This window comes from Streptomyces sp. NBC_00859, from assembly GCF_045161865.1.
Lineage (GTDB): Bacteria > Actinomycetota > Actinomycetes > Streptomycetales > Streptomycetaceae > Streptomyces.
Genome location: NZ_CP108826.1, coordinates 4,325,712 through 4,380,121 on the forward strand (window position 1 = coordinate 4,325,712; position 54,410 = coordinate 4,380,121).

General features: G+C 70.7%; 60 protein-coding genes (1 of these 60 only partly in view). 35 read left to right on the top strand and 25 right to left on the bottom strand.

Annotated features, from left to right (window positions below):
• A protein-coding gene (locus OG584_RS18625; protein ID WP_405779245.1) for a PP2C family protein-serine/threonine phosphatase crosses the window boundary here: on the top strand, nucleotides 1-553 show its final stretch. The gene continues 800 nt to the left of window position 1, outside the view; 553 of the gene's 1,353 nt are visible here — the last part of the coding sequence; its start codon lies beyond the left edge, outside the window; it ends in the stop codon at nucleotides 551-553.
• Nucleotides 554-601: 48 nt separating this feature from the next.
• Nucleotides 602-961: an anti-sigma factor antagonist gene (locus tag OG584_RS18630; protein ID WP_405779247.1), complete on the top strand. Its 360-nt coding sequence runs from the start codon at nucleotides 602-604 to the stop codon at nucleotides 959-961.
• A gap of 65 nt (nucleotides 962-1,026) precedes the next feature.
• Here the strand turns inward: OG584_RS18630 and OG584_RS18635 are convergent, their stop codons facing one another.
• The 3 genes from OG584_RS18635 to OG584_RS18645 form a co-directional block, all read right to left on the bottom strand.
• Entirely contained in the window at nucleotides 1,027-1,284 is a 258-nt protein-coding gene (locus OG584_RS18635) for a DUF5133 domain-containing protein (RefSeq protein ID WP_405779249.1), read from the bottom strand.
• Nucleotides 1,285-1,498: 214 nt separating this feature from the next.
• The gene (locus tag OG584_RS18640; protein ID WP_405779250.1) at nucleotides 1,499-1,675 is read right to left on the bottom strand and encodes a CsbD family protein; all 177 of its coding nucleotides are present in this window, start codon (nucleotides 1,673-1,675) and stop codon (nucleotides 1,499-1,501) included.
• A gap of 118 nt (nucleotides 1,676-1,793) precedes the next feature.
• Nucleotides 1,794-2,339, bottom strand: coding sequence for a hypothetical protein (locus OG584_RS18645; protein WP_405779252.1), 546 nt, complete (start codon nucleotides 2,337-2,339; stop codon nucleotides 1,794-1,796).
• 104 nt (nucleotides 2,340-2,443) lie between these two features.
• Here OG584_RS18645 and OG584_RS18650 point away from each other — a divergent pair, with 104 nt between their 5' ends.
• Entirely contained in the window at nucleotides 2,444-2,962 is a 519-nt protein-coding gene (locus tag OG584_RS18650; protein WP_405779253.1) for a MarR family winged helix-turn-helix transcriptional regulator, read from the top strand.
• 225 nt (nucleotides 2,963-3,187) lie between these two features.
• The gene (locus OG584_RS18655; protein ID WP_405779255.1) at nucleotides 3,188-4,039 is read left to right on the top strand and encodes an SAM-dependent methyltransferase; all 852 of its coding nucleotides are present in this window, start codon (nucleotides 3,188-3,190) and stop codon (nucleotides 4,037-4,039) included.
• A gap of 35 nt (nucleotides 4,040-4,074) precedes the next feature.
• Here OG584_RS18655 and OG584_RS18660 read toward each other — a convergent pair whose 3' ends face one another.
• On the bottom strand, nucleotides 4,075-5,289 hold the full coding sequence (locus tag OG584_RS18660; protein WP_405779257.1) for an FAD-dependent oxidoreductase: 1,215 nt from the start codon (nucleotides 5,287-5,289) through the stop codon (nucleotides 4,075-4,077).
• A 27-nt stretch (nucleotides 5,290-5,316) separates the two neighbouring features.
• Complete coding sequence (locus OG584_RS18665; RefSeq protein WP_405779259.1) at nucleotides 5,317-5,793, bottom strand: MarR family winged helix-turn-helix transcriptional regulator; 477 nt, start codon at nucleotides 5,791-5,793, stop codon at nucleotides 5,317-5,319.
• 63 nt (nucleotides 5,794-5,856) lie between these two features.
• Between OG584_RS18665 and OG584_RS18670 the strand changes: the two genes are divergently transcribed.
• Nucleotides 5,857-6,501, top strand: coding sequence for a DUF3159 domain-containing protein (locus OG584_RS18670; RefSeq protein WP_405779261.1), 645 nt, complete (start codon nucleotides 5,857-5,859; stop codon nucleotides 6,499-6,501).
• Between the two features lie 257 nt (nucleotides 6,502-6,758).
• On the top strand, nucleotides 6,759-7,112 hold the full coding sequence (locus OG584_RS18675) for a PRC-barrel domain-containing protein (protein WP_405779263.1): 354 nt from the start codon (nucleotides 6,759-6,761) through the stop codon (nucleotides 7,110-7,112).
• A gap of 97 nt (nucleotides 7,113-7,209) precedes the next feature.
• Here the strand turns inward: OG584_RS18675 and OG584_RS18680 are convergent, their stop codons facing one another.
• A complete protein-coding gene (locus tag OG584_RS18680) occupies nucleotides 7,210-7,950 on the bottom strand; it encodes a hypothetical protein (protein WP_405779265.1) in 741 nt (246 codons plus the stop codon).
• A gap of 325 nt (nucleotides 7,951-8,275) precedes the next feature.
• On the opposite strand from OG584_RS18680, the gene OG584_RS18685 reads away from it, so the two are divergent.
• Nucleotides 8,276-9,595: a DUF2993 domain-containing protein gene (locus tag OG584_RS18685; protein WP_405779267.1), complete on the top strand. Its 1,320-nt coding sequence runs from the start codon at nucleotides 8,276-8,278 to the stop codon at nucleotides 9,593-9,595.
• Nucleotides 9,596-9,635: 40 nt separating this feature from the next.
• Here the strand turns inward: OG584_RS18685 and OG584_RS18690 are convergent, their stop codons facing one another.
• The 6 genes from OG584_RS18690 to OG584_RS18715 form a co-directional block, all read right to left on the bottom strand.
• Nucleotides 9,636-11,039: a sensor histidine kinase gene (locus OG584_RS18690; RefSeq protein WP_405784137.1), complete on the bottom strand. Its 1,404-nt coding sequence runs from the start codon at nucleotides 11,037-11,039 to the stop codon at nucleotides 9,636-9,638.
• A gap of 56 nt (nucleotides 11,040-11,095) precedes the next feature.
• A complete protein-coding gene (locus OG584_RS18695) occupies nucleotides 11,096-11,827 on the bottom strand; it encodes a response regulator transcription factor (protein ID WP_405779269.1) in 732 nt (243 codons plus the stop codon).
• Between the two features lie 52 nt (nucleotides 11,828-11,879).
• A complete protein-coding gene (locus tag OG584_RS18700; protein WP_405779270.1) occupies nucleotides 11,880-12,191 on the bottom strand; it encodes a hypothetical protein in 312 nt (103 codons plus the stop codon).
• A gap of 133 nt (nucleotides 12,192-12,324) precedes the next feature.
• Nucleotides 12,325-13,419, bottom strand: coding sequence for a S1C family serine protease (locus OG584_RS18705; RefSeq protein ID WP_405779272.1), 1,095 nt, complete (start codon nucleotides 13,417-13,419; stop codon nucleotides 12,325-12,327).
• Nucleotides 13,420-13,586: 167 nt separating this feature from the next.
• Nucleotides 13,587-14,609 carry a LacI family DNA-binding transcriptional regulator gene (locus OG584_RS18710; RefSeq protein ID WP_405779274.1) on the bottom strand — a complete coding sequence of 341 codons (1,023 nt, stop codon included), beginning with the start codon at nucleotides 14,607-14,609 and terminating at the stop codon, nucleotides 13,587-13,589.
• Between the two features lie 36 nt (nucleotides 14,610-14,645).
• Entirely contained in the window at nucleotides 14,646-15,437 is a 792-nt protein-coding gene (locus tag OG584_RS18715; protein WP_405779276.1) for a winged-helix domain-containing protein, read from the bottom strand.
• 271 nt (nucleotides 15,438-15,708) lie between these two features.
• Here OG584_RS18715 and OG584_RS18720 point away from each other — a divergent pair, with 271 nt between their 5' ends.
• The 8 genes from OG584_RS18720 to OG584_RS18755 all read left to right on the top strand — a co-directional run bounded on the left by OG584_RS18720 (nucleotide 15,709) and on the right by OG584_RS18755 (nucleotide 21,588).
• Nucleotides 15,709-16,566, top strand: a complete 858-nt coding sequence (locus OG584_RS18720) for an alpha/beta hydrolase (protein ID WP_405779277.1) — start codon at nucleotides 15,709-15,711, stop codon at nucleotides 16,564-16,566.
• Nucleotides 16,567-16,745: 179 nt separating this feature from the next.
• A complete protein-coding gene (locus tag OG584_RS18725) occupies nucleotides 16,746-17,000 on the top strand; it encodes a MoaD/ThiS family protein (RefSeq protein WP_405779279.1) in 255 nt (84 codons plus the stop codon).
• 8 nt (nucleotides 17,001-17,008) lie between these two features.
• Nucleotides 17,009-18,658, top strand: coding sequence for a hypothetical protein (locus OG584_RS18730; protein ID WP_405779280.1), 1,650 nt, complete (start codon nucleotides 17,009-17,011; stop codon nucleotides 18,656-18,658).
• Nucleotides 18,659-18,730: 72 nt separating this feature from the next.
• Nucleotides 18,731-19,420, top strand: coding sequence for a DUF2993 domain-containing protein (locus OG584_RS18735; protein ID WP_405779282.1), 690 nt, complete (start codon nucleotides 18,731-18,733; stop codon nucleotides 19,418-19,420).
• 163 nt (nucleotides 19,421-19,583) lie between these two features.
• Nucleotides 19,584-19,664, top strand: a complete 81-nt coding sequence (locus OG584_RS18740) for an Ms5788A family Cys-rich leader peptide (RefSeq protein ID WP_356828304.1) — start codon at nucleotides 19,584-19,586, stop codon at nucleotides 19,662-19,664.
• A gap of 186 nt (nucleotides 19,665-19,850) precedes the next feature.
• Nucleotides 19,851-20,690 (top strand): sulfurtransferase, encoded by an 840-nt coding sequence (locus OG584_RS18745; protein ID WP_405779283.1) that lies wholly within the window; start codon nucleotides 19,851-19,853, stop codon nucleotides 20,688-20,690.
• A 42-nt stretch (nucleotides 20,691-20,732) separates the two neighbouring features.
• On the top strand, nucleotides 20,733-21,020 hold the full coding sequence (locus OG584_RS18750) for a DUF1416 domain-containing protein (RefSeq protein WP_164259678.1): 288 nt from the start codon (nucleotides 20,733-20,735) through the stop codon (nucleotides 21,018-21,020).
• A 214-nt stretch (nucleotides 21,021-21,234) separates the two neighbouring features.
• A complete protein-coding gene (locus OG584_RS18755; RefSeq protein ID WP_405779285.1) occupies nucleotides 21,235-21,588 on the top strand; it encodes a DUF3099 domain-containing protein in 354 nt (117 codons plus the stop codon).
• A gap of 19 nt (nucleotides 21,589-21,607) precedes the next feature.
• On the opposite strand, the gene OG584_RS18760 is transcribed toward OG584_RS18755, so the two are convergent.
• The gene (locus OG584_RS18760) at nucleotides 21,608-21,973 is read right to left on the bottom strand and encodes a DsrE family protein (protein ID WP_405779286.1); all 366 of its coding nucleotides are present in this window, start codon (nucleotides 21,971-21,973) and stop codon (nucleotides 21,608-21,610) included.
• 266 nt (nucleotides 21,974-22,239) lie between these two features.
• Between OG584_RS18760 and OG584_RS18765 the strand changes: the two genes are divergently transcribed.
• The 8 genes from OG584_RS18765 to OG584_RS18800 all read left to right on the top strand — a co-directional run bounded on the left by OG584_RS18765 (nucleotide 22,240) and on the right by OG584_RS18800 (nucleotide 28,450).
• On the top strand, nucleotides 22,240-22,929 hold the full coding sequence (locus tag OG584_RS18765; RefSeq protein ID WP_405779287.1) for a hypothetical protein: 690 nt from the start codon (nucleotides 22,240-22,242) through the stop codon (nucleotides 22,927-22,929).
• Entirely contained in the window at nucleotides 22,926-23,873 is a 948-nt protein-coding gene (locus OG584_RS18770; RefSeq protein WP_405779289.1) for a hypothetical protein, read from the top strand. The genes OG584_RS18765 and OG584_RS18770 overlap by 4 nt, the downstream gene beginning before the upstream one ends.
• The gene (locus OG584_RS18775; RefSeq protein ID WP_405779291.1) at nucleotides 23,870-24,730 is read left to right on the top strand and encodes a hypothetical protein; all 861 of its coding nucleotides are present in this window, start codon (nucleotides 23,870-23,872) and stop codon (nucleotides 24,728-24,730) included. Before OG584_RS18770 ends, OG584_RS18775 begins: the two co-directional genes overlap by 4 nt.
• Nucleotides 24,731-25,115: 385 nt before the next feature.
• A complete protein-coding gene (locus OG584_RS18780) occupies nucleotides 25,116-25,679 on the top strand; it encodes an FABP family protein (protein WP_405779293.1) in 564 nt (187 codons plus the stop codon).
• A 20-nt stretch (nucleotides 25,680-25,699) separates the two neighbouring features.
• Nucleotides 25,700-26,152 carry a Fur family transcriptional regulator gene (locus OG584_RS18785; protein WP_405779295.1) on the top strand — a complete coding sequence of 151 codons (453 nt, stop codon included), beginning with the start codon at nucleotides 25,700-25,702 and terminating at the stop codon, nucleotides 26,150-26,152.
• Between the two features lie 10 nt (nucleotides 26,153-26,162).
• Nucleotides 26,163-27,128, top strand: coding sequence for a YgfZ/GcvT domain-containing protein (locus tag OG584_RS18790; RefSeq protein ID WP_405779297.1), 966 nt, complete (start codon nucleotides 26,163-26,165; stop codon nucleotides 27,126-27,128).
• 154 nt (nucleotides 27,129-27,282) lie between these two features.
• Entirely contained in the window at nucleotides 27,283-28,029 is a 747-nt protein-coding gene (locus OG584_RS18795) for a S1 family peptidase (RefSeq protein ID WP_405779299.1), read from the top strand.
• 94 nt (nucleotides 28,030-28,123) lie between these two features.
• Nucleotides 28,124-28,450 carry an SCO0607 family lipoprotein gene (locus tag OG584_RS18800; protein WP_405779300.1) on the top strand — a complete coding sequence of 109 codons (327 nt, stop codon included), beginning with the start codon at nucleotides 28,124-28,126 and terminating at the stop codon, nucleotides 28,448-28,450.
• A gap of 65 nt (nucleotides 28,451-28,515) precedes the next feature.
• Here the strand turns inward: OG584_RS18800 and OG584_RS18805 are convergent, their stop codons facing one another.
• The 6 genes from OG584_RS18805 to OG584_RS18830 are packed head-to-tail and all read right to left on the bottom strand — an operon-like array spanning nucleotide 28,516 to nucleotide 36,672.
• A complete protein-coding gene (locus OG584_RS18805; RefSeq protein ID WP_405779302.1) occupies nucleotides 28,516-29,460 on the bottom strand; it encodes a formylglycine-generating enzyme family protein in 945 nt (314 codons plus the stop codon).
• A 53-nt stretch (nucleotides 29,461-29,513) separates the two neighbouring features.
• Entirely contained in the window at nucleotides 29,514-31,850 is a 2,337-nt protein-coding gene (locus OG584_RS18810) for an arylsulfatase (protein WP_405779304.1), read from the bottom strand.
• A 29-nt stretch (nucleotides 31,851-31,879) separates the two neighbouring features.
• Complete coding sequence (locus tag OG584_RS18815; protein ID WP_405779306.1) at nucleotides 31,880-33,406, bottom strand: amidase; 1,527 nt, start codon at nucleotides 33,404-33,406, stop codon at nucleotides 31,880-31,882.
• Between the two features lie 32 nt (nucleotides 33,407-33,438).
• Entirely contained in the window at nucleotides 33,439-34,797 is a 1,359-nt protein-coding gene (locus tag OG584_RS18820) for an MFS transporter (protein ID WP_405779308.1), read from the bottom strand.
• 12 nt (nucleotides 34,798-34,809) lie between these two features.
• Complete coding sequence (locus OG584_RS18825) at nucleotides 34,810-35,346, bottom strand: 2,4'-dihydroxyacetophenone dioxygenase family protein (RefSeq protein ID WP_405779310.1); 537 nt, start codon at nucleotides 35,344-35,346, stop codon at nucleotides 34,810-34,812.
• A gap of 54 nt (nucleotides 35,347-35,400) precedes the next feature.
• Nucleotides 35,401-36,672, bottom strand: coding sequence for an aminotransferase class III-fold pyridoxal phosphate-dependent enzyme (locus tag OG584_RS18830; protein ID WP_405779312.1), 1,272 nt, complete (start codon nucleotides 36,670-36,672; stop codon nucleotides 35,401-35,403).
• Between the two features lie 226 nt (nucleotides 36,673-36,898).
• On the opposite strand from OG584_RS18830, the gene OG584_RS18835 reads away from it, so the two are divergent.
• Nucleotides 36,899-37,759 (top strand): LysR family transcriptional regulator, encoded by an 861-nt coding sequence (locus OG584_RS18835; RefSeq protein ID WP_405779314.1) that lies wholly within the window; start codon nucleotides 36,899-36,901, stop codon nucleotides 37,757-37,759.
• Here OG584_RS18835 and OG584_RS18840 read toward each other — a convergent pair.
• Entirely contained in the window at nucleotides 37,722-38,615 is an 894-nt protein-coding gene (locus OG584_RS18840; protein WP_405779316.1) for a LysR family transcriptional regulator, read from the bottom strand. The two genes, OG584_RS18835 and OG584_RS18840, sit on opposite strands and share 38 nt — an antisense overlap.
• A 148-nt stretch (nucleotides 38,616-38,763) precedes the next feature.
• Entirely contained in the window at nucleotides 38,764-39,189 is a 426-nt protein-coding gene (gene dtd, locus OG584_RS18845) for a D-aminoacyl-tRNA deacylase (protein WP_405779318.1), read from the bottom strand.
• Between the two features lie 116 nt (nucleotides 39,190-39,305).
• Between dtd and OG584_RS18850 the strand changes: the two genes are divergently transcribed.
• Genes OG584_RS18850 through OG584_RS18860 form a run of 3 tightly spaced genes read left to right on the top strand, consistent with a single transcriptional unit; the run spans nucleotide 39,306 to nucleotide 42,172 of the window.
• Complete coding sequence (locus OG584_RS18850) at nucleotides 39,306-39,893, top strand: ABC transporter substrate-binding protein (protein ID WP_405779320.1); 588 nt, start codon at nucleotides 39,306-39,308, stop codon at nucleotides 39,891-39,893.
• A gap of 40 nt (nucleotides 39,894-39,933) precedes the next feature.
• Nucleotides 39,934-40,899: an asparaginase gene (locus OG584_RS18855; RefSeq protein WP_405779321.1), complete on the top strand. Its 966-nt coding sequence runs from the start codon at nucleotides 39,934-39,936 to the stop codon at nucleotides 40,897-40,899.
• A gap of 25 nt (nucleotides 40,900-40,924) precedes the next feature.
• Complete coding sequence (locus OG584_RS18860; RefSeq protein WP_405779323.1) at nucleotides 40,925-42,172, top strand: GNAT family N-acetyltransferase; 1,248 nt, start codon at nucleotides 40,925-40,927, stop codon at nucleotides 42,170-42,172.
• 31 nt (nucleotides 42,173-42,203) lie between these two features.
• Here the strand turns inward: OG584_RS18860 and OG584_RS18865 are convergent, their stop codons facing one another.
• On the bottom strand, nucleotides 42,204-42,392 hold the full coding sequence (locus tag OG584_RS18865) for a hypothetical protein (RefSeq protein WP_405779325.1): 189 nt from the start codon (nucleotides 42,390-42,392) through the stop codon (nucleotides 42,204-42,206).
• 277 nt (nucleotides 42,393-42,669) lie between these two features.
• Here OG584_RS18865 and OG584_RS18870 point away from each other — a divergent pair, with 277 nt between their 5' ends.
• The 7 genes from OG584_RS18870 (at nucleotide 42,670) to OG584_RS18900 (ending at nucleotide 50,528) form a co-directional block, all read left to right on the top strand.
• The gene (locus OG584_RS18870) at nucleotides 42,670-43,533 is read left to right on the top strand and encodes a GntR family transcriptional regulator (RefSeq protein WP_405779327.1); all 864 of its coding nucleotides are present in this window, start codon (nucleotides 42,670-42,672) and stop codon (nucleotides 43,531-43,533) included.
• 1 nt (nucleotide 43,534) lies between these two features.
• Nucleotides 43,535-44,266: an HAD family hydrolase gene (locus tag OG584_RS18875; protein ID WP_405779329.1), complete on the top strand. Its 732-nt coding sequence runs from the start codon at nucleotides 43,535-43,537 to the stop codon at nucleotides 44,264-44,266.
• 166 nt (nucleotides 44,267-44,432) lie between these two features.
• The gene (locus OG584_RS18880) at nucleotides 44,433-45,722 is read left to right on the top strand and encodes a phosphotransferase (RefSeq protein WP_405779331.1); all 1,290 of its coding nucleotides are present in this window, start codon (nucleotides 44,433-44,435) and stop codon (nucleotides 45,720-45,722) included.
• A gap of 80 nt (nucleotides 45,723-45,802) precedes the next feature.
• A complete protein-coding gene (locus OG584_RS18885) occupies nucleotides 45,803-46,507 on the top strand; it encodes an HAD family hydrolase (protein WP_405779332.1) in 705 nt (234 codons plus the stop codon).
• Nucleotides 46,508-46,565: 58 nt separating this feature from the next.
• Nucleotides 46,566-47,261, top strand: coding sequence for a TetR/AcrR family transcriptional regulator (locus OG584_RS18890; protein WP_405779334.1), 696 nt, complete (start codon nucleotides 46,566-46,568; stop codon nucleotides 47,259-47,261).
• Between the two features lie 113 nt (nucleotides 47,262-47,374).
• Nucleotides 47,375-49,528, top strand: coding sequence for a HelD family protein (locus OG584_RS18895; RefSeq protein WP_405779336.1), 2,154 nt, complete (start codon nucleotides 47,375-47,377; stop codon nucleotides 49,526-49,528).
• Between the two features lie 163 nt (nucleotides 49,529-49,691).
• Nucleotides 49,692-50,528 carry a hypothetical protein gene (locus OG584_RS18900; protein ID WP_405779338.1) on the top strand — a complete coding sequence of 279 codons (837 nt, stop codon included), beginning with the start codon at nucleotides 49,692-49,694 and terminating at the stop codon, nucleotides 50,526-50,528.
• Nucleotides 50,529-50,715: 187 nt separating this feature from the next.
• Here OG584_RS18900 and OG584_RS18905 read toward each other — a convergent pair whose 3' ends face one another.
• The gene (locus OG584_RS18905) at nucleotides 50,716-51,267 is read right to left on the bottom strand and encodes a sugar O-acetyltransferase (RefSeq protein ID WP_405784139.1); all 552 of its coding nucleotides are present in this window, start codon (nucleotides 51,265-51,267) and stop codon (nucleotides 50,716-50,718) included.
• Between the two features lie 112 nt (nucleotides 51,268-51,379).
• On the bottom strand, nucleotides 51,380-51,970 hold the full coding sequence (locus OG584_RS18910; RefSeq protein ID WP_405779339.1) for a cysteine hydrolase family protein: 591 nt from the start codon (nucleotides 51,968-51,970) through the stop codon (nucleotides 51,380-51,382).
• Between the two features lie 223 nt (nucleotides 51,971-52,193).
• On the opposite strand from OG584_RS18910, the gene OG584_RS18915 reads away from it, so the two are divergent.
• Complete coding sequence (locus tag OG584_RS18915) at nucleotides 52,194-53,186, top strand: GlxA family transcriptional regulator (RefSeq protein WP_405779341.1); 993 nt, start codon at nucleotides 52,194-52,196, stop codon at nucleotides 53,184-53,186.
• Nucleotides 53,187-53,212: 26 nt separating this feature from the next.
• Here the strand turns inward: OG584_RS18915 and OG584_RS18920 are convergent, their stop codons facing one another.
• Nucleotides 53,213-54,337, bottom strand: a complete 1,125-nt coding sequence (locus tag OG584_RS18920; RefSeq protein ID WP_405779343.1) for an FAD-dependent oxidoreductase — start codon at nucleotides 54,335-54,337, stop codon at nucleotides 53,213-53,215.
• Nucleotides 54,338-54,410: the final 73 nt, after the last annotated feature.

Below are 54,410 nucleotides of genomic sequence, written 5' to 3' on the forward strand. Positions count from 1 at the left end.
GACAGCGCTGGCGCGCTACACCCTGCGCGCCGAGGCCACTCAGCACCTCTCGCCCGCCATGGTCTTCACCCAGCTGAACTCCGCGCTCCTGGAACAGCGCGTGGGAGGCGGCCGATTCCTCACGGCCGTCTACGCCACCTTCCGCCCGACGCCCGCGGGGCTCGCGGGACGTCTGTGCACCGCCGGGCACCCGCCCGCACTGATCCGGCGCGCGAGCGGCCGGGTCCAGGAGGTGGGTGCGCGCGGGAGCCTGCTCGGCGTGTTCCCCGAAGTGAAGCTGACCGATGTCCGCTTCCGGCTGGGTCCTGGCGACACCTTGCTGCTGTACACCGACGGCGCCACCGAGGCCCGCCCCGCGCGCCGGGCCGGGTCGCCGCAACGGGCCATGTTCGACGAGAGGGCACTGGCCGCCGCGCTGGCCGACTGCCACGGCCTGGACGCGCGCGGCACCGTGGACCGTCTCGGGCAGGTACTTGCCGAGCACACCGGCGACTGGGCCAGTGACGACACCGCTCTGCTCGCTCTGCGCGTGCCGGACCGGCGGGGGGCCTGACGGGCGTCTGCGGTGGGTGGTGGCGGCGATCGGTGACATGCTGGCCGGATGGATGACACTGCCGAGGGTGAGCCCGGCCTGGATGTGGTCACCACCCAACTCGGCAGCCCCCGCGTCTTTGTGATCACTCTCAGGGGAGACGCCGACCTGTTCACTCATCCGCTGGTCGAGGAGACCTTCACCCGGGCGGGCGAGAGCGGCCTCCCCCTCGTCGTCGACCTGTCCGCGCTCGCCTACGGCGACGAACTCCTCCTCGGCCTGCTGCTGAAGGCCCGGTTCTCCGGAGAGCTGGCGCTCGTCGGGCCCATCTGTGACAGCTTCCGCAGGCGCCTGAGCATCACCGGTACGGAGTCCGCCTTCGACACTCACGCGTCGCTGCGCGATGCGCTCGCCGGTTTCGCCCGCTGATCCCGTCGCGGGGACGCCGTCGCCGGATGCCGTGGCGTCCGCCGGCGGCATCCGGCCGTTGCCGATCAGGCAGGAAGTGAACGGTCGAGTGAGGGCAGAACGGCGTCCGCCGCGTCGCCGGGGGACCGGGCGGCTCCGAGGACGTAATCGGCGGCCAGGATGGCGTCGTTGACGGAGCGGGTGGAGGTCGCCACACACAGGGTGTAGGTGACGTCTTCGAGCGCGCGCCGGCCGGCGGCGGTGTCCTGTTCGAGCAGAGCGATACGGGCCGTCGCGTAACGGGCCAGGAGCGTCCGCAGGACCTGCGGATCAGGGGTCAACATGGAAGAAGCCCTTCTCGGGTGGTTACCCACCGAATGCCCATGATCCCGCTCCGTATGCGTGCGGGCGGCGCCTTGTCCGGAACCACCCGGACAGCCGTGGTCCCGGCAGCCTGAAGACTGCCGGGACCGGCGTACAGGAGTTGCGGAAGCAACCGAAGCGGCGGAGGCCGCGGGGGCGGGGCGGAAGCGGCAGGGGTGCGGACGCCCCAGCGCGCTACTTCTCCTTGAACACGTCCTTGATCGCTTCCTTGGCCTTGCGCGCGTCACCCTTGGTCTCCTCGGCGCGGCCTTCGGCCTGGAGCGACTCGTTGCCCACCGCGTCACCGGCGACCTTCTTGACCTTGCCCTTGACCTGCTCGCCCTTGGCCTGAGCCTTCTCATCGGCAGTCACAGTCGCTCACGTCCTCGCTCGGTGGAAAACAGTGTCGGTAATCCGCCTTTCCGTGGAATTCATATGCAAACCCCCGGTGTGGTCACCGCATCATTTTCCGGCTGCCTTTTCCCGCCCTTCAGCGGTCCGCCGCGGTCAGGCGTTCGCGTATGCCCGCCGCGAGTGCGGCGACGGTGAGCAGGTCGATGAGGCCGCCTCCGTATTCGGCCAGGCGGCGGTGCCCGACTCCGCTGATGCGGAATCGCAGGTGCACCCGGGTCGTGCCGGGTTCCTCCGGTGTGAGGGTGATGGCCCAGCTGATGTGGAGCCGACCGCGGGTCGAGCGGTGCACCAGGGTGTGCGGGGCTTCGTGGGTGACGATCTCGAAGGTGGCCTGCCGTCCTCCCCAGTCGTCGATGATGTCGCCGGCCCGGAGTTGCTGGAGCGCGGGTTCGATGTGGCGCAGTGCGCGTCGCCGACGCGGGACGGCTCGTTCCAGCCGGGCGGGCAGGTACCAGCCGGCGCGGTTCCTGCCCAGCTGGTTGAACCACGGCCAGACGGTGCCGGGTGGTGCGGGCAGGGTGAAGGCACGGTTCATGACGGTGTCCGGCCGGGGGACGAGGTCGTCTCCCGGCATGGTGCGGGAGGTCTCGGTAGGGCGGGGGGTGACCGTGGTGGTGAACATTGAGGAATCCTTGCGACTCCGGTGGGGCTGCTGCCGGTGTGGCGGACGCTTTTAATTTCACCCGAGATGGTATCGATTGATTCAATATCTGTTATTGTCGCACTGTGACCGCAGATCTTCCTGGCCAGAAAGTCAATTCCCGGGCGACCGACCGCCCCGGGGACACCTCGCCCTTTGCGCTCGGGCTGCTGCTGCGCCGCGCACACTTGCGTGCCGTCAGTGTGTACGTGGAGGCGCTGCGGCCGCTCGGTATCGAGTTGCGGCACTTCGCCGTGTTGATCGTGCTGGTCGACCGCGGCCGTACGGTGCAGCGGGATCTGGCGGAGGCGGCCGGCTCGGACAAGGCCGGAATCATGCGGGTGGTGGACGACCTGGAGCGCAAGGGGCTGGCCGTTCGTAAGGCCGTTCCGGGCGACCGTCGGGTGCGGGCCGTGGAGATCACGCCGCAGGGCGTGGAGCTCTTCGACGCGGCGCACGAGGCGGCGGTGCCGCTGGCCGGGCAGTTGGTCGATGCGCTCCAGCCCGGTGAGTCCGAGCAGTTGATCGACCTGCTCACCCGGTTCGCCTATCCGTCCGGTCCCACCGCTGATGTGCCGGATGCGCCCGGAGCCCCCGTCCGCTGACGGGGCGTGGGCGGTGCGGGCCTCTGCTGCCCGGCCGCCGGGCTCGCTGTCCGGCCCGGTTCCGGCGTGTTCCCCTCCGTGTGACGTGTGGGCGCGCATACCTGCGCCGCTAGAAGGTATTGAATGATACCGTCGCGGTCGTAATGGAATTCGGTGCGCTGCGGACTGCGAGCGGGGCGGTCGTGTCGTGTTCGCCCGCCGCGCGGCTGACCTGTGAGGTGGTTCATGGCTATGGACGTTTCCGGGATCGATGCCATCGGGCGGACCGCGTTCGCGGTTGCGGCGCTGCGTGCGGCGGAACACCGTGAAGCAGGGGGCCCGTTCACCGATCCCTACGCGGAGTTCTTCCTGGAGGCGGCCGGAATGCCGCTGGAACCGCACCCCGACGGCCGGGACTTCGCCGCAGTGATGCGGCCTCAGGCCGTGGTGCGCGGCCGCTACTTCGACGATCTGCTTCTCTCGGCGGCGGCCACGGGGTGCGGGCAGGTCGTCCTCGTGGCCTCCGGTATGGACAGCCGGCCCTGGCGCCTGGCCTGGCCCGAAGGCACCGTGCTGTTCGAGGTCGAGCAGGAGCCGGTGCTGAGGTTCAAGGACCGGGTGATGGGCGAGCGTCAGGTTCAACTCGCCTGCTCCAGGAGGCCGGTGGGAGTCGATCTGCGGGACGACTGGGCCCCGGCCCTGTGCGAGGCCGGATTCCGGGTGGACCGCCCATCGGTCTGGCTCGTCGAGGGCCTCCTGTATGCCCTGGACGAGAGCGCGTCGGACCGCCTTCTGGCTGGGCTGAGCGGACTCAGCGCTCCCGGAAGCGTCCTGGCCTTCGACCACTTCGAGGTCGGTCCCTCGCTGCGCGCAGCCACTGACCGGATCAGCCCCGGCCTCACCCGGCTGTGGAAGTCGGGGCCCGCCGATCCGGCGGCCTGGCTCCACCGGCACGGGTGGGAGCCCGCCGTACGTGAACTGGCCGACGTCGCCGCCTCCTTCGGCCGCACGGTCCACCCCGCCCACATGCCGGGGCCCCAGGCCGACGGCCACTCCTGGCTGGCCTCCGCCACCCGCACCGCCGCGGTCGCGAACTGAGCGGCGGAGGCCGTCCGGCGGGCGGCTGATCCGGGTCAGTGCCGGGGCGGTGGAGCGGGGAAGATGCGGCGCTTGACCGCGGGTACGGCCTCCGCGGCGCGCAGCACGGTGCGGAAGGCGGCGCGTGGCAGCCGTCCGGTGGTGGCGGCGCTGCGGGCATTGCGGGTGGACAGGGCGAGGGCTTCGTTCGCGTAGCCGCGCATGGCCCCCTCGTAGGTGGCGACCCGGTCGGTGAGCGGGCCGCCGGCGACCAGTGCGCGGCGCAGTTCGTCGGCGTCGCGCAAGGCGGTGTTGGCTCCGATGCCCGCCATGGGGGTCATATTGTGGATGGCGTCTCCCAGCAGTGTGACGGCGCTGGGCTGCCACGGTTCGAGAGCGGGCATGGTGCGCAGCGGGATGGCGGCGATGGTGTCCGTACCGGTGCTGGTGACCAGGCGGTGCAGGCCCGGTGCCCAGCGCGCGGTGCGTTGGGCGACGTGGTCGCGCAGCGCGGCCCGCCCCATGGCTGTCGGGTCGGCGGGGTAGGTGTCCCGGCTCTCCGCCCAGGCCCATACGAGGTAGCGGCCGGAGGCGGGCGCGTCCCAGGTGGACATGAACAGCCAGCCGGGGCCGGAGGGCACCACGTTGTTCACCGAGCCGTCGGTGAGTGCGGCGGGCAGCTGGGCGAGCAATGGTTCGGTCAGGGTGACGCGTCCGGATACGTTGACGATGCCGAGGTCCTGGCGCTCCAGGCCCGGCAGCCGCATGCCGCGCAGGCGGGAGTTGCTGCCGTCGGCCGCCACGAGCAGGTCACCGCTGTGTGTGCTGCCGTCCGCGCAGTGGACCCGGATGCCTTCGGTGGTTTCGGTGTAGCCGTTCACCTGCTTGTTCCACAGAACTGTGCCGTCCGGCAGCCCGGTCAGCAGGGCTTCGCGCAGGGCGTCCCGGCTGACCGCCCGCCGGCGCAGGTCCGGTCCGGTATCACCGTGTGCCTCGTTGTCGCGTACGGCGAGGGGCCTGAGGTCCTGGTCGTGGAAGCGGATCTTGTCCGGTGCCAGGGCCGAGGAATCGAGAAGCCGTTGCCAGGGCTTCTCCGGCAGGCAGTCGCGCAAGGCGCTCATGCCGTCGGCGTTGAGGTGGATGCCGTACGTGGCCGGCTGCTCGCCGGAGGCGCTGCGGCGCTCCAGAACGGTGACGGCGAAACCGGCGTGGTGCAGTCCTTGGGCCAGACACAGCCCGCCGAGGCCGGCGCCGGCGATCAGAACGCGCATGAGGAGACTCCTGTGTGGTGAGTGGGATCAGGCCGCGTCGGGATGGGCGAACCGGGTCAGCAGGCCGATGAGCTGCTCCGGCTCGTCCGGGCCCAGGTGGCTGACCAGAGCGTCGATGAGGGCGCCGGCGTTCAGGTGTGCCCGGTCGAAGAGGGACGCGCCGTGCTCGGTGAGCTCGATGATCCGCACGCGCCGGTCCCCCGGCTGGGATGCGCGGGTCACCGCGTTGTCGCGCTGCAGGTCGTCTATGACACGCACCATCGTGGCCCGGTCGCTGCCGGTCGCATCGACCAGTGCCTGCTGGCTCATCGGACCCCCGCTGCTGAGCGCGATGAGCACCGCGAAATGGCGTGTCTCCAGGCCCAAGGGCCGCAGCGCCCCCATCAGCGCGGAGACAGCTCGGTCGTGCGCCCGTCGCAGCACCAGGCCGAGGGCGAACGCCGAGCGGTCTCCGGGGCGGTCGGTTGCTCTGGAGCCGTGTGCGGCGGGCAAGGAATGTGGCATACGTAAAACAGTAGCATCCAAGATGGCTTTGCTAGATACCGTTTCATATGTAACGATCGATGCATGGAACTCACCACGGACCCTCGGAGCACCGAGCCGCCCGGACGTAGCGCGCGCCGGAATCCCGGGAAGAACGGCTGGGCCTCCAGGCTCTCGGCCACTGTCGTCACGGCGGCACCCACGGCCGCTTTCCTCGTGGCGAACGCGGTGGACTCGCTGGACACGGGGCTGATCGCGGCCGGCGCCACCGCTGTCGCCGCCTTCGCGTGGCGTCTGCTGTCCCGCCAGAAGCTGCGGCAGGCCCTTGCCGGCCTGGTCATCGTCGGCGTGTGCGCGACCGTCGCAGCCGTCACCGGCGAGGCCCGGGGCTTCTTCCTCCTCCCGGCCCTGATTCCGTTCGCCGTGATCGCTGTCTGCCTGGGCAGCATTCTCGCCGGGCGTCCTCTCACCGGCCTTCTCCTCAACCGTGTCAGTGGGGGGCCGCCGGACTGGCGCACTGTGCCCAGGCTGCGCCGCATCCACCGCAACGCGACGTGGGTGTGCGTAGCCGTCAACGTCGCCAACGCCGCCCTTCAGGTCATCTACTACCGCGACGACGAACCGCTCGTCCTGGGCATCGTCCATATCGCCACCGGCCCGGTCTTCGCCACGATCGTCGCCGTCACCATCACCGTGGCCCGCCGCGCCCTCCCCGCGCGCCAGGGATAGGGCTGCGGGGGCAGGGGCTGCGGAGCGCGCCGCCTCCGGCGCTCTGCCGGTGCGTGTGCGGTGACGCCCCTTCGCGGTGGACGGGTCCGCGCGGCCGGTCGGCCAGGACATGTGTGGGGCCGACGGGCCAGGGCACTCGATGGTCCGGAGCGCATCGCCCGAAAGGGGCGGATGCCGCTTGTGCCCGGCCGTTCCGGCGGGGCGGCGCAGTGAATGCACGAGTCAGCTGCGCACGAGATCAACTGAGGGAGTCGTATATGACCGACAGCATCTGGGGCTACCAGCCGACCACCGGCCACACGGCGGGAACGGACCTGACCGGATACAAGGTCGAGGCGACCGACGGCAGCATCGGCAAGGTCGACAAGCACTCGGACGACGTCAACTCCGCTTACCTGGTGGTCGACACCGGTGTATGGATCTTCGGCAAGCACGTACTGCTGCCGGCCGGCACGGTGCGTGCGATCGACGAAGCCGAGCGGAAGATCATTGTCGACCTCACCAAGGACCAGATCAAGAACTCGCCCGAGTTCGACAAGGACAAGCATGTCGGGGACGCGGGTTACCACGAGCAGGTCGGCGGCTACTACCAGAGCCACCGTCGCCTCTGACGCACCGCACCACGCCATGACGCGGGGCCGTCCGGACACCTTCCGGACGGCCCCGCTCACTGCGCGTACCGCTGTTGCGGCGTGTGCCGTTGTGCCGCTATGCCGCGCGATGCGGCGTCGGCCCGTTCGATGCCGCAGAGCAGCGCCGGGGGAGCGTGACCCTGCCGGGTCGGTGCCCGAATGTGTCCATCACCAGCCACTCGTCCAGCTCGGGGTCGTAGAGGTTCTGGACGCCGAACTGCAGCACCTGCCAGAACGTGCTCCGATTGTCCTGATCGACATAGACGTCGCCCAGCGCGAGAGGGAAGCGCAGGAATTTCCCCGGAGGCTTCTTCGGCAGGACGACGCCGGCCCTCCAGTGGTTCACGTGCCGGTCCGGGCTGCCCTGCAGGATCTCCCGCCCCACGAACCGTGCGCCCCGCAGCGCCTGGTTCAACTGGTCTAGGTCGAAGCCCGGGATCCTTGAACACGGATGTTCGGTCAGGCCGGGCCACTTGTAGGTCAGGGTGTAGAGCGTGCCGTGGTAGATCAGGTTGGTGAACCAGATGGGGTACTGCGGGCCGCCCGCGACCATCTGGCTGTCGCCGTCTCTCCCCGCCCAGGTGAACGGGACCGTGATGTCCAGGTCCCGGACGACCCACCTGCCCTTCCCGTGAAAGTCCCGGGGGAGCTGGGGCGGGCGCGGCATCGGTGAAGCGGACCGCTTCTCCGCCACGGTCACGGACGCTCGCGCGTCCCTGGTCGGCGGTCCGGCTTGGGCCGACGGCAGTACCGTCGAGGCGATGACGATCGCTCCGGCCAGAGCCGCTGTCGCCCGACGTGTGAGTGTCCGGCCCATGGTTTCCCTCGACTGTCGTGTCAGGCGCCGTGTGGCGCGGGGTTCGAACGCGGCGATGCCATTCGGTCGCCATCTCCGGAAGCGAGCGGGCGACAAGTGGGACATTTCATATCAGACGACAGGAGTGTTGGTGCTGAGGTGAGCCGTACGCCGCCGCGCCTTCCCCTGGACGGCCCCGCGACGGACCGTTCGCGCCCGCCGACCCGCGGTGCGGCCCGGTGCGGATGTCCCCGGCCCTGCGCAGTGCTCGACAAATGGCATGAAACCAGGGGCTACCCCGGGTACGACTTGCGTTCGGGGGGCGCACACATGGTGGGATGAGCCGATGCGACCCCCCACACGCATACCTTCGCATCGGCCCAATCCCTACGACGAGCTCGCACAACTCAGCGACCCGGAGCCCGGCTTCGAGCCGTACGGCCATGACCAGCCGTACGGTCAGGACCAGCTGTACGCCCATGACCAGGGCCGTTACGGCGGCGGAGCCGACGGCCGCGGTGACGACGAGCGCGACCCCCTCGGCCTTGGGCTGAAGCCCGACCCCGGCGAAGCAGACGCAGGCGACGACGCATCGGCCGAGGACGCCTGGTCGCCGCCCAACCACCGTGCCCGGAGCCGCTTCGCCGCCGTTTCCACCGTGGTGAAGGTCGCCATAGCCGCTCTGGTGTGCACCGGCTTCCTCTTCCTCGCCGACCGGTTCGCCGAGCTGTATGCCCAGAACAAGGCCGCCGAGAAGCTCCAGCAGTCACTGCACCTGGTGACCAGACCCGAGGTCGACATCCACGGCTTCCCCTTCCTCACCCAGGTCCTCGACAAGCACCTCGACCGGGTCGACGTGTCGGTCCCCGACGTCGCGGCCGACCGGGTCTCACTCGCGGAGGTGCGCGCCACCGCCAAGGACATCCGGATCAACGGCGACCTGCCCAGCTCCATCAAGGGCGCCGTGGTCGGCTCGATGGACGGTGACGTCTTCCTCTCCTTCGCGGACATGAACCGCGAACTCGGAGCCTCGCAGGTCAAGTTCACCGACGACGGACACGACTCGGTCAACGTCCGCGGCGGGCTTCCGGTGGCGGGCACACAGGTACGCGTCCAGGCCCAGGCACACGTTCAGCGGGACGGCGGCCAGGCTGTCTCCACGACGGTCGACCACATGAAGGTCGAGGTGCCCGGCATCGCGACGTACACGCCGGGCAAGGACCGCGCCCACTCCGGGCTGCGGCTCGCCCCCGAGGCGGCCGCCCGGATCGCCCGCGAGAAGAACCACATCAGGGCGCTGCTCTCGGTGCCGTCCGTGGTCGACCGCATCGGAGTGCCGCAGAAGCGCGTACAGCAGGCGCTGCACAGTGACGACGAGCTGCACCGGCTGACCGGCACCCCGCGCTTCGCCCATCAGCTGATGCAGGTCAACCTGGTCGACGAGATCATCGCCCACCCCTGGCTGCTGCAGAAGGCCGGGATCGACCCCAAGCTGATCTCCGCTGTGATGAGCCTGCGCCCGCCGCAGCTCTCCAGCCAGTTCTCGCTCTCCTTCAAGCTGCCCAAGGCCCCCGGCGACATACGGCTGCGCCATGTGGTGGTGGAGAAGCAGGGGATCAGGGCGGATCTCGCGGGCTCGGGACTGCACCTGGGCAAGCAGGGCTGAGAACGCGCCCCGCCCCGGCCGGGCGGCGGGGCCGGGCGGCTCACGCCTCGTGCGAGGGGGGCGAATCCGGTGGTGGCGTCGCGGCGCCCGGGATCCGGATGACGGCCTCCGTGCCACCGCCCGGTGCGGGGGTGAGCGCGATGTCGCCGCCGGACTGCTGCACCGTACGGGCGACGATGGACAGGCCGAGCCCCGAGCCGGGGAGCGAGCGGGCCGACGAGGAGCGCCAGAAGCGCTCGAAGACGTGGGGGAGGTCGTCCGCCGGGATGCCCGGCCCGTGGTCCCGTACCGTGAGGCGGCCTCCCCGCAGGGCGACTTCGACGGCTCCGGCGGGCGGGCTGAACTTCACCGCGTTGTCCAGGACGTTGATCACGGCCCGCTCCAGGGCGGCCGGCTCCGCCTGTACGTACCAGGGCCGGAGGTCGGCGGTGAAGGTCAGCTCCGGGCCCCGCAGCCGTGCCCGGCCGAGTGCGGCCGCCGCGATGTCGTGCAGGGCGACGACGCCCAGGGACTCCGCCGGATGGGTGGCCTCGGACCGCGACAGCTCCTGCAGGTCACCGATGAGCGCCGCCAGTTCGGTCATCTGCGCCTTGACCGACGCCATCAGCGCCCTGCGGTCGTCGGGCGGGATGGGGCGGCCGGTCTCCTCGCTGCGGGCGAGCAGCTCGACGTTGGTGCGGAGCGAGGTGAGCGGAGTGCGCAGCTCGTGCCCGGCGTCCGCGATCAGCTGCGCCTGACGGTCGCGGGAGTCGCCCAGCGCCGCGGTCATCGAGTTGAAGGACCGGGAGAGCCGGGCGATCTCGTCCTCGCCCTCCACGGGGATACGGACGGTGAGGTCCTCCGTACGGGCCACGTGCTCGACGGCCTCGGTGAGTTCGTCGACGGGCTTGAGACCGGCCCGTGCGATCCACAGCCCCGCCGCGCCCGCTCCGAGTACCCCGGCACCCGACACCCCCAGGAGGAGCAGGGCCAGTTCGTTGAGGGTCTTCTGGGTGTCCGCCAGCGGATACGCGACCATCTGCACGATGTCCGGGTAGGGGGTGCCCGGGTCCAGGAGCACGTGCGCCGTCACGACCCGTACGGCGCGACCCCGGGAGTCCGTGCCGTCCCGGTACTTGTCGAACCTGCCGGACCTGGACTTCGCCAGGGCCCGGTCGGCGGCGGTGACCTTGATGGTGCCGGCGCCGCTGCGTACACAGGTGGTGCCGTCCGACTGGACGAGCTGCGCGTAGTACGGGGACGTCTGCTCGCCGAAGTTGCCGGGCATCTCCGGTGCGCGGCAGTCGCTCAGGTTGTTGCGCAGCGTGGTGGGGCTGACGGTCTGGTTGAAGATCTGTCCGGAGAGCTTCGAGTCGATCTCCTCGTACAGTTTTCCCTGCACCAGGAACCAGCAGATGACCGAGACCACGGCCACCGCGAACGCCACCGCCGCCGCTGTCAGCATCGCGAGCCGGGAGCGCAGCGGAAGCCGCCGGAACCAGCCCACGGGCTGGGGGAGTCTCACTCGGCGCTCCCGGTCCGGAGCGCGTATCCCACACCCCGCACCGTGTGCACGAGGCGCGGCTCGCCGCCCGCCTCCGTCTTGCGGCGGAGGTACATCACGTACACGTCCAGCGAGTTGGACGACGGTTCGAAGTCGAAGCCCCACACCGCCTTGAGGATCTGCTCGCGGGTGAGTACCTGGCGCGGGTGCGCCAGGAACATCTCAAGGAGCGTGAACTCGGTGCGGGTCAGCTCCACCCGCCGCTCCCCGCGCACCACATCGCGCGTGGACAGGTCCATGCGCAGGTCGGAGAAGGCCAGCACGTTGTCGTCGGGGACCTCGCCCGTCGCGGCGGCGTACGAGCTGCGCCGCAGCAGCGCGCGGATACGGGCGAACAGCTCGTCCAGCTCGAACGGCTTGACCAGGTAGTCGTCGGCGCCCGCGTCTAGACCGGTCACCCGGTCCCCGACCGTGTCACGGGCGGTGAGCATCAGGATCGGGACGGTCGACCCCGAGGCGCGCAGCCTGCGGGCCGCGGTCAGCCCGTCCATGCGGGGCATCTGGATGTCGAGGACGACGAGGTCCGGCTCGTACGGGCCCGCCTTGGTCAGCGCGTCCAGACCGTCCACGGCGACCTCCGTCCCGTACCCCTCGAAGGCGAGACTGCGCTGCAGGGCCTCGCGCACGGCGGGCTCGTCGTCGACGATCAGGATGCGTTGCTGGTCGCGGCCGTCTTCGGCGGGGCTCATCGGTTGGCTGTCCTCGTTCGCTGGGGCGCGGGCGGTCGTTGGCGGGCTCTCCTCAGCCTCGCACGGCCGACCGGCGACGGCGTGCGGCACGCCCCTCGGAGCGGGCCGGTGCCGGGGCGGGGGCGCGGACCTCGGGAGCCCGTGCCGCCGTCCGCCCGGTGCCCTCGGCCTGCGTGGTGTGCCCGCTCCGGCGGGTGTCTTCTGCCGGGACTGTCCGCTCGGCCAGGTCGGCCTGCGACTGGGCCAGTGCGAGGGGGAGCCCGAGGCCGGCGGGGTCCGCCCAGGAGACCGCGGTGAGCAGGGCGTGCCTGGCCCGGTTGACGGTGACGGTGATGGTGGCGGAGCCATGCGGGGATGCGGTCACGGGGTCCTCCCGGGTGATGCCGGCGCGCTACGGCGCCGACTGGTGGTGCCAGTTGGTGCGAGGTGCGGCTGGTCCGTGTCCGCGACGCCGCGCGCCCGCCCTCCGGGCGACGAAGCGACTTCGCGGACGCGGCCTAGTTGCTGTTGCTGCCGCCCGCGCGCAGGTTCGCGAGGTCGGCCTTGACCGTGTTGATCGGGATGGCGAAGCCGAGGCCCACGCTGCCGGCGTCGCTGGAGCTGTCGCTGCTCTGCGAACTGTCCGAGTACATGGCCGAGTTGATACCGATGATCTCGCCGTTCATATTGATCAGCGCACCACCGGAGTTGCCGGGGTTGAGTGAGGCGTCGGTCTGGAGCGCCTTGTACGTGGTGGTGGAGTCGCCGGTCTTGCCGTTGAACTGCCGGCCACCGAACTGGAACGGCCAGTTCTCCGAGCCGCCGCCCTGCTGCCCCTGGCCTTCGCCCTGCCCCTGATCCTGGCCTTCGCCCTGGCTCTGCCCCTGATCCTGGCTCTGGCCGTCTTCCTTGGCGACGGTGACGTCCCGGTCGAGCGCCGAGATGATGCCGCTGGTGACGGTGCCGGTGAGGCCTTCGGGGGAGCCGATCGCCACGACCTGGTCGCCGACGGCGACGCCGGACGAGTCGCCGAGCGAGGCGGGCTTGAGACCGGACGCGCCGTCCACCTTGATGAGCGCGAGGTCCTTGTCCGGGTCGGTGCCGACCACCTTCGCCGTGTACGTCTTGCCGTTGCTCAGCGAGACCTTGACCGAGTCGGCACCGGAGACCACGTGGTTGTTGGTGACGATCTCGCCGGCGGCGGTGACGATCACGCCTGCGCCGGTGGACTGACCCGCCGTCGAGGTCGCCTTGACCTCCACGATGCTCGGCGAGACGGCCTGGGCGACACCCGAGACCGTGCCCTTGCTGGACTGCGAGACGGTGGTGCCGGTGACGGTGCCCGCCGGGCCGGCGCTGTTGCCGCCGTTGTCCATCAAGGTCTCGGCGAGCGCCGCCGAACCGCCGCCCACGACCGCGGCGATGATGGCGACAGCCGCGAGCAGGGCGACCGGGCGCCTCGCGCGCTGGGACTTGCCGTGGTCCGCCGGGGCGGCCGGAGGCGGCGGCGGCCAGGCCGCTGACGGCTGGTGTGCGGGGGGCGGCGGGTAGGACCGGGCCGCGTACGCATCGTCCTGCTGCGGGTTGGGGTACTGCTCCGGGTTCTCGGTCATGTCTCATAGCCTTGCCACGCACCATGAGAGTTCCCTGAGTGCCCGCTGAGAAGCCGGACAGAACCCCGTATGCCCGATATAAAGCCCGGCGGCGATCCCCGACGGCCCGTCGTGCGGGCGGGGTTGGCCGGCCCCGCCCGCACGACGGGGTGAGCGCGGTGGGGGAGTCAGCCGCAGCCGCAGGAGCGGCGCACGACGAGCGCCGACGGGAACTGCTTCAGCCGCTCCCGCCGTGACCCCGCGACCCGCAGCGCGTCGTCCAGTACGAGATCGACGGCGGAGCGCGCCATCGCGGGACGGTCGGAGTACACCGTCGTCAGCGGCGGATCGGTGAGCGCCGCTTCCTTGACGTCGTCGAACCCGGCGACCGCCAGCTCGGTGGGCACGTCGATCCGCAGCTCGCGCGCGGCCCGCAGCACACCGATCGCCTGGTCGTCCGTGGAGCAGAAGATCGCCGGGGGCCGGTCCGGGCCCGCGAGCAGCTTCAGCGCCACCTGGTAGGCGTCGTAGCGGTTGTAGGGCGCCTGGAAGAGCCGGCCGTCGATGGAGCGTCCGGACTCCTGCATGGCCCGCCGCCAGCCCTCGACGTGGTCGGCCACCGGGTCGCCGACCGCCGGGGTCGACTCGACGCCGCCGAGGCAGGCCACGTACGCGTAGCCGTGTTCGAGCAGGTGCCGGGTGGCGAGCTGGGCGCCGCCGATGTCGTCCGTGACGACAGCGACGTCGTCGATGGCCTCGGGCCGCTCGTGCAGCAGCACCACCCGCGCGTCCCACGCCTCTATCTCGGCCGCGGCGCGCTCGCTCATGCCCTGGCTGACCAGGATCAGCCCGGAGACCCGCATCCCGAGGAAGGCCCGCAGGTAGTGGACCTCGCGCTCGTCGACGTAGTCGGAGTTGCCGACGAGCACCATCTTTCCGCGCTCCGCCGCGGCCTGTTCGACCGCGTGCGCCATCTCCGCGAAGAAGGGCTGCCGGGCGTCCGGAACGATCATCCCTATGAGGTCGGTGCGCCGCGACGCCATGGCCTGGGCCACCCGGTCGGGCCGGTACCCCAGCTCCTTGATCGCGTTGACTACCCGCTCGCGCGTGGCCGGGGCGACCGGCCTCGGTCCGTTGTTGATGACGTAGCTGACGACCGCGGTCGAAGTCCCCGCAAGTCGCGCCACATCGTCCCGCGTCACCTTGGCCACGCGCGGCAGTCTACGCGGATGGAACTGCTGTTGGACCTACCGTTCTGCGGGCCGGACAGCGGCCTCCCGGGAGGCCCCGGCGCCCTCCGTCCGGGTCAGTGCCTCGGCGGCCCGTCCGACGGCCTGGGCCTGGGCCTCCTCGGCCGCGCGCTCGACCTTCTCCGGGGTGACGAAGCGGTAGCCGACGTTGCGTACGGTGCCGATCAGCGACTCGTGTTCGGGGCCGAGCTTGGCGCGCAGCCGCCGTACGTGGACATCGACCGTGCGGGTACCGCCGAAGTAGTCGTATCCCCACACCTCCTGCAGCAGCTGGGCGCGGGTGAAGACCCGGCCCGGGTGCTGCGCGAGGTACTTGATCAGCTCGAACTCCTTGAAGGTCAGGTCCAGGACCCGGCCCTTGAGCTTCGCGCTGTACGTCGCCTCGTCGACCGAGAGGTCGCCGATGCGGATCTCCGTCGGGGAGTCGTCGGACGTGATCTGCTGGCGGCCGGTCGCGAGCCGCAGCCGTGCCTCGACCTCGGCAGGACCCGCCGTGTCGAGCAGGACGTCGTCGACGCCCCAGTCGGCGGTGACGGCCGCCAGGCCGCCTTCGGTGACGACGAGGACCAGCGGACAGCCGGGTCCTGTGGAGTGGAGCAGCTGGCAGAGGCTGCGGACCTGGGGCAGGTCGCGGCGCCCGTCCACGAGGATCACATCGGCACCCGGGGTGTCGATGAGAGCCGGGCCTTCGGCGGGAGCGACCCGCACACTGTGCAGCAGAAGTCCGAGGGCGGGTAGCACCTCCGTCGACGGCTGGAGGGCATTGGTCAGGAGCAGCAGAGAACTCATCGCGCTCCACCTGCCGTGGTCGTCATACGGTCGTGCATATATCGCTCGCCCATTACGTCGGTTCCTCCTCGGTCCCTGCGACGGGGGCCCCTCCCACGCCGTTCAGGCAGTGGGGGCGTATGTGGCACTGCTTTTTTCTGCTTTTTTTCTCCGCATACCCCGCGCCCGGGGTCTGCTGCACGTCCGCCGCGTTTCGTATACAACGCGCCGAAAGCACAAAAGGACCTGGGGGCAACTTTGCCCAGGTCCTCATCCCGCAAGAATAGCCCACATGAGTTCTGCGCCAGAAGACCGCTTCCGGATGTCCGGTGTTCCCTTGGTCACTGCGGGCGACCTGAGGGTGGTGCTCCGTACCGCTGACGGGGTGCCCGTCGAGGCGCTGTACGAGCCGTGCGCGGCAGGTCCGGGCGACACGGCGATCGTTGTGGCGCACGGGTTCACCGGGTCGGTCGACCGGCCCGCGGTGCGGCGCGCCGCCGGGGTCTTCGCTCGGCACGCGGCCGTGGTGACGTTCTCGTTCCGGGGGCACGGACGGTCGGGCGGCCGGTCGACGGTGGGCGACAAGGAGGTGCTCGATCTGGCGGCGGCGGTCGAGTGGGCCCGCGGCCTCGGGCACCGCCGGGTGGTGACGGTCGGCTTCTCGATGGGCGGCTCGGTGGTGCTGCGGCACGCGGCGCTCTACGGGGCGGGGGGTCCGAAGGGCCGCTCGGCGGGCGGGGAGCGGCCGGACGCGCATACCGACGCGGTGGCATCGGTGAGCGCTCCCGCGCGCTGGTACTACCGGGGGACGGCGCCGATGCGGCGGCTCCACTGGGTGGTCACGCGCCCGCTGGGGAGGCTGGTGGGCCGCTTCGGTCTCCGTACCCGCATCCACACGCAGGACTGGGATCCGGTTCCGCTGTCGCCGGTGGACGCGGTGCCGCTGATCGCCCCCACCCCGCTGCTGATCGTGCACGGGGACAGTGACCCCTATTTCCCGCTTGACCACCCACGGATGCTGGCGCAGGCGGCGACCGGTGCGGCGGGGCCGGGGGCCGCGGAGCTCTGGGTGGAGGCGGGAATGGGACATGCCGAGAACGCGGCCGGGGACGAGTTGCTGGAGCGGGTGGGGGAGTGGCTGATGCGGTAGCGGGGCGAGTCCGGCGGGACCGGTTGCCCCGCGCCGGGGCTCTTCGGGGGCGCTGCCCGCGGGTCCGGTTCCCCGATCGCCGTGGGGGCTTGATCCGGCCTCCGGCGGGCGGGGGGAGCGGTCGTGGCCCCGCACCCGGCATCATGGAGCCGCGCGACGCAAACCAATGAGGAGTACCCATGCCCGCGGGAACCATCCGCTACTGGGCTGCTGCCAAGGCCGCCGCAGGCACAGCCGAGGAGCCGTACACCGCCGCCACGCTCGCCGAGGCTCTCGACGGGGCGCGCGAGCGGCACCCCGGTGAGCTGGCGCAGGTGCTGCGCCGATGCTCGTTCCTCGTCGACGGTGACCCCGTCGGGACCCGCGGCCATGAGACGGTACGGCTTGCCGAGGGCGGCACGGTCGAGGTGCTCCCGCCGTTCGCAGGAGGGTGACCCCCCACATGAGTGATCAGCCGTATCCGTACGGGCAGCAGCAGCCCCCGCACCCGCAGGACCCGCAGTCCTACCGGGACCCGCAGGCGCAGGCGCGCCAGGACCCGGACCCGAACGGGTACCGGGATCCGCAGGGGTACCAGGGGGCGTACGCGCAGGACCCGCACGCTCAGGGCGCGTACCCCCAGGACCCGCAGGCTCAGGACCCGCACGCTCACGATCCGTTCACGCAGACCTGGGACGGGCAGACCTGGGACACCCAGTACCAGCCGGTCCAGCAGGGGTACACCGCCCCGCCGCAGCCCCAGCACCCGCAGCCCCAGCACCCGCAGGCCCCGTACTCCCCGCAGGCCCCGTACGGGCAGCAGGCCCCGTACTCGCCGCAGGCCCCGTACGGGCAGCAGCAGCAGACCGGGACCGGGCAGCCCTCGTACCAGCAGGCGCCTCAGGGCCCGTACGCCGATGGGCAGTCGTCGTACCAGCACATCCCCCAGGGCTCCCAAGCACACCAGGGGCACCAAGGCCCCCACGCCCACCAAGGCCCCCAGAGCCAGCCGGGCCACCAGGCCCCGCAGCCCCACCAGGCCCAACAGCCCCACCAAGGCCCCCAGGCCCCCCAGGTCCCCCAGGGCCAGGCGTTCCAGCAGCAGCCGTACGCCGCTCAGCAGGCCCCCCAGGACCCGCCCGCAGCTCAGGGCCCGCAGCCCCCACAGGCACCGCAGCACCCGCAGGCGCCGGATTCCGCCTACCTCCCGCCGCAGTCGCTCCCCCTGCCGCCCGAGACACCCTCCCCCGCGCCGTACGCCGCGCAGCCCGAGCCCGCCGTCGCGGAGGCGCCCGCGCCCGCGGTCGCCGCGGACGGTCCCGCGTACAGCGCCCCCACCACCATCGGTAACGCGCGGATCACCGACGCCCAGCGGGCCCGAGCCGAGGGCCGGTCGCCGATCATCGCTCCGGGGATGCAGCCCGCGGCGCTGACTGCCGGGCTCGGGATCCTGCTCGCGGCCACCGCGTTCGGCGGGCGGTATGCCCTGGTCGTGCCGCTCCTCGTGCTCCAGGCCGTGACCGCCGCCGGCTGGTTCAGGCTCAACGGCATGTGGCCCGCCCGGCAGGGCATCGCGCTCGCCTTCCTCGGCGGGGTCGTCGCGGACATCTCACTGCTCGTCGCGGGCGCGGGCCACGGGCCCGCGGCCATCATCGGCACGCTCGGTGTCTGGGTACTGCTCACGCTCGTGCTCCAGCTGCGCAGCCACGCGCCCGCCGACGAGCGGATGGCCGGGCTGATGGCCACCATCGCCTCCTCCGCGCTCACCATCGTCGCGACGGGAATGCTCGCGGCGTCGGCGGACGCGGTGACCGTCGGCTGTACGGCCGTCGCGGTCGCCGCCGTGGTCCGTGCGCTCCCGTTGCCCGGCCCCGCCGGGATCGTCGCCGCGCTGGTCGCGGCGGCCGCGGCGGGCGCCCTCGCGGGCGCTGCGACCGGACTCGGAATGCAGGGCGCGCTGCTCGGGTTCGCGGCCGGCGGCTGCGCCCTGATCGGGCTGCGCGTCGCGAGTTACGACTACCCGTCCCGGTTCGTCCACATGACGGCCGGAGTGGCCCTGCCCCTCTCCGCCGCCGCACCCGCGATCTACCTGATCGGCCGGATCATCGGCTGAACGGGCGGTTAGGCTCGCCCCCGTGCCACCGGCACAGCGGGGACTCGGGTACGAGCAGGGGGACGACCGGACATGCGAGCACTACGGACATTGCTCATCGTTGTCGTGGTGCTGGGCGGACTCTTCGTCCTCGCGGACCGGATCGCGGTGTACTTCGCGGACAACAAGGCGGCCGACCGAATACGCAGCAGCGAGGGTCTCTCCTCCTCCCCCGACGTCGACATCAAGGGCTTCCCGTTCCTGACCCAGGTCCTCGACAAGAAGCTCGGCCGTGTCGACGTCACGCTCAAGGGCGTCGAGGCGAACGCGTCGGGCCAGAAGGTGCGGATCACCGAAGTGCGGGCCGAACTCCACGACGTCACGGTCTCCAGCAGCTTCAGCAGCGCCGTGGCCGCGCGCGCCAGCGGCAGCGCGCACATCTCGTACGAGGACCTCACCAGGGCGTCGGGCTCCGGTGCCAAGGTCGCCTATGCGGGGAACGGCAAGGTCAAGGTCACCGGCTCGGTCGACGTCCTCGGGCGCACGCTCTCGCGCAGCGTGACATCGACGGTGACCATGGTGGGTACGAACCGGATCAAGGTGCACGCCGACACGGTGCCGGGTGAGGGCATCCCCGGCCTGGAGGGCCTGGTCCGGCACAAGACGGACTTCGAGAGCGCGGTCGGCGGGCTGCCCGCGGGCCTGAAGCTCAGCGAGGTGCGGGCCACACCGGACGGCGTTGACATCGGTGTCACGGGAACGAACGTCTCACTGGCCGGATAGTGAGACGGGGGCGTCCGGTCCGCAGATGGTGGGCAGTACGGAACCGTGGAAACTTCGGGCCGCGTGCGTTCCGCTCAAGCTGCGTCCCATATCGCGGACGATCGCGTCTCAGCCAGCGATACGACGGTGACATCCCCGCCCGTACTTCCCTACGATCGACCGTATGAAGCAGCAGGCGGATCTCACGAAGCGGCGGGCAGTGGACCTGTGCCGTGTCGCCGCCATGCTCTGTCGCGCCTTCTGAGCGGGAGCTCCGACTCCCGTATCCCCCGGGCCCTTCGACCGTTTGTCAGGGCCATCCTCCGCGGTGCCGGACGCGCTTTCTCCCGGTCTCCGTGGATCCGTACGCCGACACCATCCGCACCATCCGCCGCACTTCCCCAGGCTCCGCAGGAGCAGGGGATTCCCCATCCCCCGGAGGAGATTCCGCATGAGCCGCAGCGATGTCCTGGTAGACGCCGACTGGGTCGAGGCCCACATCGAGGACCCGCAGGTCGCCATCGTCGAGGTGGACGAGGACACCTCGGCGTACGAGAAGAACCACATCCGCAACGCCATCCGGATCGACTGGACCAAGGACCTCCAGGACCCGGTCCGCCGTGACTTCATCGACCAGGCCGGCTTCGAGAAGCTGCTGTCGGAGAAGGGCATCGGCAACGACACGACCGTCGTGCTCTACGGCGGCAACAACAACTGGTTCGCCTCGTACGCCTTCTGGTACTTCAAGCTCTACGGCCACAGCGACGTCCGGCTGCTCGACGGTGGCCGCAAGAAGTGGGAGCTCGACTCCCGCGACCTGGTCGACGCCGTGCCGTCCCGCCCGGCCACCTCGTACAAGGCCAAGCCGCAGGACGAGTCGATCCGCGCCTACCGCGACGACGTGGTGGCCGCGATCAACAGCAAGAACCTGGTCGACGTCCGGTCGCCCGACGAGTTCAGCGGCAAGCTCCTCGCCCCGGCGCACCTGCCGCAGGAGCAGTCGCAGCGCCCCGGCCACGTGCCGAGCGCCCGCAACATCCCGTGGTCGAAGAACGCCAACGACGACGGCACCTTCAAGTCGGACGACGAGCTCAAGGCCCTCTACGAGGACGAGCAGGTCGACCTGGCGAAGGACACCATCGCGTACTGCCGCATCGGTGAGCGCTCCGCGCTGACCTGGTTCGTCCTGCACGAGCTGCTCGGCCAGGAGAACGTCAAGAACTACGACGGCTCGTGGACCGAGTACGGCTCCCTCGTGGGTGTGCCGATCGAGCTCGGCGCCAACAAGTAGTACCGACCTTCACCAACCTCTCAGGCCCCTCAGGAGAACAGCATGTGCGGAGCGAAGGCCGGCGGCCCGGACGCCTCGACGATCAAGCCCGGTGAGACCACGATCCAGGGCAGCGTGACCCGTGACGGCGAGCCCGTCACCGGTTATGTGCGGCTCCTCGACTCGACCGGGGAGTTCACCGCCGAGGTTCCGACCTCGGCGACCGGACAGTTCCGCTTCTACGCGGCCGAGGGCACGTGGACGCTGCGCGCCCTCGTCCCCGGTGGCACGGCGGACCGTACGGTCGTCGCGCAGACCGGCGGCCTCGCGGAGATCGCGATCGCTGTCTGACGGAGTACGTGCACGTCCCGTGCACCGGCCGGAGGGCCGCACCCCAGGGGGTTGGACGCCACTTGGAAAGGGTGCGGCCCTCCGTGCCGTCCGGGTCCGGGCCGCCGGGGCGCCGGCCCGGCGCGCGGACCCCGGACCCCGGGCGGACGTGTACCGGCAGGAGGCGGGCCGCACGGCCCCGGCGGACAGGGCCGATCGGTCTTACGCTGGAGGCATGTACTCGCGACGTCGGCGCGGCTATTTCCTGTTGATGGGCGGCTGCCTGCTGCTCTTCGTCTCCGCCTGGGCCTTCGTACGTCTCTGGTCGGTTCCGGCGGCCATCGGTATGTGTTTCGTGGCGATGGTGATCCCGCCGGTCGCCGCGATCGTGGGCAACCGGCGCGGCCCCGAGGACCGCTGGTGGGACGAGCCGCCGCCCGAGCGCTCGTCCGCGGACACCCGCACGGACAAGCACCCGGGCAGGAACACCGGGAAGCGCACCGAGAAGCACACGGACCTGCCGCCGTCGGGAGACCGCACGTCCGACGAGTGGTGGGACGAGCTGGACGGGAAGAAACGCCGCCGGTAGCCGGTATCGCCCGCCGGTGTCAGTAGACGAGCGCCTGGACGCCGTCCCCCATCGCCTCCTGGACGAAGAGCTGGGCACCCGCGATCCGTACGCCCTCCAGCACGTCCTGCTCCGTGATGTCGCGGCGGGCGGCGCACTGCGTGCAGACGGTGATCTGTCCGCCCGCCCGGATCGAGTCGATCAGATCGGGCAGCGGCGCCGCGTGCGGCAGTTCGAACTCGGCGGCCCGCCCCGGCAGGGCGAACCACGACGATTCACCGGTGAGCCAGAGCGACACCTCGACCCCGCTGGCCACCGCGACCGCGGCCACGGTGAAGGCCTGGGAGCACCGCTCGGGTGCGTCGGAACCCGCGGTCACCTTGATCACTAGCTTCTTCTGCGCCATGGCCGAACTGTAATCGGCGGCCGTACAACCCCCGCCCGCCGCGGAGAGTCAGTTGGATGCGCAGATACGGAATCTGTGCCTCTGGTCTCGTGGGGGGACCCCTTTTGGAAGCGCGACACAGCGTTCCTGAACATCAGGAACAGCATCAGGAACAGCATCAGGAACAGCATCAGGAACAGCAGCCTGGGGGACCGGCACCGCAGGGCGCGCAGGATGCGCAGGACCACGGGAGAGAGCCGCGCCGCCGCGGCCGGACCACGCTCATCGTGGCCGCCGCGGCCTTCCTGGGCATCGTCGGTGGCGCCGCGGTCGGCTTCACGATCCAGGCAGGCCGGCCCCCGACCCCGCTCCCCGCTCTGGCACAGCAGGGGCTGACGTACCCGGCCGAGCCGCTCGCCAAGGGCACGGGCCGCGGCCCGCTGGCAGCAAAGGACGATCGCAGGGTCATCACGGACGGCGATCTGCGCAAGCAGCTCGTGCCCGGACCGCCGGGGGCGAACATCGCGGGTCTGCCGATCGACAGCAGGAATGTGGCGCCCCGCAGCGGCTGGCTCACAGCGAGCCAGTACGCGCAGGAGTACGTGAACGTCGCCGGAGAATTCACCGAACTGACGCAGGACGACGTCCGCCGGATCGCCGCCGGCGACTGGTCACAGGGCCAGGACCGGACGGTCAGTGTGCGTCTTGTGCAGTTCCGCGCCGGGTCCGGTCTCGCTGCCCAGGGGACGGTCGCCGAGCAGCTGCAGTATCTGACCGGCGACGGCGGTCGCAGCGGCCCGGTCAAGGGCAGCGGCAACGCCACGTACGTCCTCCTCCCGCCGGACGGCTCCGGTTATGAGGCCATGGCACTGGGCTGGCGTGGCGATGTGATGTTCGAGATCAGCGTCTTCGACTCGCGGCCGATCAGTGAGAAGGACATCAGGACCTTGGCCGAGCGGCAGTTGGAGCGCCTGTGAACGACGAACCGAGCGTGGACGTGAACGACGAACCGGACGATGACGTGAACGGCGCACGGGCAGCGCAGGGCGCCGGGCAGGACGGCAACCGGGTCACTGGACGGGAAGGCAGCCAGGACGGCAGCCAGGTCCGTGCGCAGGGCGGTACGGAATCCGGCGCGCAGGGCGCGGAGCGGGGCGGCGGCCGGCCTCCGCGAACGGCCTCGCGGGCGCTCCGGATCGCGGCCTTCGTGCTCCCGGCCGTACTCGTGCTCGGCGCCGGCGGGGGTGGCATCGCGTACATCTCGGCCACCGTCGGCGACGCCTCCACGAAGGTCCCGACCAGGCTCTGGGGGCAGCACGCGCAGCCCTCGGGCAAGAAGACGGTGAGCCGGCCGGGCGAGGGGCGCCACGACACCGCACTCAGCAAGCTGCTGCTGCCCGCCACCAGCCCGTACCGGCTCGGCCCGGACATCGGCTCGTACGGCAACGACGCCGAACTGACCGCCAAGCAGGCCGAGGCCGTGATCAAGGAGGGCGGCAAGGGCCTGTCAGGCACCAGGCGCAGCGAGTGGAACCAGCGGGTGGAGAAGTGGGGCGTGCAGGGTGAGGCCATGCGCTCGTACGCCGCCGACGACAACGGACTGGTGGTCCAGTTCCAGCTCGCCAAGGCCACGGACACGAAGACGATCCGTGATCAGTTCACCTCCCGCACGGCGCTGCTGAAACTGGCTGGAGGCCGGCCGGGACCGGGGATCGACGGCCACCGTTCCAGTGCGGCGTGCTTCCTGCTCCCCAGGGCGCAGAGGTCCACGGTCGACGCCATGTCCTGTATCGCACACGAAGGGGATGTGCTGGTCACGGTCAGTGCCTCATTCACCGCTACGGCGTCCCACAAGGACGCCGCCGCCGCGCTCGTGGGCCGTCAGCTCGACTACATCAAATCCCCTGGAGATCTCGTATGACGGCGCCTCTGACGACCGGCGTCCCGGCCGGAGTCCCGTCGGACGCCGCGGTGGCGGACGTTCCGGCGGGCGGACAGCTCCATGACGAACGCAAGCCGCTGAAGGACCGCCGGGCGCTGCGCGCGGTGGCCCGCTGGGCGCTGGCCGCCGCGGTCTGCGGCGGGCTCGGGGCGGCGACCGCGTGCGGGATCACCGCGATGCACCGCACCGATGTCCCCGGTCTGGCGACCTCGGACGACGGGCGCTGGGACTTCGCCGCACTGAAGCTGCCCGCGCTGCCCTCCGGGGCGCCACGGCCCTTCGACGAGGGCAACGCCGGGCAGATCCACTCCGCGGACGCCCGTGATCTGCTGCTGCCCGCCCCGGCCGGTGCGAAGGCCGATCCGAAGCTGTCGGGGGGCTGGGTGCCGGACAGCCGGTACGTGTCCGAGTACGGAACCGAAAGCCGGGCCGACATCGCCATGGCGCTGCGCGACTACGACGTACGGCATGTCGCCGCACGCGGCTGGACGATGCCGGACGGGACGTCCACCCGCATCTACCTGCTGACCTTCGAGTCGGCCGCCTTCGCCCAGGCGTTCAAGGACAACGCGGGCAGCACCGGGATCGACACGGGGCAGTCCCTGGTGGAGGCGGACACGTCGGAGCTCGACGAGAGCTGGGACAGCAGGGGCGCTCCGAAGGACGTGTCGATGAATGTGTTCGCGGAGACGCGGCCGTACGGCGCCACACAGGCCAGGACAGCCTCCGTGGTCGCCGGGGACACCTTCGCGTTCCTCATCGAGACCCGGAAGGGCGGGGCTCCGGCGGTGCCGTTCCACCAGACGCTCGTCCTGCAGAGCCAGCTCCTCGGCTGACAGCGGCACAGGGGGCAGCGGCACAAGCAGCGGCACAGGGGGCAGCGGCACAGGGGCAGCGGCACGACGGCGGCGGCCCAGGGACCGCCGCCGTCGTGCGGCCTGCCGCCGCGTACCTCGCAGAGAGGGCCGGGCCTCCACCCATTAGGCTGGGACCCGGCCCTTCCTGCTTTTCACGTCCACGCGGCCGCCGCCGTCCGTGCAGTCGCTCATACAAGGAGCACCCCGTGCTTGACGCCATCTTCATCGCTCTGCTGGTCCTGGTCTGCGTCGGCGTGGTCGCCTTCACCGGTCTCTCCGTGAAGAAGCTCTACCAGGGCCAGCGCTGACGCGCGGCAGCGGCAGCCGGTAGCCCGAACCCCTCTCACAGATCGACTGAGTCCTCATGATCGAGATCCCTTCGGACCTGCATCCGAGCCTCGTCCCCCTGGTCTTCCTCCTCGGCAACTGGACGGGAGCCGGCGTCGCCGACTTCCCCGGCGAGGAGAAGTGCAACTTCGGCCAGGAAGTCACCTTCAGCCACGACGGCCGGGACTTCCTCGAGTACGTCTCGCACTCCTGGGTGCTGGACTCCGACGGCGAGAAGGTCAGGCCGCTGGAGTCCGAGTCCGGTTACTGGCGCGTCGACGAGCACCGCAAGGTCGAGGTCGTGATGGTCCGCGACCAGGGCGTCGTCGAGATCTGGTACGGCGAGCTCGCCGACCAGAAGCCGCAGATCGACCTGGTGACCGACGCGGTCGCGCGGACCGCGGCCTCCGGGCCCTACAGCGGCGGGAAGCGGCTCTACGGCTATGTGAACAGTGACCTCATGTGGGTGGGCGAGAAGGCCACCCCGGAGGTCGAGCTGCGGCCCTACATGTCCGCGCATCTGAAGAAGACCGTCGACCCCAGCGAGTGGGCGAAGGATCTGAAGGACCTTCCTGACGACGGAATCGCCTTCTTCAAGTAATCCGCTCCTAGACTGGGGGCGTGGTGACCACCGACTGGCAGAGCGACCTCCGCAGCCGCGGATACCGGCTGACCCCGCAGCGCCAGCTCGTCCTGGAGGCTGTGGACGCGCTGGAGCACGCGACGCCCGACGAAATCCTCACCGAGGTGCGGAAGACGGCGGGCGGCGTGAACATCTCCACGGTCTACCGGACCCTGGAGCTGCTGGAGGAGCTGGGCCTGGTGAGCCATGCCCATCTCGGGCACGGCGCCCCCACGTACCACCTCGCCGACCGGCACCACCACATCCACCTGGTCTGCCGCGACTGCACCGAGGTCATAGAGGCCGATGTGAGCGTGGCGGCCGAATTCACGGCGAAGCTCCGTGAATCCTTCGGCTTCGAGACCGACATGAAGCACTTCGCCATCTTCGGGCGGTGCGCGAAGTGTGCGGGTGAGGGTGACGGGTCCCGGGCTTCCGGCGGCCGGTCGTAGGCTTGCGGACATGAAGAGTCCGCTGTTGTCACTGCCCGGTGCCGTTTCCGCCGAAGGCCGGGACGAAGGTGTCGCCGCCCACTACGGAGACCTGTTCCGCGAGCAACGCGCGCTGGCGGACGGCGTGGGTCTCGTGGACCTCTCCCACCGCGGAGTCGTCACGGTCACCGGCCCCGACCGGCTGAGCTGGCTGCACCTGCTGCTCACCCAGCACGTCAGCGAACTGCCGCAGGGCGTGGCCACCGAGGCGCTGATCCTCTCGGCCAACGGCCACATCGAGCACGCCCTCTACCTCGTCGACGACGGCGAAACGGTGTGGGCCCACGTCGAGCCGGGCACGCAGCAGGAGCTGATCGCGTACCTGGAGAGCATGAAGTTCTACTACCGTGCCGAGATCGCCGACCGCAGCGAGGACATCGCGGTAGTCCACCTGCCGGCCGGTTCGATCGCCGATGTGCCGGACGGCGTGGTCGTGCGCGAGACGCCGTACGGCCGTGATCTCTTCCTTCCCCGGGAGCGGCTGGAGGCGTACGCGGCCGGGCACGGTCCGGCCGCCGGGCTGCTCGCGTACGAGGCGCTGCGGATCGAGGCGCACCGGCCGCGGCTGGGCCTGGAGACCGACCACCGGACCATCCCGCACGAGCTGGGGCTGATCGGCACCGCGGTCCACCTGGAGAAGGGCTGCTACCGGGGGCAGGAGACGGTCGCCCGTGTCCACAACCTGGGGAAGCCGCCGCGGCGGCTGGTCTTCCTGCACCTGGACGGCAGCGAGGTGCTGCTGCCGGGGCCCGGTACGCCGGTCCGGCTCGCGTCGGACGGCGCGGAGGGCCGCCAACTCGGCTTCGTCACCTCGTCGGCCCGCCACCACGAGCTGGGGCCGATCGCACTGGCACTGGTGAAGCGCAATGTGCCGGTGGACGCGGAGCTGCTGGCGGGGGACACGGCGGCCGCCCAGGAAGTGGTCGTCCAGCCTTAGGGGTCCATGAGGGGCCGGGTGACCGGCGCAGTGGCCGCGGCGCATCGCGACGGATCGTGCCGGTCAGGGGTAGGAGCCGTCCGGTTCGGACATGGATGGGGCGAGGCCCACGTCGCAGGAGTCCGCGGGCCCGCCCGAGTGGGGGAGCCTTCGGATGGCGCGCCGTGTACGTGTTCTGCTGCTGACCGTTCCGCTGCTCCTGGCGGCCGTGCTGGCGCCGGCCGTACCGGCGTCGGCCGTCATCGGCGGGTCGGTGAGCAGATACGGGCCGTGGGCGGTGCGCATGCTGGTCGACGGCAAGCAGGAGTGCACCGGGACCGCGGTCGCACCGCAGTGGATCATCAGCGCCTCGCACTGCTTCTTCGAGCAGGCGCAGCCGGTCGCCGACTCGCGGATCACCTTCCGGGTCGGCAGCCTCGACGAACGGAAGGGCAGCACGGTGCACCCGGTGCGCGGCAGCCGGGTGGGCAACCCGAAGGCCGACATGATGCTGATCGAGGTCCCGCCGATGAAGGTCAGGGTGGCGCGGCTCGCCACTGCCGGGGCCCGGCCCGGCCGGCTGGTGCGGCAGTACGGCTGGGGCGCCACCTGTCCGGGGGACGAGAACACCTGCCAGTCGCCTGTGCTCAAACAGTCGGACCTGCGTGTTCTGCCGTCGGACGACCCCGGGTGCGCCGGTCTTGCCACGCCGGGCGGCACGGACTTCTGCGCCAGGAAGGTGTCCGGGATCCCGGCCGGCGGTGACTCCGGCGGTCCGGTGATGACCATCGGCCCGTGCGGCAGTGAGTCCCTCATCGGCGTCTTCTTCGGCTCCGACCGGGCCGAGTTCGCGGGGGCCGGGGAGGTCTCCCAGCAGCTGAAGTGGATCCGTTCCGTCACCGCCGGGCACAGCGGGCACTGAGCCCGTGCGGACGGCGGTTTGAGTAGGTGTACTCAGGACCGGGTGATCGCGGTCGGGCAGGGTGGCTGCTACGTCGATTCACGAGGAGTGCACCATGCGCGCGTCCATTCGTCCCCGTACGGCATTGTCCGGCAACCGGCGCGGCCGCTCCGTGCGGGTTCTTGTGCTGACCGCCGCCGTGTCGATGGCCTTCGCCGTCACGGGCTGCTCGCAGGAGGACGCGATCTGCGGTGGTGGTGAGTATCCGGTCCTGAATGTCGGCTCCACCGGCAGCGCCTGCGCCACCAACGGCCACGAACCGCCGAAGGGCTACACCCGCTACCCGAAGGGCAAGGTGCCCGAGCATGTGGGCGACAAGTGGGACACCTACTGGCAGAGCCACACGGTCGACAGGAGCGGAAAGATCATCAAGGCCCGGTGAAGGGCAGCCGACGACTCGGGGGCAGCGCTGTCTCCCGCCCCGGCGCAGCTGAGCGGGCCCGCTGATCACAGGGCGTCGTTGGCGCAACGGAAGCCGAGGTTTCCGGAACCGGACTCGGGGGTGTTGCTGGAGCGGGCTGCCACGCGGTAGCGGTTGCAGTAGGAGTCGTGGCACAGGTAGGAGCCGCCGCGCATGACACGCGTGGTGCCGGTGTCGGGGCCCGGTGGGTCGGTCGCAGGGGACTGCGAGTAGTACGTGGGGGAGAACCGGTCCGCGCACCATTCCCAGGTGTTGCCGGCCATGTTCCACAGGCCGTGGCCGTTCGGCCGGTAGGACTTGACCGGGGCGGTGGTCAGGTAGCCGTCGTCGACGGTGTTGCGGACGGGGAAGTCGCCCTGCCAGATGTTGCAGGCCCACCGCCCGCCGGGGGTCAGTTCGTCGCCCCAGCCGAAGCGTCTGCCGACCAGGCCGCCGCGTGCGGCGTACTCCCACTCCGCTTCGGTGGCCAGCCGCTTGCCCGCCCAGGCGCAGTAGGCGGACGCATCGCGCCAGGACACGTGCACCACGGGGTGGTTCTGCCGGGCTCCGATGGTGGAGTCGCCTCCCTCCGGGCACCGCCAGGAGGCACCCCGGACCGTGAGCCACCACGGTGCACCGGCCGCCGCGCCGATCACATCGGGGCGGGAGGCCACCAGATGGAACACCGCTGAGGCGCCGAACTGCTGGGCGTCGGTGACGTATCCGGTGGCCTTGACGAACGTGGCGAACGCCGCGTTCGTCACCGCGGTGGCGTCGATGAAGTAGGGCGACAGCCGCACCGAGTGCACCGGTCGCTCGCCGTCGGCCGGATATCCCTCGCTGAAGCCGTCGCCCATCGCGAACTCATCGCCTTCGATGCGGACCTGCCCCCGTGTCGAGCGCGCACGCGTCCCGGCGCGAAGTGGCGGTACGCCCGGATCGGCCGTCGTCGGCCGGGAGACGGCGCAGCAGGGCGCCGGTGTCTGCGTCACGGCGGGCGTGCTTTCCCGGTGCGCTTGAGCCCTCCCGGTGCGCTCGGCGCTTGTCACTGGGTCCCCACTTCGATGTTCTGGACCACCCCCGGGGGAAGGGCCGGGCCGTCGCGGTCGGCGGTGATCCGCACCCATTCGATACGGCCGCTGAACCGGCCCCTCTCGGAGAGGTACTCGTCGGTCACCGGCGCTCCGAGATCGATCCCCACATCCGTGGTGTCCGACGTGGGGTTCCGGAACGGCACGGTGCGGTCGATTCTTCCCTCGGCCACCTGCATGCCGTCCACGATCAGGGAGCCGGTCCCGCCCCGGCCGAACCCGCCCCCGTCGTAGTCGAATGCGAAGACCAACTCGTGTCGCCCCGGCGTGAGCGCCTGGCCGGCGCGCACGTGGTAACGCTCGAATCCGAGCCAGTTGTGGCAGTACGTCGGCACCCCGGCCGACAGGAAGAGGGACCAGCCGCCGAATCGCCCTCCCTGGGAGATCACGACGCCGTCCGCACCGGCTTCGGGGACGACGAGCGACGCCCGGACCGAGTGCGACCTGTTCTTGATGTCGGGGACAGTGTTGTCATTCAACTGGCGCATTCCGGAGTGCAGTTCGATGGTGCCAAGCCCACTGTTGGGGACGGGCCGGCCCGCCAGCTCCGCGATGAAGCGTTCCACCCGCCGGTCGTCGAGAGGCAGTACGGAATTCTTCTCGGCCTCGGCCAGGAACAGGCGCTGCAACTGTTCGAGCCTCTCCGGGTATGCGTCGGCGACGTCGTGCGCCTGGCTCCAGTCGTCGGGAGAGTAGAGCTCCCAGCGGTCGTCCTGGAATCCGGTGTCGGGGGCGCGCTCCCACGGGGCCAGGTGTTTGGTGCAGGCCGACCATCCGTCGTGATAGATGCCGCGGTTGCCGAACATCTCGAAGTACTGGGTGGTGTGCCGTTCGTCCGCGTCGGGGTCGTCGAAGGTGTAGCACATGCTCACTCCGTCGATCCGCTGCTGTTCCGTGCCGTTGACGACCTCGGGAACGGGAAGGCCCACCGCCTCCAGGATGGTCGGGTAGATGTCGTTCACGTGGTGCCACTGATGGCGTGTCCCGCCCGCCGTGCGGATGCCGGCCGGCCAGTGCGCGACCAGGCCGACGCGTGTCCCTCCCCAGTGCGAGGCCACCTGCTTGAACCACTGGTACGGCGTGTTGGTCGCGTGGGCCCATCCGGTGGGGAAGTTGTTGTACGCGGTCGCGCTGCCGAACTCGTCCAGACGTTGCGCCATGTTCGCGGCAGGCTCGTGTACGCCGTTGAGGCCGGCGATCTCGTTGAAGGAGCCGTGAGTACCGCCGCCTCCGCTGGCTCCGTTGTCGCCCAGCAGATACAGGAATATCGTGTTCTCCAGCGTGCCCGATGCTTCGAGTGCGTCCACCACGCGGCCGACCTGGTGGTCGGTGTGTTCGGCGAAGGCAGCGTAGGTCTCCATCAGCCTTGCGGCCACGGCCTGTTCGTCGGCGTTCAGCTCGTCCCAGGCCGGGATGTCGTCGTGGCGCCGGGTCAGCACGCAGTCCTCGGGGACGACGCCGGCCGCCCGCTGCCGTTCCAGGATGGATTCGCGCTCGTGGTCCCAGCCCTGATCGAACCGGTTGCGGTACTTCTCGATCCACTCCTTGGGAGCGTGGTGGGGTGCGTGGGTCGCGCCGAAGGACAGGTACATGAAGAACGGTTTGTCGGGTGCCAGGGCATGCTGGGTGCCCATCCAGCTGATCGCCCGGTCGGTGATGTCGTCGCTCAGGTGGTAGTCCTCGGTGTCCGGCGGCTGGACCGGCTGCGTGCCGTCGAAGAGCAGAGGGTTCCAGTGGTTCATTTCGCCGCCGAGGAAGCCGTAGAACCGTTCGAACCCTTCTCCGGTCGGCCAGCGGTCGAACGGGCCGATGGGGCTGATCTCCCAGGGCGGTGTCTGGTGCATTTTTCCGAAGGCGCCGGTGGAGTATCCGTTGAGCCTCAGGACTTCGGCGACGGTCGCGGCCGACTGCGGTCGTACGGCGGTGTATCCGGGGGTCGACGTGGCCAGGTTCGTCACCGTTCCCATGTTCACCGCATGGTGATTGCGGCCGGTCATCAGTGCCGCACGGGTGGGCGAACACAGCGCTGTGGTGTGGAAGCGGGTGTACTTGAGGCCGCCGGAGGCGAGACGCTCCGCCGACGGCATCGCGCAGGGACCGCCGAACGCACTCGACGCGCCGAATCCCATGTCGTCGATCAGGACGACGACCACGTTCGGTGCGCCGGCCGGAGGGCGGAGCTGCGCGATCGGCGGATAGGAGGTGTCCCTGACGTCGAGCGTGGACGTCGTCCGCGGACGCGCTTCCGGGACGGGCAGGGTCCGGCGCCCGGTGTCGAAGTGGCGAGTCATGTGCACATCTCCTTGGTGAGCTGGTTCCGCTACTTCACGAGCCGCGGCGGTACGGCGTGTCCCCGGGGCGACTCGCGCTCCCACCGGTGTGCGAGTTGCAGCAGGTCGCGTTCGGCGCGGCTTCGCGCGAGTACCTGCACCCCCATCGGAAGCCCGTCCCGGCTGAATCCCGCCGGAAGGCTCACCGCGGGGACGCCGAGCAGTGTCGCGATGGTGGTGACCTCCATCCACCGGTGGTAGGAGGACATGGCCGTCCCGTTCACCGCCCTCGGCCAGTCCGTCCCGGTCTCGAACGGGAACACCTGCGCGGACGGCAGCACGAGGAAGTCGTAGGTCTCGAAGAGCGGCAGGAAGGCGTGGTACATCGAGGTCCGTTTGACCGAGGCGTCGAACAGGTCCCGTGCCCCGATGGGCGGTCGTCCGTCGACCCCGTTGATCAGCCCCTCGATCTCGTAGACGGCCTCGGGCTTGAGCGCGGCCCGGGTCACCGGATTCTGGTAGAGGGGGTGGAGCTGTGCGCCGGCCAGCCAGTGCCGGAAAGTCAGCCACAGGGGCCACAGATCACGGGTGCCGTCGAACCCAGGAGCCTTCGGAAGCCCGGGATGCGACTGGACCGTCATGCCGATCGACTCGAACACGCCGAGAGCCCTGGTGCACAGATCGAGCACCTCCGGTTCCATGGGGAGGTAGCCGTCGAGGTCGCCCAGCCATGCCACCCGTGCGCCGGTGAAGTCGCGCTCCGGACCGGGCGAGAGCGTGCCGGCCGGCTCGTCGAGCGAGAGCGGGGCGCGGGGGTCGTATCCGGACATCGTCTCCAGGAGCCGTGCGAGGTCGGTGGCGGTCCTGGCGAGGGGACCGGCGACTCCGCCGTGCTGGACGAAGACTTCCGAGCCCGCCGTGGGGACCCGGCCGAAGGATGGCCGCAGGCCGAGGACGTTGTTCCAGGCCGCCGGATTCCTCAGTGACCCCATGAAGTCGCTGCCGTCGGCCACCGGCAGCATGTGCAGCGCTACCGCCACGGCGGCGCCCCCGCTGCTGCCGCCCGCCGACCGTTCCGGGTGGTAGGCGTTGCGAGTCACACCGAACACATCGTTGTAGGTGTGTGAACCGAGCCCGAACTCGGGCACGTTGGTCTTTCCGATGAAGATCGCTCCCGCGGCGCGTATGCGGGCGATATGAAGGGAGTCGCTCCGCGCTGCCGGCAGGTCGTACGCGCCGCGGAAGAAGCCACGGGTCGTCTTGAACCCTGCTGCGTCGGCCGTGTCCTTGACGGCATGGGGGAAGCCGTGCATCCAGCCCATGTCGTGTCCCTGTGCCAGCAGCCGGTCCTTCTCCACGGCCTCCTGGAGCAGTTCCCTCCGCGGGCGAAGGCTGACGATGGCGTTGACCGCGGGGTTCACGGCCTCGATGTGGTCGAGGTAGGCGTTCATCACCTCCGCGCACGACACCCGCCGTTGGTGAATCGCATCCGACAGGTCGGCAGCCTGGAGCCGGACGATGTCGTTGAGCCGAGGCCCCGGGCTGTCCGGGCTGTCCGGCCTGTTCGCTGTCGCCATAGGTCTGTTCCTTCGTCGAGGTATGCGGACGGTCAATGTGCGGGACCGGTGACCGCGGCCGGTGCCGCGAGCTGTGCGTGCAGGCGGGCGCAGTCGCGCACGTAGGGCCGGTAGAGCAGTGAGATGAATGCGGCGTTGATGACCAGCACGACGACGAGGAACCAGAAGAACGTCTGCTTCAGCCCGATGCGGTCGCCGAGATATCCCGCCGAGAGGGTGAACACCACCCAGGCGATGGAGTCCATGACCGAGAGTTTCAGTGCAAAGGCCAGAGCACGGAGTTCCAGCGGGACAACGGCCATGATCATGGGGGTCTGCACGACCGGCGTGACTCCCTGGAGGCCGCCGAGGATCGAGAACAGTACGGCCACCGTCCCGAGCGCGTGCCACGGAAACTGGGTCGTGACGAACGCGACGGCCGCGAAGGCGACATGGGCCAGTTGGAACAGGGCGACCCGGCCACGGCGGGGGCAGCGCCGGTGGATCCGGTCGGCGAGGTACCCGCCGATGACCGTGCCCAGGAAGTAGCCGGCCCCGTAGGGCAGCATGGCCAGCGACGCCTGGGCATTGGTGAACCCGAGGACCTCCACCAGGAACACCACACCGAAGGCGACGAACAACAGCTGGGTGGAGAGCAGCCGCTGAAGGAGAAGCAGGACGAACGAGCGGATCCTGAGCAAACGGACGACATCGGCCCACCGGATCCCTCGCTCCGCTTCCCGGGCGGGCGTCACTGCGGCGCGGCCGTCGGACGCGCCCATGCCCGGGTCCCGGAAGAAGACCAGCACCGCGAGCCCGACCAGGACGCACAGGACTCCGCAGAGGGTGTATCCCCACCGCCATCCGTTGGCGAAGCGGGAGAGCTGGCCGAAGAGCGGTGCACTGGCAGCGGAGATCAGAGCGAGGGCGCCGTAGAGGTACCCCATGGCGCGCCCCCGGCGGTTGTCGCTGTACATGTCGCCGACCAACGCGGCGGCCAGCGGCGCGACTCCGGCGAACCCTGCCGCGGCCACCAGGTGCAGCACCAGCAGCTGAGCGAAGTTCTGCGCGGCGCCGGCGCCCGCGATGAACGCCCCTGCCCCGGCCGTGGACGCCGCGAGAACGAAGGTGCGGCTGGTGCGGCGTGCCGCGGCGACCCACAGCGGGCCGGTCGCCACGCCGATCAGCTTGGCCGCCGCGACCAGCCAGCTGAGTGCGGACAAGGACAGCCCCATGGCGGTCTGAACGGCGGGGAAGAGCACCGAGACCACGCTCGCCTCGGTGTTGTCCGTCGCGGAGGAGGCGGCCAGCAATGCCATGTTCCGGCGGCGGTGGGGGACCGCGGGAACGTCGGCACGCGGCGTGGATGCGCGGAGTCCGGATTCGGGAACGACACCCTTGGACAGGTCCACGGCCCGGATTCCCTAGGTGGCCGAGTAGCGGGCGCTGCCACCCCGGATGTAATTCAGTTCACCCAACTGCTGGGTCTCGGCCAGTGCCTTCGTGACCTCGACCAAGGTGACAGCGTCGAGCACCGAGTGGAACGTGCCTTCCTCGGTGAAGTTGACGTTCGCGCCGTTCACGATGAAGAGGACCTGGGTGTCCTCGGTGTTCGTCTCGGGGGCGTAGAACTGGTGCACGGATGCGCCCGGTTCGTACAGGTACGAACCGGTCTCCTGAGGCTGGTCCGGGTATTCCCGGTACGCCCACTTCCCCTTGAGCGTGAAGCCGTGGACGGCGCCGGTGTGCAGGTGCATCGGCAATTCGGCGCCGGGGGCGAAGTAGGCCATCACGACCCAGATTCCCGCCTCGGGATCGAGGAAGAGCGGCTGATAGCTCACGCCGGTCCCCAGTGCGTCCTTGATGACCGGGATGTCGTTGACACTGGCGGTGAGCAACTCGCCCTGGGGGAGCGCGATGACGGGCAGAGCGGCAGTGGGTATGGGCTCGGGCACGGTCACAGGAGTCTCCGTTCGTGGGTGGCGGTCTGTGTGCGTGGGAGTGTGCGGCGCCGTCTATCCGAGGGCGTCGCGGACGAGGGCGACGATCGCGTCGGCTTCCTCGTCGCTGAGGGTGAGGACCGGCCGGAAAGGCACTACGAGGTCGCTGCCGGAGGGAATGACGAGCACACCGGCATCGAGGAGCCGCACTGCGGTGGCCAGCGGCGTCTGCGTCCGCAGGCCCATGTTCGTGCCGATCTGAGAGAACTCGAAGGGTGCGTCGGCGAAGCCGTCGGTGAAGCGCTGCGCGACCCGGTCCACCCGTTCGAGAAAACCCGCGTCCATGGTCAGGTCCAGGACCGCCGACGCGATGATGCAGCCGATATCCGTTCCGGCGTAGGTCGACTCGTGCGGAACCAGTTGGTCCCTGGTGTAGGAGGCCCAGATCGGCTCGGCCATCACCGCGGCCGATATGGGGTACAGACCGCCGCCCAGTCCTTTGCCGGTGGTGAGTATGTCCGGCACCAGATCGTGCTGCTGGTACTGCCAGACGACGCCGCCGCCACAGGATCCGAGACCCGTCTGCGTCTCGTCGACGATCATGACTGTGCCCTGCTCGTCGCAGATCCGCCGGACTCCTTCGAGATAGCCGGGCGCGGGCACCGGATAGCCGGCCTGCGCCGGAGTCGGCTCGATGACCACGGCCGCTGTCTCCCGGGTCACCGAACGTCGCATCGCGTCAAGGTCGTTGAACGGAACCCTCGTCACGTCCGCGTCGGCCACGAGATACCGATCGCGGTGGTGCGCGCTGATCCCACTCAGGCTCAGGCACAGATCTGTCCCACCGTGGTAGGAGTTCTGGGCGATCGAGACGAGCTTCGTGCGGCGGGTGTGGGCGCGGGCGGCGTGCACGGCGATCTCGATGGCGTCGGCACCGCCGACGCCGAACGTCACGCCGGACAGCGCGTGGTGCGTGCTCGCGGCAAGCTTCTCCGCCAGACGGGCCCGGTATCCCGAGGCCAGGGCCCAGTTACCGGCATCGACATGGTCGACGGCCTCGAGACAGGCCGCCACCACGGCCGGATGGCGGTGCCCCAGGTTGAACTTCGACCCCTGGCGCCAGCAATCCCAGTACCACACACCGCTGTAGGCGTCCTGGACCCGTGCACCCGCGCGCTCACCGAGATGGATGTTCATCTGCGGAGGCAGGAGTGCGACGTGGGAGGCGCTGACGTGGCGTGCGTAGACCGCGTCGTTCTCGGCCGCGGTGTCGTACGGCGGGTAGGAGGTGGCACTGCGCGGACGACGACCCGGCCCTCCGTCCGTCGTGGTGATGGGCTGCGACATGGATCTCTCCCTTTCTGTTCGGACCAATGAGTGAGCCCGAAGGGCCGCTCGTCGGGTATCGCCTGAGTGGGCCGCCTCAATGGGCGGGTGGCACTGCGCCCGGGTGGTCCGCGTCCGGTGCGTCCTGCCGTCCATTCAACGCACGCTGGATCATTACGATCCAATACAGAAAATGGGGCTTTCGACAACCAAGACCTATGGCAGCAGGCCAGGCAGGGTGGGCAGCATGCGGATTCATCAGGTCGAGCACTTCGTCGCCACCGCGGATCACGGAAGCATCCGCACAGCCGCCACGGCCCTCGGGCTCACGCAGCAGGCGCTGTCCCGCAGCATCGCCGTCCTTGAGCGTGAACTCGGCCTCAAGCTGTTCGAGCGTCTCGGCCATGGCGTCGCCCTGTCGTCCGCCGGCCGGATCTTCCTCGGATCTGCGCGGCGGATCGTGCGGGACGCACACATCGAAACGACGCCGGACGGCGGGCTGCTGGAGATCGCGACGTGGGGCACTCTCGCCATCCACCCGACCGCGACCCTTCTCGGGCTCCTGCATCGCGAGAACCCCACGATGCGGTCCCGGATCGAGCAGGCGAAGGACGAGGAAACGGTGTGCCGCCTTGTCAGAGAGGGGCACTGCGACGTCGGAACGATTCTCCTGCCGTCGCTGTGGCTGCACGACCTCACGGCGATCCCGCTGGGACATCTCAGGGAGTGGCTCATTCTCCCGCCCGGCACCCGGGTAGATCCGGGCCCGGTGGCGTGGAGCGCGGTGGCCGAGCACCCCCTTGTCGTCCCGAGCAGCGGAATGCCGATCTCGTTCGTGGGGCAGGAAGTCGCGGGCACGGGAGTCGAACTCAAGCTGGGCGTACGGAGCGCACACCGCGACGCGCAGGTGTCGCTGGTGCTATCCGGGGCGGGCGCCGCACTGGTGACGGAACGCTACGCAGAGATGGCCCGTGCACGTGGCGCGGTCGTCCGTGAGCTCGATCTGCGACTCGCCCGGCAGATCGGCGTAGTTCATCGCCGTGACCGGAAGTCGCCGTTGGCCGAACGGTTCACCGAACTGGCTGTGGCTCATCCCCCGCAGCGATGACCGTGAGCAGCGCCTCCAGCGCGGGCGGGTTCGGACCCGCGCGATGCACGAGGAACAGCTGACGTTCGATCGGCGGCGCCGTCTCGCGCACCGTCATCCCTTGTTGGGCGGCCGCGGCCGCCGCGCCGGGCGGCAGGATCGCCACTCCCACCCCGTCGAGGACCAGCGGCCAGATCATCTCCCGCGGCCCGCATTCGCAGACCACCATCGGGCCGGCACTGCACCGTGCGAGCTCCGCGTCGATGCGGAGTCTGTCGGGTGTTCCGGGCGGTGTGAGGATCATCGGTACCGAACTGAGGTCCCCGAGGGGGAGAGGGCCGGAGCCCGGCAGGTCGAACCCTGCGGCCGCGACGAGGAGCAGCCGCTGAGTGCCGAGCGAACGGCACGTCAGGCCCTTGGCCGTCGTATGTTCGGTGGACAGCTCGACGTCGCAGTGCCCGGTCTGGAGCGCGCGGAACGGCGCGCCGGCGGCGGCGGAGTCGACGATCTCGACAACGACTCCTGGATGGGCCTGCCGAAAGAGGCCGATCATGGCGGCCAAGGGGTCGTCCACCAGCTCTGCGGCCGCCGCGATCGTGAGGGTCCCTGTCCGCAGGCTCCGGACTTCTTTCATGACACGGCCCGCCTCCGCGACGCTCTCAAGGAGCCGCTCGGCCGCCGGGATGAGACGTCTCCCCGAATCCGTGAGCACCAGCCCGTGCCCCGAGCGGACGAAGAGGGTCATCCCGAGCTCCCTCTCGAGTGAACGGATCGACAACGACAGCGAGGGTTGGGAGAGGTAGAGAGCCGACGCCGCACGCGTGATGCCGCCGTGCTTCACAACGGCAAGGAACTGCTCGGCCCGGCGGACATCCATGCGTCTCCTCAGCCCGTGCTACGGGACATCAGACGGCCAACGGGTGATCAGTCATTTCGGTTCCCGGGGGGCGTGGGCGGGCGCTTCTGAGGCTGCGGCGAATCAGCGGCCTCATCGGACGCTCATCGCGAAAGACCCCCGAGCGCGCTCAGATCTCCAGCAGCACCGTGAAGGGGCCGTCGTTCGTCAGCGAGACCCGCATGTCCGCTCCGAACCTCCCCGTCTCCACCGTCGCCCCCAGGGCGCGCAGCTGTGCCACCACCTCATCGACGAGCGGCTCGGCCACCTCGCCGGGAGCGGCCCCGTTCCAGGTGGGGCGGCGGCCCTTCCGGGCGTCTCCGTACAGCGTGAACTGTGAAATCACCAGCAAAGGTGCATTCACGTCGGAACACGACTTCTCGCCCGACAGGATGCGCAGCGACCATACCTTTCGGGCTAGCTGCGCCGCTTTTTCCGTTGTGTCCTCATGGGTGACCCCCACGAGGACACACAGCCCCTCGCCGGTGATCTCACCCACGGTCTCACCTGCCACGACGACGCTCGCGCCGTCGACCCTCTGCACCACTGCACGCATGCGGCCCAATCTATCCGGGGCCGAACGGGTGCGGAGAGTCAGCAGCGGCACCACCCGGAGTGGCACCATGCACGAGAGGCGGTGCACCGCACCGGTCGAGGGGACGGAATACGCATATGAGCACATCTGGCGCCGGACAGTCGTCCGGTCCCGTATCCATGACCCGGATCAGCTCCGTACGGAGGGCACCCGCACAGCGCGCGGGTGCGGCGCTCCCCGCGGTCACCGAACACGACATCGGCGGGCTCCGTCTGCCGGAGCTGCGCACGCTGCGCAGAGACGCCCAGCGGGACGAGGCCGACCTCAGTTACGTGCGCCGGATGCTGCACGGGCGGATCGACATCCTCCGTGCCGAGCTGGCCCGGCGCACCGGTCCGGAGTCGCCGGTCGTGGAGCGGCTCTCCGAGATCCTCGCGGACGTGCCGTCCTCGCACCGCTCGTCCGCCCGCCATGTGACGCTCTCCACGCCGCGCAGCGCGGAGAACAGCAAGCTGGCCGCCGACATGCTCGCCGAGGTGGAGCTCTCCGACCTCGGCGCCCGCACGGACGAGGAGCTGCACACCGGAATGGGCCGGCTCGTCCGCTACGAGCAGCAGGTCTCGCGGCGCAGGCAGCACCTCCAGCGGACCGCCGATGATTGCAGCGCGGAGATCGCCCGCAGGTACCGTGAAGGCGAAGCGCAAGTAGATGACCTGCTGACCTGAGGCGATCCTTCCGGTGGGCGGGCCCCGTTCCGGAAGGCCGATGATGACCGCCAGCTCCACCGACCCCGTCTCCCCGGTACTCGCGGAAGTCGTACGCTCCGGCTTCGTCGAGGGCCGGCACCGGGGCTCGCTGGTGATCCTCGCGGCCGACGGGAGCATCGAGCACGCGCTCGGGGACCCGTCACTGCCCGTCTTCCCGCGCTCCAGCAACAAGCCGATGCAGGCGGCCGCCCTGCTGCGGGCCGGACTGGACCTCTCCGGCGAGCGGCTGGCGCTGGCGTCGGCGAGCCACTCGGGCGAGGAGTTCCAGCGGGCGCTCGTGCGGACGATGCTCGACGAGTACGGGCTGCGCGAGAGCGACCTTCAGTGCCCCGCCGACCTGCCGCTGGACCCGGTGGAGGCCGAGGGGTATCTGGCCGCAGGCCACGGGCGCGAGCGCGTCACCATGAACTGCTCCGGCAAGCACACCGCGATGCTGGCCGTCTGCGCGCTCAACGGCTGGCCCACCGACTCCTACCTGGACCCCTCCCACCCGCTCCAGCGGCTGATCCTGACGGTGGTCGAGGAGGCCGCGGGCGAGCGGGTGGCCGCGGTGGGTACGGACGGGTGCGGGGCGCCGCTGATGGCGATCAGCCTGGTCGGTCTGGCCCGTGCGTTCCGTACGTTCGTCCTCGCCCCCGAGGGGGCGCCCGAACGCCGGGTCGCGGACGCGATGCGCGCTCACCCCGAGTACGTCGCGGGTACCCGCAGGCCGGACACCTGGCTGATGCGGGCGCTGCCCGGGACGCTGTCCAAGATGGGCGCCGAGGCGGTCCAGGCGCTCGCGCTTCCCGATGGCCGGGCGCTCGCTTTCAAGATCGACGACGGTGCGGTCCGGGTGCTCGGACCTGTGCTGGCCCGGACACTGGAACGCATGGGCGTGGAGAGCCCGGTGCTGGCCAGACTGGCTGACGCGCCACTGCTCGGCGGCGAGGCGAAGGTCGGCGAAATTCGCGCGACAGTCTGAGGCGCGGGTGCATAGCGTGGCCGGCATGGCCGTTGACGTCCGCACGATCTCCGAGTCCGAATTCCCCGACTGGCTGCGCGCCTGTCGCACCGGCTTCCTCCAGCCGCCCGCGGTCTCCGGCGAGGAGGTGCGGAGCCGCCGCCCGCACACCGACCTGGCCCGGGTTCAGGGGGCGTTCGACGACGGACGCTGTGTCGCGACCTTCCGGTCCTTCGCGCAGGAGATCACTGTCGTCGGCGGGGCCTCGCTCCCGTCGGACGCGGTCAGCCACGTCACGGTCACGCCGACGCACCGCAGGCGCGGCCTGCTCAGCCGGATGATGGCGGTGGACCTGGCGGCGGCGAGGGAGCGCGGGGAAGTGCTGGCCACGCTGATCGCCGCCGAGTACCCGATCTACGGCCGGTTCGGCTTCGGGCCCGCAGCCTGGGCCACCGACTGGACGGTCGACGTGCCGCGCGCCGGACTCGACCCGCGCTGGTCCCGGCCGGAGTGCGGGGGCCGGATCGATCTGGTCGACGGGGCGGACGTACGGAAGCTCGGCCCCGAACTGCACGCCCGCTTCCGGCAGTCGCAGCCCGGCGCGGTCAGCAGGGACGAGCGCTGGTGGGCCCTCAGGACGGGCCTGGACCAGGCGCCGGGCAAGCCGCCGTGGACAGAGCCCTTCTACGCGGTCTACCGCTCGCCCGGCGGTGAGGTCGACGGCCTGCTGGTCTACCGGGCCGACGACCACTGGGGCCCCGCCAAGCAGCCGCTCAACACCGCGAGAGTGGACGACCTGATCGCCGTGTCCCCGGCCGCCGAACGGGCCCTGTGGCACTTCCTCTGCTCGGTCGACTGGGTCGTCACCGTCCAGGCCGAGCACCGGGGCCCTGACGAACTGCTGCCGTCACTGCTGCCCGACCCGCGCGCGGCGAGAATCACCCAGCAGGCGGACTACCTGTGGATCCGGCTGCTCGACGTCGCACGGGCGCTGGAGGCCCGTACGTACGAGGCCTCGGGCACCCTGGTCCTGGAGGTGCGGGACCAGGACGGGCTGTCGGCGGGCCGCTACCGGCTGGATGCCTCGCCCGAAGGCGCGGTGTGCGCGCCGGCCTCGGAGTCCGCCGATGTCACGCTGGACGTGGGGGATCTGGGGGCGCTGTATCTGGGAGATGCCTCAGCGGTCCGGCTCGCCGCGCTGGGCCGGATCTCGGAGGAGACGGCCGGTGCGGTCGCCGTCACCGAGGCGCTGTTCCGTACGGCCGTCCGGCCGTGGTGCCCGGACGGCTTCTAGGGTCCTGCGCTGCCGGGGTCGCCCGGACGTCTCAGCCGATCAGGGCTTTCACCTGGACGAACAGCATGAAGGCACCGAGGCAGCTGCACGGGACGTTGGCTGCCTTCACGCCGACAGTGAGCATGCCGAATCCGATGAGACCTGCGATTCCGAACGCGGACTGAACGGTCTGCTCGATGACGAATCCGATTCCTGCGATCAGAAGAGCCGCGGTAGGCATGGGGTTCCCTCCTTCGGGATGGCGGGGAGCACCAGTTGCCTGCACGCCGTTGTACGGCTCGTGTGCCCCGTGGAGAGGTTCTTGCAGTCAAGTACCAGACAAGTTGGCCTGGTTGGGCCTGGCATTGGTATGCCCGCATACGACATGTCCGTAAACTTGTCTGGTTACTGGCCTGGTTGGTCGACCGTGGGTGCGGCACTGTCCGTTTGGTGTCTGCTCGGTGTCTGTTGAGTCGTGTCAATTACGCTCGGGTGCCCGGTAGTTGTACGGTGGGGCGGTGGCCCCACGTGACGCAGGCAGCACAGACGGCAGGAAGTTCCAGGTCATCGCGGACGATCTGCGCACCGAGATCGCCGACGGAGTGCACCGGGCGGGCGGCCAACTGCCCTCCCAGCGCGAGCTGCAGGCCACCTACGGTGTGTCGCGCGAAACCGTCGGCCGGGCGCTGGAGGTACTCAGGGACGAGGGGCTGATCTCGTCGAGCCGTGGCCGCCCGGCGACCGTGACCGGCGGACCCGTACCGGCCGCCGCTGCGCAGCCCGCGCAGGTCACCCTCCAGCCCAGGCTGCGTGCCGCGTTCGAGGCCGAGGAGATCACGATGGACGTGCTCTCGCTGACCTCCGAGACGATGGCCCAGCACCTCGGCGCACAGGTCGCCCGGATCAGCGACGGCGACATCCGCCCGCACAGCATCTCGCTGCGGCTGATGCTCCCCGACATCACCGGGATACGGCTCGCCTTCCCGCGGGGCGTCGAGGACCCCGACGACGACCGGCCGCGCAAGCGCCACCGCGACATGGTGATCAACCACGCCCGATCGCTGCGCCACTCGTTGCTGCGGCTGCGCCACCAGGGCCTGGTCCCCGAGGTGTCGGTGCAGATCCGGACCGTGCCCTTCACCCCGCCGCTGAAGTTGTACCTGTTGAACAAGGATCAGCTGCTGGAGGGTTACTACACCCTGGAGCAGTGGACACCTGAGCCCATCGACGGCGTCGAGGTCACCATCCTCGACTCGCTCGGTGTGGGCGCGACGCTCTTCCCGTACACCAAGCCGGCACAGGCGCTGAAGGTGGAAGCGGCGCAGAAATTCTTCGACTCCTACTGGGACCAGCTGGCCCAAGATGCGGATTTCGGCGACTGACGTGCTGCTCTCATCCGACCCCGCCCCGACCGCCCCGGACCTCACTCCCGTCCCCGTGCTGAGGGCGTTGCTCTCGCGTGCCTCGCTGGTCCTCTGGGACTTCGACGGCCCGGTCTGCGGGCTCTTCGCCGGTCTGCGGGCGCCCGCCATCGCCGCCGAGCTGCGCGCCATGGCCGCCGCGCGGCTCCCGCACTGGACGGAGGCCGACGAGCCGCACGACCCGCTGGCGGTGCTGCGGCGTACGTACGCCGCCCTGCCCAGCGACCCGGAGGGAGTGGTCTCCGCCCTGCGCAAGCGGCTGGAGGAGCTGGAGACCGAGGCGGCGGCCACCGCGGAGCCCACACCCGGCGCGATCGACCTGATGGAACAGCTGCTGGCGGCCGGGAAACAGCTGGTCGTCGCGACCAACAACAGTGAGGCCGCCGTCCGCGCCTATCTTGAACTGCACGGAATCGCCCCGTACTTCGGGGCGGTCGTCGGACGGCACGACGACCCGCGGCTGATGAAGCCGCACCCGTACTGCCTGGAGCGGCTGCTGACGGAGACCGGCACGGCGGCGGCCGACGGGCTGATGATCGGGGACTCGCCGGCCGACGCGCTCGCCGCCGCTTCGACGGGCGTCCCGTTCGTCGGCTACGGCACAGAAGCCGCGAAGCTGGTGCGGCTGCGGGACGCGGGCGCCGAGTACTTCGTCGCGGACCTGGAGGCCATGACGGTGGCGGCCGGGGCGTAACCGGAGCGGCGGGACGCCGGGACACCGGGTGGCCGGTAGGCCGCTGGTGCCCAACTCGCTTTTGTGCTGCGGGGTTTGAGGTCTTCAGTACTCTTGGGTATGAAGGGGGGCAGCGGCCGGGGACGGCCCGCAGGCGAGCCTTCGGTCACGAGAGCGCAGGAGCCGCATGCCTGATGTAGCCCGCAGCGCCTCCGGCCGCACGGCCGACAGCTGGGAACTGCTGTACCGAGCCGCCGGTGAAGGGGAGCCGCTCAGGGGTTACTACCACCGGAACTACCGCGTGGGGCTGCCCGCCGACCTCGCCGACGCGGTGGCGCTCCCGGCCGGTACCCCGGTCAAGGTGCGGGCCCCCATCCCCGACGCGGTCCAGTTCAATCTGCGGATCTGGCCGGAGGGTGAGCTGCTTCGCGCGATCGCCGGGCGGGTGGACGGCAGTCCGCGGGTGCTCGCCGACCGGCCGGGTTTCACGGTGTACTCCTTCGCGCAGGGTGCGCCGCTCTCCGGCCTTTCCGGTGGCCCCGGCCGCTTCCGCGCCGGCCTCCTCCCGCTTCTTCCCGGATCCGGTGGTGCCCGGCACCGCCCGCCGCCCGGTTATGCGGCGCAGCTGGAGGCGCTCTTCCGGCAGACGGCCGCCGTCCCGCCCCGGTCGCTGCCGCCGCTGCCCGACGGCTGGCCGCGGGACGGGGACTGCGGTGGTTTCCTCCGTACGCTCATCGACTTCACCGAGTCCGAGGTCAAGGGCCGCAGCAGCCCGGCCCACCAGGAGCTCCTCGCCGTGCTCGGTGTGGACGAAGGCGCGCTCGGGAGGCTGCGGGAGCGGGCGGCCGGACTGGGGGAGCGGCCGTTCACGCTGCTGCACACGGACACCCACGCCGGGAATCTGATCCTCGGGCCTGGCGGGGAACTCTCGCTCATCGACTGGGAGTTGGCGCTCTTCGGTGACCCGGTCTACGAGATAGCCGCGCATCTCGCACGTATGCGGTATGCCACCGGCGGCCGCCGACGGGCCGCACTCCGTGCGTGGCGGTCCGCGGTCTCGGCGAGCTGCCCCGGCGCGCTGACCGGCCACCGGGCGGCCCTGCGGGTCTATCTGGACTTCGAGCGGCTGCTCTCCGTCCACATCGACGTGATCCGGCTGACGCTGGATCTGCCCCAGCGTGCCGGTCCGCCGGCGCTCGCGGTGACCGCGGAACGGATCGCCGCCGTACTCGCCGCCGCGCAGGGCCCGCTCGGGCTGCGCAAGGTGCCGGGCGCGGACCGGATCGCGGCGGCCTGTGGGGTGTGGCAGCGGGACGAGAGGGAGGTGCGCCGGATGCGGAACGGCCGGGCGGAGGTGGACGTCTTGACGTATGGACAGAAACGTCCTGAAGGAAAGCGGAACGTGGTGGAAGGACCTCAGAAGTGGTTCGATGCAGTCAGAACCGCTAATGGTTCAGACATGGGGCTGCCCGAGTGACTCCAGATGCGACTGACACCGCGACCGACACTGTGACCGACACTGTGACCGACACGACGCGAAGCGAACAGGCGGTATCCGTGATCCGTGAGAACCTGCGAGACCGGATCGCCGCGACACGGTATGTGCTGTTCGGCTTCGACGGCCCGCTCTGCCGGCTGTTCGGCCGGAGCGCCGAGCGGGCCGCGTCCGACGGGATGCGGCACTTCCTCGAAGAGCGCGGAGTCACCTCCCTCGCATCGGACGCCGATCTCGGCGGGCTCGGGGATCCGCTCGACGTCCTGCGGAAGGTCGCGGCGCTGCATCCGGGAAGCGACCTCGTGGCGGACCTGGAGGAGTGGCTGGCCCGCCAGGAACAGCGCGCGGTCGCGGGGGCGTGGCCCGCGATGTACGCGGACGGGGTCGTCCGCACCTGGTCGGCGACCGGCAGCCGGCTGGCCGTCACCACGAACCACTCGTCCCGGGCGGTGCGCGACTATCTGACGGCCCGGGGCATCGCCGAGTGTTTCGGGCCGCACATCCACGGCCGGGCGACGGCGGACGTCCAGCTGCTCAAGCCGCATCCGCACACGCTGGAACAGGCGCTGGCCGGGCTCGGCGCGGACCGCGCGACGACGCTGGTGATCGGCGACTCGGTCCCGGACCTCCGGGCGGCCCAGGAGATCGGCCTGCCGTTCCTCGGCTACGCCACCAATGAACCGGCCGTCGACGAGCTCGCGTCGGCGGGCGCCGACCTGGTGCTCAACACCTGGGAGCCGGTCCTGGACATCCTGTGGGGGCGGTGAGCGGGGCGCGCAGGCCACGGGGCCGGCGGCGGCCGGCCATTGCGTACGCTCGACCGTCATGAACGGCGAGATGGGCTTGCGCGAGCACAACCGGCAGCGGACCTACTGGGCGATCTCCAACGCGGCGATCCGGCTCTTCCTGGAGAAGGGGTTCGACGCCGTTCCGGTGGCGGAGGTGGCGGCGGCGGCCGGGATCTCCAAGCCCACCCTCTTCCGGTACTTCCCGGCCAAGGAGGATCTGGTCCTGCACCGGTTCGCCGACCACGAGCGGGAGGCCGCCGATGTGGTGGCGGGGCGGCCCGCGGGGCGTACGCCGCTCGACGCGCTGCGGCTGCGCTTCCTCGGCGGCCTCGACCAGCGCGACCCGGTGACCGGGCTCAGCGACGAGGCGGAGGTACTGGCCTTCCACCGGCTGCTGTACGGAACGCCCTCGCTCGTCGCGCGCCTCTACGCGTACACCAGCCGCACCGAGCAGGCGCTGGCGGACGCGCTGACGGGCGCGTGGCCCGAAGCGCCCGCGGCCGGGGCGGCCGGGGCGACGGAATCGCCCGAGGGGCCCGGCGACCGTCTGGCGGCGCGGCTGGCGGCCGGGCAGATCGTGGCCGTGCAACGGATCCTGGCCGAGGAGAACTGGCGGCGGATCGCTGAGGGCGAGAGCGCGGACCAGGTGTATCCGGACGCGGTGTCGGCTGCGGGGAGGGCGTTCGGCCGGCTGGAGTCGGGCATCGGAGGCATCGGCGGACCGGCCGACTGAGAGCGCCGCCCGTGGAGGTCTGCGGCGTCTGTGGCCTCTGCGGCTTCTGCGGGTCTGCGCGGAGCCAAAAGTAAAAAACGTTACCCGGTTGCTTTATTCGGTACGCTGGCCGTATGACGACACCATCTGACGGGAGCCCCGCCGCGGGCGGGGGCCTCAGCGCCGAGCTGGGTGCGGAGCGGACCTACCACGAGGCCTGCCGGGCCGCCCTGTCCGCGATGGGCGAGGATGCGGCGGACCGGGTCGCCGCCGGCGAGAACGCCTTCGCTTCGGGGGCCGACGCCGAGGTCCTCGGCTACCAACTCCGCAGCCATGCGAAGGAGTTGAGGGAAGAGCCGGACAGCCCGCTGTTCTTCGGGCGGCTCACCTTCGGCACCGGTGCCCCCCGCGACCACCGCGGGCAGAGCTACCACATCGGCCGCCGCCGGATCAGCCGGCACCCGTCGGTGCCGCCCCTGGTCGTCGACTGGCGGGCGCCCGTTTCACGCGCCTTCTACCGGGCGAGCGCGGGGGACCCGCAGGGTGTAACGGTGCGTCGGCGATTCGGCTGGGCGCCGTGGAGCGACGGCGCGTCCAGCGACCTGACCGGCCTGGAGGACGAGCACCTCGGCCACGGGGCCGACGACAGCGGGGGCGGCACCGGCGGGAGTGCCATCCTCACCGCCGAGATCGAGCGGCCCAGGGTCGGCCCGATGCGGGACATCGCCGCGACCATCCAGCCGGAGCAGGACGACCTCGTACGGGGCGAACTCGCCGGCTCCGTCTGTGTGCAGGGCGCCCCCGGCACCGGCAAGACGGCGGTCGGGCTGCACCGCGCCGCGTACCTCCTCTACACCTACCCGCAGCTCATCCGCCGCAGCGGCCTGCTGGTGCTCGGCCCGAACCGGACGTTCCTCGCGTACATCTGCGAAGTCCTGCCCTCGCTCGGGGAGACCGGGATCCGGCAGTCGACCGTGGACGACGAACTGGCCCGGCACCCGGTGCTGTACCAGGACTCGCCCGCTGCGGCCGCGCTCAAGCACGACGTACGGATGAGCGAGGTGCTGCGCCGGGCGCTCTACGCGCGGGTCGCGGCGCCCGATGAGGGGCTCGTGGTGCCCGACGGGGCGTACCGGTGGCGCATCGAGCAGGCGCAGCTGGCGCGGATCGTGGAGGAGGTACGGGCGGAGGCGCCGCTGTACGCGGTGGGGCGCGAACGGGTGCGGAGCCGAGCGGTGAACGTGTTCCGGCGCCAGGTCGAGCAAAGGGCCGGGCCCCCGAACCAGGAGTGGCTGCGCCGGATGGGCCGGGCCCGTGCGCTGTCGGCGTGCGTCGACTCGGTGTGGCCGAAGGCGTCAGCCGATGAGGTGGTGGCCGAGCTGCTGGCCGCGCCGGAGGTGCTCGCGGAGGCGGCGGACGGGGTGCTGAGCGCCGCCGAGCAGGAGACCCTGCGCAGGCCGAAGCCGCCGAGCTCCGGGCGGAGTGCGAAGTGGTCGGCGGCCGATCTGGTCCTCATCGACGAGGTGCACGGCCTGATCGAACGGCAGGAGGGGTACGGGCATGTGGTCATCGACGAGGCGCAGGACCTGTCGCCCATGCAGTGCAGGGCCATCGGGCGCCGGGTGGAATTCGGCTCGGTGACCGTGCTCGGCGATCTGGCCCAGGGCACGACACCGTGGGCTGCCCGCAGCTGGTCCGAGCAGCTGGGACACCTGGGGAAGCCGGAAGCTGCGGTGGTGCCGCTGACGCTGGGGTTCCGGGTGCCGGAGGTGATGGTGGAGCTGGCGAACCGGCTGGTGGGGTCGCTGGGCGTGGAGGTGCCGCTGGGGCGTTCGATGCGGAAGGACGGCGAGCTGACCGTACGGCGGGTCCCGGAGGCCGACGGCCTGACGGACGCGGTCGTGGAGGCCGTACGGGCTGCGCTGACGCAGGAGGGGTCGGTCGGGGTGATCGCCGATGAGCGAGCTGTGGCGGATGTGCGGGCGGCGCTGGAACGGGCGGCCGTGGAGTGGGCCGGTGCCGGTGTGCGGGGGGAGACCGGTGAGCCGGGTGCGGCGTCGGGCCGGGTGAGCGTGGTGGCCGCGGGGATGGTGAAGGGGCTGGAGTACGACCACGTGGTCGTCGTCGAACCCGCGGCCATCGTGGCTGCCGAGGCGCGCGGGCTGCACCGGCTGTACGTGGTGCTGACCCGGGCGGTCTCCCGCCTGGACCTGGTGCACAGCCTGGCGCTGCCGCCGGAACTCGGGGAGCCCGGCGCTGTTCGGGCGCTACGCGCCGAAGGGGCGTGAGAGGCCGCCCGGCCGCCCGCGCGCACCCTCGTGAGCCGGGATGATGCCCATGGAGGACCATGGTCTGGCCGGTGGAAGCAGGACACGGGACGGCCGCGCCCTCGCCCGCCCGCCGGTCTTCGTCGATGCCGGCGGGTGCCGGAGACGGCGGCCTGTCTGCTGCATGAGTGGGGACGACATGGAAATCGTGGTGGAGTTCGACCGGGACCCCCGGGCCGAGCAGCTGTTGTGGCAGGAACTGTGTGCCGGGCTGCCCGCCGGTACCCCGGAGCCCGGTGGGAGCGGTCCGCGCCCCGGTGGGCTCGGTGTCGCGACCGCCCGCTCCGGCGACGGGGTGCTGCTGGGCTGGGCGCCTGTTCTCACCGGCCAGGACGCGGACGCGGCGGTCGTCGAGTGGGTGCTGGCGACCCTGGAGCGCGAGCGCATCGTCCACGGCAGCGTCGCCGAGCCGGACGGGACCGGTGATGAGGAGTCGGTCCTGGTCGCCCTCATCCGTACGGCGGCGGACGCGGCCCGCGCGGCCGGGTTCCGGGCGCTGGACTGGCTGGACCGGGGCGACACCGGTGCGGAACTGGATGCCCGTGCGGCGGCCGAGCTGGAGGCCTCCGTCCACCGGGAGCTCGGCCGCAAGTGGGGCGTCTCGGCGCTGGCCCGCTGGCAGCGCCCCGAGGGCCTGCCGGCCGTACGGACCCGCCGGGCGCCGCGGGGCACGGGGTGGCAGGGGCTGGAGCTTCTGACGGACGACGGACGCACGGCGGCCCGGATCGCCGCCGTGGTCGCGGGCCCCGAGGTGTACGTCGAGAGGGTCGGCCACCATGGTGTCGAAGCACCCCAACTGGGCTCGCTGGTAGCGGATTTCGTCGAGCAGGTCCGCATGGACCACCCCTCGGTGGAGTCCTTCCGGGTCCGTGAGCTGGACGACGAGGTGCTGGGCCGGGCGCTCAAGGCGGCCAAGCTGCGGATCAGCCACCGCTGGTGGCAGTACCGCCTGCCCCTCTGAGACCCGGCTGCCCCTCCGGGTCTGCTGGACTCTGAACCGGCTGCCCCTCTGAGACCCGGCTGCCCCTCCGCCTCTGCTGGACTCTGTCCCGGCCGGCTCTCCGCCCTCGCCGCCCCTCTGGCCGGGCCGGGCCCAACTCCCTCCTGCCCGGCCCCAGCTGCTGGGCGGATCGCGCGCCCGGGGCCGTTCAGACCTCGTGCACCTCGTTGATCGTGCGGGTCACCCGGGCCGGGTTGCCGACAGCGACGACGTTCGGCGGCAGGTCCTTGGTCACGACCGAGCCCGCGCCGACCACGGTGTTGGCACCGATGGTCACGCCGGGGCAGACGATGACGCCGCCACCGAGCCAGACGTTGTCGCCGACCGTGATCGGCTGCGCCGCCTCCCACTTGGCCCGGCGCTGCTCGGGGTCGATCGGGTGGGTCGGGGTCAGGAGCTGGACGTTCGGGCCGATCTGGACGTCGGCGCCGATCGTGATCGCGGCGACGTCGAGAAAGACGGCGCCGAAGTTGACGAAGGTACGCGGTCCGATGCTGATGTGGCTGCCGTAGTCCACCCGTAGGGGCGGCCGGACCTCCACGTCCTCGCCCAGCGAGCCCAGCAGTTCGGTGAGCGCGGCCCGCCGGGCCTCGGGGGCGGTGGGCGAGCAGGTGTTGAACCGCTCGCTGAGCACAGCCGCGCGCAGCGACTCCGCGACCAGCTCGGGGTCGTCGGCGAGGTAGAGCTCCCCGGCGAGCATGCGTTCCTTCTGACTGGTCACGACAGGCTTCCTCCTGCTCCTTGCTGCTCGGGCACGCCGGCGCGCACGCCATGGAGCATCACATCACGGGGCGGGGCGCGGGCTCCGGCGCTCAGGTCAGTGACGCCCCCGACGCGACGACGACCGCGTAGAGGTCGCCGATCGTCGCGAGCGCGCTGTGGTGCATCTGGTGGGCGGTCAGCTCGATGCCCGCCGACTGCAACGGGCGGGTCGCGCAGGCGTCGGCGACGACCGTGGGCCGGTTTCCGCGCAGGAACGCGCCCTCCGCGGTGAACGTCACGCACATGTGCGTCATGAACCCGATGACGATGACGTCCTTGTTTCCCGCGGCGTCCACATGCTCGCCCAGGTCCGTGCCGACGAACGCGTTGGGGGCGTTCTTCACGACGACGGGCTCACCGTCGACCGGCGCCACGCGCGGGTGGATCCGGCCGATCTCCTCCCGGATGTCGTAAGGGCTGCCCTCGCCGCCGTCGTGGATGACGTGGATGACCTTCGCGCCGGCCTCCCGGGCCCTTCCGAGTAGCGCGGCGGCGGAGTCGAGCGCCGCCTGCCAGCCTTCCAGCTCCATGACGCCGCCCGCGTAGGTGTTCTGGTAGTCGACGAGGATCAGGGTCGAGCCGGCGAGCGACGCGGGAGTCTCGTCCAGACCGTTGATCTCGCGCAGGGTCGTCGTAGTCATGGGAGTGCCACCTCAGGTTCCGTACCAGGATTCGTGCCGGGCGTCGCGGCCCCCGTGCTCGTCGGGCCGCACCTGAAACGCTAGGGGCGGCCAGGGGGTGTCGGCAATGTCGTCTAACATGCAGATCCAGACATCGCGGCGGCCGGACGCCGGCAGCCGGACAACCACGCTGCGGAGCGCCGGACGGCCGCAGTGGCAGGCCGGCTGTGCGCACGGAGGTCTCATGAGCAGCATCGAACGACTCATCGTCGTCGTCCTCTTCGAGGGCGTCGATCTGCTCGACGTGACCGGGCCGCCCGAGGTGTTCTCCCTGGTGCGGCGCGAGACAGGCGACGCGACGGGCTATCACGTGGTCCTGGCAGCCGAGACCATGGACCCGGTCACCACATCGGCCGGTGTGCGCATCCTTCCCGACATGACCTTCCACGAGGTGTCGGCGAGAAGCATCGACACGCTTCTGGTGCCGGGCTCGGTCGAGGTCGACAGCGACCACCGTGTACGCGCACTCACCGACCCCGCGGTGGTCGGCTGGGTGAAGAGGCTTGCCGGCGGCGCCCGGCGGGTCACGTCCGTCTGCGTAGGGGCCCACGTGCTCGCGGCCGCAGGTCTGCTCGACGGCAAGCGCGCCACGACTCACTGGTCGACCGCGCAACAACTCGCGGCCGATCACCCGGACATCGAAGTCGACGCCGACCCGATCTTCATCCGTGAGGGCGACGTGTGGACCGGCGCCGGGATCAGTGCCTGTCTGGATCTGTCGCTGGCCCTCGTCGCCGACGACTTCGGCGAGGCCGTCGCGCTGCGCGTCGCCCGGCAACTCGTGATGTACCTGAAACGCCCCAGCGGGCAGAGCCAGTTCAGCGTTCCTCTCGAACCGGTCTCCACGACACGGCGCATCGAAGACCTCCGGCACCACATCATGCGCCACATCGACGAACCGCTCACCGTCGCCGGTCTCGCCGCCCACGCCCATGTCGGCGAGCGTCAGCTCACCCGTATCTTCAAGACCGAACTGGGCACGACGCCGAGTGCTTACATCGAGGCGGCCCGCGTCGAGATGGCGCGCAACCAGCTCGAATCCACCGACGCCACCCTCGAACGCATCGTGTCCACCTGCGGGTTCGGCACGGCGGACACCCTCGTCCGGGCTTTCCGCCGCAGGCTCGATACGACGCCGACGGAGTACCGGCGCCGGTTCCGGGCCGCGGCCGGCTGAGAACGAGGACCCTGCTCCGTCCGGGCCTACTCGCCGCCGGCGAACATGCTGATCAGGCCGTGGGGCGTGTCGTCGCCGAAGAGAATCCCGTGGAGTTCGTCGCCGTCGGCGGCGGCCGCGGCGCTGCGCGGGAACATGGCCTGCTCGTACTCGGTGAGCGCGGCCTCGATGTCGTGGGGGCGTGCGGCGATGGCCCTGCCGAGTTCAGCCCCGTCGAGCATGGCCAGGTTGGCGCCTTCGCCGTTCGGGGCCGCGAGGTGCGCGGCGTCGCCGAGCAGAGTCACGCCCGGCACCCGGTCCCACTGGTGGTCGACGGGCAGGGCGTGCAGGTTGCGCAGGACCGGCGGGGTCTCCCCGTCGGTGATCAGCGCGGTGAGCTCCGGCGCCCAGCCGTCGAACTCCTGGGCAATGCGTGCGGAGGCTGCGGCGGGGTCGGTGAAGTCGATGGCGGTGAACCAGTCCTGCGACTCGGAGAGCGCCACATAGGTATGGAGGGTCCCGCCGTTCTCGCGGTGGGCCTGGATGCCCTTCCCCGGCGCGAGCGCGAGGAGCGAGCCGCCGCCGACCGCCTTCGCGGCGGCCGGATGCCGGGTGTCGCTGTCGAACAGATAGGTCTCGACGTACGACCTGCCGATGTACGCGGGGGTGGCGTCGGAGAGCAGCGGCCGGACCCGTGACCAGGCTCCGTCCGCGCCGACCAGCAGGCTCGTGACGGCAGCGGTGCCGTCGGTGAAGGTCACCTCGTGCCGGCCGCCGCCGACGGCGCGGACGCCGCTGACCTTGTGGCCCCACCGGACGGTCCCGGCCGGGAGCGAGTCGAGCAGGACTCGCCGCAGTTCGCCGCGGAGCACCTCGGGGCGCCCACCCGTGCCGTCGTCGGGCTGGTCGAACAGCACGCCCCCGTCCGGTGCGAGGACCCGTGTCGCTTCACGGCCCTCCAGGATGAGGCCGCGGAACTCGTCCGTCAGGCCGGCCGCGTGGAGGGCCGGCTGCCCGTTGTCCTCGTGGATGTCGAGCATCCCGCCCTGTGTGCGGGCATTCGGTGATGGCTCCGCCTCGTAGACGGTGGACGGGATGCCGTGGATGTGGAGGACGCGGGCGAGGGTGAGCCCCCCGAGCCCGGCGCCGATGATCGTGACGTGGCTGGTCATGACGGGTTCCTTCCGTGCAGACAGCCCGCGGGGTGCTGTGGACGTCTGCGGATATCTGTGGATGGCCGCGGAC

Bases quoted from the DNA above. Each gene is read 5' to 3' on its own strand.
- OG584_RS18630 (WP_405779247.1), top strand. From the start codon at position 602: ATGGATGACACTGCCGAGGGTGAGCCCGGCCTGGATGTGGTCACCACC.
- OG584_RS18635 (WP_405779249.1), bottom strand. From the start codon at position 1,284: ATGTTGACCCCTGATCCGCAGGTCCTGCGGACGCTCCTGGCCCGTTAC.
- OG584_RS18645 (WP_405779252.1), bottom strand. From the start codon at position 2,339: ATGTTCACCACCACGGTCACCCCCCGCCCTACCGAGACCTCCCGCACC.
- OG584_RS18655 (WP_405779255.1), top strand. From the start codon at position 3,188: ATGGCTATGGACGTTTCCGGGATCGATGCCATCGGGCGGACCGCGTTC.
- OG584_RS18660 (WP_405779257.1), bottom strand. From the start codon at position 5,289: ATGCGCGTTCTGATCGCCGGCGCCGGCCTCGGCGGGCTGTGTCTGGCC.
- OG584_RS18665 (WP_405779259.1), bottom strand. From the start codon at position 5,793: ATGCCACATTCCTTGCCCGCCGCACACGGCTCCAGAGCAACCGACCGC.
- OG584_RS18670 (WP_405779261.1), top strand. From the start codon at position 5,857: ATGGAACTCACCACGGACCCTCGGAGCACCGAGCCGCCCGGACGTAGC.
- OG584_RS18675 (WP_405779263.1), top strand. From the start codon at position 6,759: ATGACCGACAGCATCTGGGGCTACCAGCCGACCACCGGCCACACGGCG.
- OG584_RS18680 (WP_405779265.1), bottom strand. From the start codon at position 7,950: ATGGGCCGGACACTCACACGTCGGGCGACAGCGGCTCTGGCCGGAGCG.
- OG584_RS18685 (WP_405779267.1), top strand. From the start codon at position 8,276: ATGCGACCCCCCACACGCATACCTTCGCATCGGCCCAATCCCTACGAC.
- OG584_RS18690 (WP_405784137.1), bottom strand. From the start codon at position 11,039: ATGCTGACAGCGGCGGCGGTGGCGTTCGCGGTGGCCGTGGTCTCGGTC.
- OG584_RS18695 (WP_405779269.1), bottom strand. From the start codon at position 11,827: ATGAGCCCCGCCGAAGACGGCCGCGACCAGCAACGCATCCTGATCGTC.
- OG584_RS18705 (WP_405779272.1), bottom strand. From the start codon at position 13,419: ATGACCGAGAACCCGGAGCAGTACCCCAACCCGCAGCAGGACGATGCG.
- OG584_RS18715 (WP_405779276.1), bottom strand. From the start codon at position 15,437: ATGAGTTCTCTGCTGCTCCTGACCAATGCCCTCCAGCCGTCGACGGAG.
- OG584_RS18720 (WP_405779277.1), top strand. From the start codon at position 15,709: ATGAGTTCTGCGCCAGAAGACCGCTTCCGGATGTCCGGTGTTCCCTTG.
- OG584_RS18725 (WP_405779279.1), top strand. From the start codon at position 16,746: ATGCCCGCGGGAACCATCCGCTACTGGGCTGCTGCCAAGGCCGCCGCA.
- OG584_RS18730 (WP_405779280.1), top strand. From the start codon at position 17,009: ATGAGTGATCAGCCGTATCCGTACGGGCAGCAGCAGCCCCCGCACCCG.
- OG584_RS18735 (WP_405779282.1), top strand. From the start codon at position 18,731: ATGCGAGCACTACGGACATTGCTCATCGTTGTCGTGGTGCTGGGCGGA.
- OG584_RS18740 (WP_356828304.1), top strand. From the start codon at position 19,584: ATGAAGCAGCAGGCGGATCTCACGAAGCGGCGGGCAGTGGACCTGTGC.
- OG584_RS18745 (WP_405779283.1), top strand. From the start codon at position 19,851: ATGAGCCGCAGCGATGTCCTGGTAGACGCCGACTGGGTCGAGGCCCAC.
- OG584_RS18750 (WP_164259678.1), top strand. From the start codon at position 20,733: ATGTGCGGAGCGAAGGCCGGCGGCCCGGACGCCTCGACGATCAAGCCC.
- OG584_RS18755 (WP_405779285.1), top strand. From the start codon at position 21,235: ATGTACTCGCGACGTCGGCGCGGCTATTTCCTGTTGATGGGCGGCTGC.
- OG584_RS18760 (WP_405779286.1), bottom strand. From the start codon at position 21,973: ATGGCGCAGAAGAAGCTAGTGATCAAGGTGACCGCGGGTTCCGACGCA.
- OG584_RS18775 (WP_405779291.1), top strand. From the start codon at position 23,870: ATGACGGCGCCTCTGACGACCGGCGTCCCGGCCGGAGTCCCGTCGGAC.
- OG584_RS18780 (WP_405779293.1), top strand. From the start codon at position 25,116: ATGATCGAGATCCCTTCGGACCTGCATCCGAGCCTCGTCCCCCTGGTC.
- OG584_RS18790 (WP_405779297.1), top strand. From the start codon at position 26,163: ATGAAGAGTCCGCTGTTGTCACTGCCCGGTGCCGTTTCCGCCGAAGGC.
- OG584_RS18795 (WP_405779299.1), top strand. From the start codon at position 27,283: ATGGCGCGCCGTGTACGTGTTCTGCTGCTGACCGTTCCGCTGCTCCTG.
- OG584_RS18800 (WP_405779300.1), top strand. From the start codon at position 28,124: ATGCGCGCGTCCATTCGTCCCCGTACGGCATTGTCCGGCAACCGGCGC.
- OG584_RS18810 (WP_405779304.1), bottom strand. From the start codon at position 31,850: ATGACTCGCCACTTCGACACCGGGCGCCGGACCCTGCCCGTCCCGGAA.
- OG584_RS18815 (WP_405779306.1), bottom strand. From the start codon at position 33,406: ATGGCGACAGCGAACAGGCCGGACAGCCCGGACAGCCCGGGGCCTCGG.
- OG584_RS18830 (WP_405779312.1), bottom strand. From the start codon at position 36,672: ATGTCGCAGCCCATCACCACGACGGACGGAGGGCCGGGTCGTCGTCCG.
- OG584_RS18835 (WP_405779314.1), top strand. From the start codon at position 36,899: ATGCGGATTCATCAGGTCGAGCACTTCGTCGCCACCGCGGATCACGGA.
- OG584_RS18840 (WP_405779316.1), bottom strand. From the start codon at position 38,615: ATGGATGTCCGCCGGGCCGAGCAGTTCCTTGCCGTTGTGAAGCACGGC.
- dtd (WP_405779318.1), bottom strand. From the start codon at position 39,189: ATGCGTGCAGTGGTGCAGAGGGTCGACGGCGCGAGCGTCGTCGTGGCA.
- OG584_RS18850 (WP_405779320.1), top strand. From the start codon at position 39,306: ATGAGCACATCTGGCGCCGGACAGTCGTCCGGTCCCGTATCCATGACC.
- OG584_RS18855 (WP_405779321.1), top strand. From the start codon at position 39,934: ATGATGACCGCCAGCTCCACCGACCCCGTCTCCCCGGTACTCGCGGAA.
- OG584_RS18860 (WP_405779323.1), top strand. From the start codon at position 40,925: ATGGCCGTTGACGTCCGCACGATCTCCGAGTCCGAATTCCCCGACTGG.
- OG584_RS18865 (WP_405779325.1), bottom strand. From the start codon at position 42,392: ATGCCTACCGCGGCTCTTCTGATCGCAGGAATCGGATTCGTCATCGAG.
- OG584_RS18880 (WP_405779331.1), top strand. From the start codon at position 44,433: ATGCCTGATGTAGCCCGCAGCGCCTCCGGCCGCACGGCCGACAGCTGG.
- OG584_RS18890 (WP_405779334.1), top strand. From the start codon at position 46,566: ATGAACGGCGAGATGGGCTTGCGCGAGCACAACCGGCAGCGGACCTAC.
- OG584_RS18895 (WP_405779336.1), top strand. From the start codon at position 47,375: ATGACGACACCATCTGACGGGAGCCCCGCCGCGGGCGGGGGCCTCAGC.
- OG584_RS18900 (WP_405779338.1), top strand. From the start codon at position 49,692: ATGAGTGGGGACGACATGGAAATCGTGGTGGAGTTCGACCGGGACCCC.
- OG584_RS18905 (WP_405784139.1), bottom strand. From the start codon at position 51,267: ATGCTCGCCGGGGAGCTCTACCTCGCCGACGACCCCGAGCTGGTCGCG.
- OG584_RS18910 (WP_405779339.1), bottom strand. From the start codon at position 51,970: ATGACTACGACGACCCTGCGCGAGATCAACGGTCTGGACGAGACTCCC.
- OG584_RS18915 (WP_405779341.1), top strand. From the start codon at position 52,194: ATGAGCAGCATCGAACGACTCATCGTCGTCGTCCTCTTCGAGGGCGTC.
- OG584_RS18920 (WP_405779343.1), bottom strand. From the start codon at position 54,337: ATGACCAGCCACGTCACGATCATCGGCGCCGGGCTCGGGGGGCTCACC.